General features: G+C 72.7%; 58 protein-coding genes (2 of these 58 cut by a window edge). 22 read left to right on the top strand and 36 right to left on the bottom strand.

The window, feature by feature from the left end; genetic code table 11:
• Nucleotides 1–468, top strand: the 3' portion of a protein-coding gene (locus AB0D44_RS03985) for an HNH endonuclease (protein WP_362583909.1). 60 nt of this gene lie to the left of the window's left edge; 468 of the gene's 528 nt are visible here — the last part of the coding sequence; the start codon falls outside the window, past its left edge; it ends in the stop codon at nt 466–468.
• Nucleotides 469–504: 36 nt separating this feature from the next.
• On the opposite strand, the gene AB0D44_RS03980 is transcribed toward AB0D44_RS03985, so the two are convergent.
• From AB0D44_RS03980 to AB0D44_RS03965, 4 genes are all read right to left on the bottom strand, one after another.
• Nucleotides 505–1,275, bottom strand: a complete 771-nt coding sequence (locus AB0D44_RS03980; RefSeq protein WP_362583971.1) for a sulfite exporter TauE/SafE family protein — start codon at nt 1,273–1,275, stop codon at nt 505–507.
• Nucleotides 1,276–1,392: 117 nt separating this feature from the next.
• Entirely contained in the window at nt 1,393–2,370 is a 978-nt protein-coding gene (locus tag AB0D44_RS03975) for an SPFH domain-containing protein (RefSeq protein WP_362583906.1), read from the bottom strand.
• Nucleotides 2,371–2,454: 84 nt separating this feature from the next.
• Nucleotides 2,455–2,883, bottom strand: a complete 429-nt coding sequence (locus AB0D44_RS03970; RefSeq protein ID WP_362583903.1) for an NfeD family protein — start codon at nt 2,881–2,883, stop codon at nt 2,455–2,457.
• A gap of 151 nt (nt 2,884–3,034) precedes the next feature.
• The gene (locus tag AB0D44_RS03965) at nt 3,035–3,829 is read right to left on the bottom strand and encodes an ABC transporter ATP-binding protein (RefSeq protein ID WP_362583900.1); all 795 of its coding nucleotides are present in this window, start codon (nt 3,827–3,829) and stop codon (nt 3,035–3,037) included.
• A gap of 135 nt (nt 3,830–3,964) precedes the next feature.
• Between AB0D44_RS03965 and AB0D44_RS03960 the strand changes: the two genes are divergently transcribed.
• Nucleotides 3,965–4,759, top strand: a complete 795-nt coding sequence (locus tag AB0D44_RS03960) for a hypothetical protein (RefSeq protein WP_362583897.1) — start codon at nt 3,965–3,967, stop codon at nt 4,757–4,759.
• A 376-nt stretch (nt 4,760–5,135) separates the two neighbouring features.
• Here the strand turns inward: AB0D44_RS03960 and AB0D44_RS03955 are convergent, their stop codons facing one another.
• The 3 genes from AB0D44_RS03955 to AB0D44_RS03945 all read right to left on the bottom strand — a co-directional run bounded on the left by AB0D44_RS03955 (nt 5,136) and on the right by AB0D44_RS03945 (nt 7,324).
• A complete protein-coding gene (locus tag AB0D44_RS03955; protein WP_362583968.1) occupies nt 5,136–5,381 on the bottom strand; it encodes a chaplin in 246 nt (81 codons plus the stop codon).
• 148 nt (nt 5,382–5,529) lie between these two features.
• Entirely contained in the window at nt 5,530–6,186 is a 657-nt protein-coding gene (locus AB0D44_RS03950; RefSeq protein ID WP_362583894.1) for a response regulator transcription factor, read from the bottom strand.
• Nucleotides 6,179–7,324: a GAF domain-containing sensor histidine kinase gene (locus AB0D44_RS03945; protein ID WP_362583891.1), complete on the bottom strand. Its 1,146-nt coding sequence runs from the start codon at nt 7,322–7,324 to the stop codon at nt 6,179–6,181. Before AB0D44_RS03945 ends, AB0D44_RS03950 begins: the two co-directional genes overlap by 8 nt.
• A gap of 156 nt (nt 7,325–7,480) precedes the next feature.
• Between AB0D44_RS03945 and AB0D44_RS03940 the strand changes: the two genes are divergently transcribed.
• The 3 genes from AB0D44_RS03940 to AB0D44_RS03930 all read left to right on the top strand — a co-directional run bounded on the left by AB0D44_RS03940 (nt 7,481) and on the right by AB0D44_RS03930 (nt 10,292).
• Nucleotides 7,481–8,197 (top strand): SDR family NAD(P)-dependent oxidoreductase, encoded by a 717-nt coding sequence (locus AB0D44_RS03940; protein ID WP_362583888.1) that lies wholly within the window; start codon nt 7,481–7,483, stop codon nt 8,195–8,197.
• A 50-nt stretch (nt 8,198–8,247) separates the two neighbouring features.
• Nucleotides 8,248–9,333, top strand: a complete 1,086-nt coding sequence (locus AB0D44_RS03935) for an S-adenosylmethionine:tRNA ribosyltransferase-isomerase (RefSeq protein ID WP_362583965.1) — start codon at nt 8,248–8,250, stop codon at nt 9,331–9,333.
• Nucleotides 9,334–9,614: 281 nt separating this feature from the next.
• Nucleotides 9,615–10,292, top strand: a complete 678-nt coding sequence (locus AB0D44_RS03930) for a transglycosylase SLT domain-containing protein (RefSeq protein ID WP_362583886.1) — start codon at nt 9,615–9,617, stop codon at nt 10,290–10,292.
• Between the two features lie 94 nt (nt 10,293–10,386).
• On the opposite strand, the gene AB0D44_RS03925 is transcribed toward AB0D44_RS03930, so the two are convergent.
• Nucleotides 10,387–12,885, bottom strand: a complete 2,499-nt coding sequence (locus AB0D44_RS03925; RefSeq protein WP_362583962.1) for an FHA domain-containing protein — start codon at nt 12,883–12,885, stop codon at nt 10,387–10,389.
• A gap of 241 nt (nt 12,886–13,126) precedes the next feature.
• Here AB0D44_RS03925 and AB0D44_RS03920 point away from each other — a divergent pair, with 241 nt between their 5' ends.
• Together AB0D44_RS03920 and serB are read left to right on the top strand one after the other, a co-directional pair.
• Nucleotides 13,127–14,719 (top strand): streptophobe family protein, encoded by a 1,593-nt coding sequence (locus AB0D44_RS03920; protein WP_362583883.1) that lies wholly within the window; start codon nt 13,127–13,129, stop codon nt 14,717–14,719.
• A 142-nt stretch (nt 14,720–14,861) separates the two neighbouring features.
• On the top strand, nt 14,862–16,061 hold the full coding sequence (serB, locus tag AB0D44_RS03915) for a phosphoserine phosphatase SerB (RefSeq protein ID WP_362583880.1): 1,200 nt from the start codon (nt 14,862–14,864) through the stop codon (nt 16,059–16,061).
• An 82-nt stretch (nt 16,062–16,143) separates the two neighbouring features.
• Here the strand turns inward: serB and AB0D44_RS03910 are convergent, their stop codons facing one another.
• The 4 genes from AB0D44_RS03910 to AB0D44_RS03895 form a co-directional block, all read right to left on the bottom strand.
• Entirely contained in the window at nt 16,144–16,665 is a 522-nt protein-coding gene (locus AB0D44_RS03910) for a histidine phosphatase family protein (protein ID WP_362583879.1), read from the bottom strand.
• A gap of 99 nt (nt 16,666–16,764) precedes the next feature.
• Nucleotides 16,765–16,944 carry a hypothetical protein gene (locus tag AB0D44_RS03905; protein WP_362583960.1) on the bottom strand — a complete coding sequence of 60 codons (180 nt, stop codon included), beginning with the start codon at nt 16,942–16,944 and terminating at the stop codon, nt 16,765–16,767.
• Between the two features lie 261 nt (nt 16,945–17,205).
• On the bottom strand, nt 17,206–17,325 hold the full coding sequence (locus tag AB0D44_RS03900) for an SGM_5486 family transporter-associated protein (protein ID WP_362583876.1): 120 nt from the start codon (nt 17,323–17,325) through the stop codon (nt 17,206–17,208).
• Between the two features lie 5 nt (nt 17,326–17,330).
• The gene (locus AB0D44_RS03895) at nt 17,331–18,689 is read right to left on the bottom strand and encodes an MFS transporter (protein WP_362583873.1); all 1,359 of its coding nucleotides are present in this window, start codon (nt 18,687–18,689) and stop codon (nt 17,331–17,333) included.
• A gap of 57 nt (nt 18,690–18,746) precedes the next feature.
• Here AB0D44_RS03895 and AB0D44_RS03890 point away from each other — a divergent pair, with 57 nt between their 5' ends.
• Entirely contained in the window at nt 18,747–19,424 is a 678-nt protein-coding gene (locus tag AB0D44_RS03890; RefSeq protein ID WP_362583871.1) for a FadR/GntR family transcriptional regulator, read from the top strand.
• A gap of 27 nt (nt 19,425–19,451) precedes the next feature.
• Here the strand turns inward: AB0D44_RS03890 and AB0D44_RS03885 are convergent, their stop codons facing one another.
• The 3 genes from AB0D44_RS03885 to fabG all read right to left on the bottom strand — a co-directional run bounded on the left by AB0D44_RS03885 (nt 19,452) and on the right by fabG (nt 21,565).
• Entirely contained in the window at nt 19,452–19,883 is a 432-nt protein-coding gene (locus tag AB0D44_RS03885; RefSeq protein ID WP_362583869.1) for a hypothetical protein, read from the bottom strand.
• Nucleotides 19,884–20,069: 186 nt separating this feature from the next.
• A complete protein-coding gene (gene fabI, locus AB0D44_RS03880) occupies nt 20,070–20,840 on the bottom strand; it encodes an enoyl-ACP reductase FabI (RefSeq protein ID WP_362583866.1) in 771 nt (256 codons plus the stop codon).
• Nucleotides 20,841–20,845: 5 nt separating this feature from the next.
• A complete protein-coding gene (gene fabG / locus AB0D44_RS03875) occupies nt 20,846–21,565 on the bottom strand; it encodes a 3-oxoacyl-[acyl-carrier-protein] reductase (protein ID WP_362583863.1) in 720 nt (239 codons plus the stop codon).
• 184 nt (nt 21,566–21,749) lie between these two features.
• On the opposite strand from fabG, the gene AB0D44_RS03870 reads away from it, so the two are divergent.
• From AB0D44_RS03870 to tyrS, 3 genes are read left to right on the top strand one after another with little or no spacing between them, the layout of a single operon-like run.
• Nucleotides 21,750–23,273, top strand: a complete 1,524-nt coding sequence (locus AB0D44_RS03870; protein ID WP_362583860.1) for a TldD/PmbA family protein — start codon at nt 21,750–21,752, stop codon at nt 23,271–23,273.
• Nucleotides 23,270–24,670, top strand: a complete 1,401-nt coding sequence (locus AB0D44_RS03865) for a metallopeptidase TldD-related protein (protein ID WP_362583858.1) — start codon at nt 23,270–23,272, stop codon at nt 24,668–24,670. The genes AB0D44_RS03870 and AB0D44_RS03865 overlap by 4 nt, the downstream gene beginning before the upstream one ends.
• A gap of 52 nt (nt 24,671–24,722) precedes the next feature.
• Nucleotides 24,723–25,991: a tyrosine--tRNA ligase gene (tyrS, locus tag AB0D44_RS03860; protein WP_362583855.1), complete on the top strand. Its 1,269-nt coding sequence runs from the start codon at nt 24,723–24,725 to the stop codon at nt 25,989–25,991.
• Between the two features lie 218 nt (nt 25,992–26,209).
• Here the strand turns inward: tyrS and AB0D44_RS03855 are convergent, their stop codons facing one another.
• Nucleotides 26,210–26,488 carry a GlsB/YeaQ/YmgE family stress response membrane protein gene (locus AB0D44_RS03855; protein WP_362583852.1) on the bottom strand — a complete coding sequence of 93 codons (279 nt, stop codon included), beginning with the start codon at nt 26,486–26,488 and terminating at the stop codon, nt 26,210–26,212.
• A gap of 177 nt (nt 26,489–26,665) precedes the next feature.
• On the opposite strand from AB0D44_RS03855, the gene AB0D44_RS03850 reads away from it, so the two are divergent.
• Complete coding sequence (locus AB0D44_RS03850; protein ID WP_362583849.1) at nt 26,666–27,007, top strand: DUF3099 domain-containing protein; 342 nt, start codon at nt 26,666–26,668, stop codon at nt 27,005–27,007.
• 146 nt (nt 27,008–27,153) lie between these two features.
• Nucleotides 27,154–27,393: a hypothetical protein gene (locus AB0D44_RS03845; RefSeq protein WP_362583846.1), complete on the top strand. Its 240-nt coding sequence runs from the start codon at nt 27,154–27,156 to the stop codon at nt 27,391–27,393.
• A 14-nt stretch (nt 27,394–27,407) separates the two neighbouring features.
• Here the strand turns inward: AB0D44_RS03845 and moaA are convergent, their stop codons facing one another.
• The 3 genes from moaA to AB0D44_RS03830 all read right to left on the bottom strand — a co-directional run bounded on the left by moaA (nt 27,408) and on the right by AB0D44_RS03830 (nt 30,563).
• Nucleotides 27,408–28,397 (bottom strand): GTP 3',8-cyclase MoaA, encoded by a 990-nt coding sequence (gene moaA / locus AB0D44_RS03840; protein WP_362583843.1) that lies wholly within the window; start codon nt 28,395–28,397, stop codon nt 27,408–27,410.
• Nucleotides 28,398–28,563: 166 nt separating this feature from the next.
• Nucleotides 28,564–30,192, bottom strand: coding sequence for a cation acetate symporter (locus AB0D44_RS03835; RefSeq protein WP_362583840.1), 1,629 nt, complete (start codon nt 30,190–30,192; stop codon nt 28,564–28,566).
• Nucleotides 30,189–30,563 carry a DUF485 domain-containing protein gene (locus AB0D44_RS03830; protein WP_362583838.1) on the bottom strand — a complete coding sequence of 125 codons (375 nt, stop codon included), beginning with the start codon at nt 30,561–30,563 and terminating at the stop codon, nt 30,189–30,191. Before AB0D44_RS03830 ends, AB0D44_RS03835 begins: the two co-directional genes overlap by 4 nt.
• 259 nt (nt 30,564–30,822) lie before the next feature.
• Between AB0D44_RS03830 and AB0D44_RS03825 the strand changes: the two genes are divergently transcribed.
• On the top strand, nt 30,823–32,376 hold the full coding sequence (locus AB0D44_RS03825) for a S8 family serine peptidase (RefSeq protein ID WP_362583835.1): 1,554 nt from the start codon (nt 30,823–30,825) through the stop codon (nt 32,374–32,376).
• A 160-nt stretch (nt 32,377–32,536) separates the two neighbouring features.
• On the opposite strand, the gene AB0D44_RS03820 is transcribed toward AB0D44_RS03825, so the two are convergent.
• The 7 genes from AB0D44_RS03820 to AB0D44_RS03790 form a co-directional block, all read right to left on the bottom strand.
• Nucleotides 32,537–33,580 carry a zinc-dependent alcohol dehydrogenase family protein gene (locus tag AB0D44_RS03820; RefSeq protein ID WP_362583832.1) on the bottom strand — a complete coding sequence of 348 codons (1,044 nt, stop codon included), beginning with the start codon at nt 33,578–33,580 and terminating at the stop codon, nt 32,537–32,539.
• Between the two features lie 30 nt (nt 33,581–33,610).
• On the bottom strand, nt 33,611–34,303 hold the full coding sequence (locus AB0D44_RS03815; RefSeq protein WP_362583829.1) for a lysoplasmalogenase: 693 nt from the start codon (nt 34,301–34,303) through the stop codon (nt 33,611–33,613).
• Nucleotides 34,300–35,268, bottom strand: a complete 969-nt coding sequence (locus AB0D44_RS03810) for a sterol desaturase family protein (protein WP_362583826.1) — start codon at nt 35,266–35,268, stop codon at nt 34,300–34,302. Before AB0D44_RS03810 ends, AB0D44_RS03815 begins: the two co-directional genes overlap by 4 nt.
• A gap of 112 nt (nt 35,269–35,380) precedes the next feature.
• On the bottom strand, nt 35,381–36,601 hold the full coding sequence (locus tag AB0D44_RS03805) for an amidohydrolase family protein (protein WP_362583823.1): 1,221 nt from the start codon (nt 36,599–36,601) through the stop codon (nt 35,381–35,383).
• Nucleotides 36,598–37,890, bottom strand: coding sequence for an amidohydrolase family protein (locus AB0D44_RS03800; protein WP_362583820.1), 1,293 nt, complete (start codon nt 37,888–37,890; stop codon nt 36,598–36,600). The genes AB0D44_RS03805 and AB0D44_RS03800 overlap by 4 nt, the downstream gene beginning before the upstream one ends.
• Before the next feature lie 12 nt (nt 37,891–37,902).
• Nucleotides 37,903–38,787, bottom strand: a complete 885-nt coding sequence (locus tag AB0D44_RS03795; RefSeq protein ID WP_362583817.1) for an SDR family NAD(P)-dependent oxidoreductase — start codon at nt 38,785–38,787, stop codon at nt 37,903–37,905.
• A gap of 1 nt (nt 38,788) precedes the next feature.
• On the bottom strand, nt 38,789–39,586 hold the full coding sequence (locus tag AB0D44_RS03790) for an acetoacetate decarboxylase family protein (RefSeq protein ID WP_362583814.1): 798 nt from the start codon (nt 39,584–39,586) through the stop codon (nt 38,789–38,791).
• Between the two features lie 125 nt (nt 39,587–39,711).
• Here AB0D44_RS03790 and AB0D44_RS03785 point away from each other — a divergent pair, with 125 nt between their 5' ends.
• The 6 genes from AB0D44_RS03785 (at nt 39,712) to AB0D44_RS03760 (ending at nt 46,151) form a co-directional block, all read left to right on the top strand.
• The gene (locus tag AB0D44_RS03785) at nt 39,712–40,386 is read left to right on the top strand and encodes a TetR family transcriptional regulator (RefSeq protein ID WP_362583811.1); all 675 of its coding nucleotides are present in this window, start codon (nt 39,712–39,714) and stop codon (nt 40,384–40,386) included.
• A 152-nt stretch (nt 40,387–40,538) separates the two neighbouring features.
• Nucleotides 40,539–43,136: an MXAN_6230/SCO0854 family RING domain-containing protein gene (locus AB0D44_RS03780; protein ID WP_362583808.1), complete on the top strand. Its 2,598-nt coding sequence runs from the start codon at nt 40,539–40,541 to the stop codon at nt 43,134–43,136.
• Between the two features lie 42 nt (nt 43,137–43,178).
• Nucleotides 43,179–44,168 (top strand): DEDDh family exonuclease, encoded by a 990-nt coding sequence (locus AB0D44_RS03775; protein ID WP_362583957.1) that lies wholly within the window; start codon nt 43,179–43,181, stop codon nt 44,166–44,168.
• 87 nt (nt 44,169–44,255) lie between these two features.
• Complete coding sequence (locus AB0D44_RS03770; RefSeq protein WP_069923749.1) at nt 44,256–44,489, top strand: hypothetical protein; 234 nt, start codon at nt 44,256–44,258, stop codon at nt 44,487–44,489.
• A gap of 102 nt (nt 44,490–44,591) precedes the next feature.
• Entirely contained in the window at nt 44,592–45,386 is a 795-nt protein-coding gene (locus tag AB0D44_RS03765; protein ID WP_362583805.1) for an SURF1 family protein, read from the top strand.
• Nucleotides 45,387–45,395: 9 nt separating this feature from the next.
• The gene (locus AB0D44_RS03760; RefSeq protein ID WP_362583804.1) at nt 45,396–46,151 is read left to right on the top strand and encodes an SDR family oxidoreductase; all 756 of its coding nucleotides are present in this window, start codon (nt 45,396–45,398) and stop codon (nt 46,149–46,151) included.
• A 16-nt stretch (nt 46,152–46,167) separates the two neighbouring features.
• Here the strand turns inward: AB0D44_RS03760 and amaP are convergent, their stop codons facing one another.
• The 8 genes from amaP to AB0D44_RS03720 form a co-directional block, all read right to left on the bottom strand.
• Entirely contained in the window at nt 46,168–46,722 is a 555-nt protein-coding gene (gene amaP / locus AB0D44_RS03755; protein ID WP_362583802.1) for an alkaline shock response membrane anchor protein AmaP, read from the bottom strand.
• Between the two features lie 4 nt (nt 46,723–46,726).
• Nucleotides 46,727–47,299 carry a DUF6286 domain-containing protein gene (locus tag AB0D44_RS03750; RefSeq protein ID WP_362583799.1) on the bottom strand — a complete coding sequence of 191 codons (573 nt, stop codon included), beginning with the start codon at nt 47,297–47,299 and terminating at the stop codon, nt 46,727–46,729.
• The gene (locus AB0D44_RS03745) at nt 47,296–47,685 is read right to left on the bottom strand and encodes a hypothetical protein (RefSeq protein WP_362583796.1); all 390 of its coding nucleotides are present in this window, start codon (nt 47,683–47,685) and stop codon (nt 47,296–47,298) included. The genes AB0D44_RS03750 and AB0D44_RS03745 overlap by 4 nt, the downstream gene beginning before the upstream one ends.
• Before the next feature lie 7 nt (nt 47,686–47,692).
• Nucleotides 47,693–47,878, bottom strand: a complete 186-nt coding sequence (locus AB0D44_RS03740; protein ID WP_328925022.1) for a hypothetical protein — start codon at nt 47,876–47,878, stop codon at nt 47,693–47,695.
• A 17-nt stretch (nt 47,879–47,895) separates the two neighbouring features.
• Nucleotides 47,896–48,333, bottom strand: a complete 438-nt coding sequence (locus AB0D44_RS03735) for an Asp23/Gls24 family envelope stress response protein (protein WP_362583793.1) — start codon at nt 48,331–48,333, stop codon at nt 47,896–47,898.
• 177 nt (nt 48,334–48,510) lie between these two features.
• Nucleotides 48,511–49,290, bottom strand: a complete 780-nt coding sequence (locus AB0D44_RS03730; protein WP_362583790.1) for an enoyl-CoA hydratase/isomerase family protein — start codon at nt 49,288–49,290, stop codon at nt 48,511–48,513.
• Between the two features lie 158 nt (nt 49,291–49,448).
• Nucleotides 49,449–49,670 (bottom strand): helix-turn-helix domain-containing protein, encoded by a 222-nt coding sequence (locus tag AB0D44_RS03725; protein ID WP_030010789.1) that lies wholly within the window; start codon nt 49,668–49,670, stop codon nt 49,449–49,451.
• A gap of 335 nt (nt 49,671–50,005) precedes the next feature.
• Nucleotides 50,006–51,604: an ABC-F family ATP-binding cassette domain-containing protein gene (locus AB0D44_RS03720; protein WP_362583786.1), complete on the bottom strand. Its 1,599-nt coding sequence runs from the start codon at nt 51,602–51,604 to the stop codon at nt 50,006–50,008.
• A gap of 279 nt (nt 51,605–51,883) precedes the next feature.
• Between AB0D44_RS03720 and AB0D44_RS03715 the strand changes: the two genes are divergently transcribed.
• Entirely contained in the window at nt 51,884–52,774 is an 891-nt protein-coding gene (locus AB0D44_RS03715; RefSeq protein ID WP_362583784.1) for a neutral zinc metallopeptidase, read from the top strand.
• A gap of 60 nt (nt 52,775–52,834) precedes the next feature.
• Entirely contained in the window at nt 52,835–53,230 is a 396-nt protein-coding gene (locus tag AB0D44_RS03710; RefSeq protein ID WP_362583781.1) for a VOC family protein, read from the top strand.
• Between the two features lie 77 nt (nt 53,231–53,307).
• Here AB0D44_RS03710 and AB0D44_RS03705 read toward each other — a convergent pair whose 3' ends face one another.
• Together AB0D44_RS03705 and AB0D44_RS03700 are read right to left on the bottom strand one after the other, a co-directional pair.
• The gene (locus tag AB0D44_RS03705) at nt 53,308–54,645 is read right to left on the bottom strand and encodes a hypothetical protein (protein WP_362583954.1); all 1,338 of its coding nucleotides are present in this window, start codon (nt 54,643–54,645) and stop codon (nt 53,308–53,310) included.
• Between the two features lie 325 nt (nt 54,646–54,970).
• On the bottom strand, nt 54,971–55,446 hold the end of the coding sequence (locus AB0D44_RS03700) for an alpha/beta fold hydrolase (RefSeq protein ID WP_362583778.1). 655 nt of this gene lie beyond the right edge of the window; 476 of the gene's 1,131 nt are visible here — the last part of the coding sequence; its start codon lies beyond the right edge, outside the window; it ends in the stop codon at nt 54,971–54,973.

The raw sequence follows: 55,446 nt of genomic DNA, 5'->3' as shown, positions 1-55,446 counted from the left end.
CGGGCTGTGGTTCTGGTGCTCCAGGACAAGGCCGTGGTCGAACAGTCGCATCCCGAGCTGCGCGTGCGCGCCGCCACCATGGAGCTTCCCATGCCCCGGGTGATCAGACTCTGCCGGTACGTGCGGGTGCCCTTCCGAAGACATGCTCCCTGGTCGCGGAGGGGGGTGCTGGTCCGGGACCAGCACCGGTGCGCGTACTGCGGGAAGCGCGCGACGACCGTGGACCACGTGCTGCCGCGGGCGCAGGGCGGTGGGGACACCTGGCTGAACACGGTGGCCTCGTGCGCCGAGGACAACCACCGCAAGGCGGCCCGGACTCCGGAGGAGGCGGGGATGCCGCTCCTCCGGAAGCCGTTCGTGCCGTCGCCGGCGGACGCGATGCTGCTGGCCCTGGGGGTGGCGGGGCGGGAGGCCCTGCCGGAGTGGCTGGAGCACTCCTCTTCCGCATCTGCCCCGTCTGCCGCGTAGCAGGGCCCGCTGGGCGACGTATCTCTGCTACGTCGCTCAGCGGACCAACAGCTGGACGATGGCGAGGATCCCGACCGTGACGATGACGCCGCGCAGCACGGTCGGCGAGAGGCGGCGGCCGACCTTGGCGCCGATCTGGCCGCCGATGGTGGAGCCGACGGCGATGAGGAGGACGGCCGTCCAGTCGAAGCTGGCGACGAAGAGGAAGAGGACGGCTGCGATGCCGTTCACCATGGCCGCGATGACGTTCTTCACGGCGTTGATCCGTTGCAGGTCCTCGCGGAGCAGCAGACCCATCAGGCCGACGTAGAGCACGCCCTGGGCGGCCCCGAAGTAGCCTCCGTAGGCGCTGGAGAGCAGCATGCCGCAGAGCAGGACGGGGCCGCCGTCGGGGTGGCCGGTGTCCGGTCCCGCGGCATCCTGGCGGCGGCGCAGGGCGGCGGCGAGGCGGGGCTGGAGGACGACGAGCACGAGCGCCAGTCCGATGAGGACGGGGACGATCGTGTGGAACGAGTCGGACGGCAGGGTGAGGAGCAGGACGGCGCCGGCGAGCCCGCCGACGAGGGACACGGCGCCGAGCCGCAGGATGCGGGCGCGCTGGCCCTGGAGCTCCTTGCGGTAGCCGATGGCTCCGCTGATCGAACCGGGCACCAGGCCGAGGGTGTTGGACACGTTGGCGGTGACCGGCGGCAGGCCGGTGGCCAGCAGCACCGGGAAGGTGATCAGGGTGCCGGAACCGACGATGGTGTTGATGGTGCCGGCGCCGATGCCGGCGGCGAAGACCGCGAGTGATTCCCAGACGGACATCGAGAACATGGACATGGACATGGACATGGACTGGGCCATCCCCTTTGCATGGGTGAGTCGCCTCCCCGCCATGAAGGTCGAGGGGCCTCACTGATCATGCCGGAGGGGACGGGCCGTTCAGTCGATCGGGGGCTGTTCGCGGCGGCCGTCGCCGCCCTTGTCGGCCTTGCCGGCGCCGTCCTTGCCGGAGTTCTGCGGGTTGAAGCCGGAACCGCCGCCCATCGGGCCGAAATTGCCCATCGCTCCCGAGAGGCCCTTGAGCGCGTCTCCGATCTCGCTGGGCACGATCCAGAGCTTGTTGGCGTCGCCTTCGGCGATCTTCGGGAGCATCTGGAGGTACTGGTAGGCGAGGAGCTTCTGGTCGGCGTCACCCGCGTGGATGGATTCGAAGACCGTGCGGATGGCCTGTGCCTCGCCCTCGGCGCGCAGGGCGGCGGCCTTGGCCTCGCCTTCGGCGCGGAGGATGGAGGACTGCTTCTCGCCTTCGGCGCGCAGGATCTCGGACTGCCGGACGCCTTCGGCCTGGAGGATGGCGGCGCGCTTGTCGCGGTCGGCGCGCATCTGCTTCTCCATCGAGTCCTGGATGGAGGTCGGCGGCTCGATGGCCTTGAGCTCGACGCGGTTGACGCGGATGCCCCACTTGCCGGTGGCCTCGTCGAGGACCCCGCGCAGGGCGGCGTTGATCTCCTCGCGGGAGGTGAGGGTCCGCTCCAGGTCCATGCCGCCGATGATGTTGCGCAGGGTGGTGACGGTGAGCTGTTCGATGGCCTGGATGTAGCTGGCCACTTCGTACGTCGCGGCGCGGGCGTCGGTCACCTGGTAGTAGATGACGGTGTCGATGTTGACGACCAGGTTGTCCTGGGTGATCACCGGCTGCGGCGGGAAGGGGACGACCTGTTCGCGCAGGTCGATCCGGTTGCGGATCGAGTCGATGAACGGGACGACGATGTTGAGGCCCGCGTTGAGGGTGCGGGTGTAGCGGCCGAACCGCTCGACGATGGCGGCGCTGGCCTGCGGGATCACCTGGATCGTCTTGACCAGTGCGATGAAGACCAGAACCACCAGAATGATCAGGACGATGATGATCGGTTGCATGCGGTTCCCCGTGCCCTTCCGGCTGTCTGTGCTGCCCCGTTGAAGGGAGTCTCGCAGACCCTGGGCCCGCGAGCAGGCTGCTTGTCACATGACGACGGCGGTCGCCCCGTCGATCTCCACGACGTCCACCGACTGGCCGGGTTCGAAGCTGGTGTCCGCGTCGAGGGTGCGCGCGGACCAGATCTCGCCGGCGAGCTTGATGCGGCCGCCGCTGCCGTCGACGCGTTCGAGGACGACGGCGCTGCGGCCCTTCAACGCGTCGATGCCGCTGCGGTGTTGGGGCCGTTGGTCGCGGTGCCGGTTGGCGATCGGCCGTACGACGGCGATGAGTGCGACCGACACGGCCGCGAAGACCAGGACTTGGGCCACCACTCCCCCGCCGAGGGCCGCCGTGACGGCGGCCGCGACCGCGCCGGCGGCGAACATGCCGAACTCCGGCATCGCGGTCAGGACGAGGGGGATGCCCAGTCCGACCGCGCCGATGAGCCACCACACCCATGCGTCGATGTCCACATGGTCATGGTAGGTCGGGCGGGCGCGGTCGGGACAGGGTGCGTGGGCGGTGCGTGGGCGGTGCGTGGGCGGTGCGTGGGCGGTGCGTGGCCGGTCCGTGGTCCTCGCCGGGTCGTTGCGCGGCCGTACGGCGGCGTGCGCGGACGGTACCTCAGCCCAGGGGAAGGCCCTGGGCGGTCCAGCGGTCGTTGCCGTTGCGCTCGACGACCAGGGGGAGGCCGAAGCAGATCGACAGGTTGCGGGAGGTGAGTTCGAGGTCGATCGGGCCCGCGGTGACGACCTTGCCCTGGCGGATCATCAGGACGTGGGTGAAGCCGGGGGCGATCTCCTCGACGTGGTGCGTGACCATGACCATGGAGGGCGCGAGCGGATCGCGGGCGAGCCGGCCGAGGCGGCGTACGAGGTCCTCGCGGCCGCCGAGGTCCAGGCCGGCGGCGGGCTCGTCGAGGAGCAGCAGCTCGGGGTCGGTCATCAGGGCGCGGGCGATCAGGGTGCGCTTGCGCTCGCCCTCGGAGAGGGTGCCGAACTTCCGGTCGAGGTACTCCGTCATGCCGAGGCGGTCGAGGAAGGCGCGGGCGCGCTGCTCGTCGACGTCCTCGTACTCCTCCTGCCAGGTGGCGGTCATGCCGTAGGCGGCGGTGAGGACGGTCTGCAGGACGGTCTGGCGCTTGGGCAGCTTGTCGGCCATGGCGATGCCGGCCATGCCGATGCGCGGGCGCAGCTCGAAGACGTCCACCTTGCCGAGGGTGCTGCCGAGGATGGAGGCGGCGCCCTTGGTGGGGAAGAGGTAGCTGGAGGCGAGGTTCAGCAGCGTGGTCTTGCCGGCGCCGTTGGGGCCGAGGATCACCCAGCGCTCCCCCTCCTTCACCGACCAGGAGACCTGGTCCACCAGAGCCCGGCCCTCGCGGACCACGGATACGTCCACCAGTTCCAGAACATCGCTCATGAGCGCGTTGTCTCCCCTTGCAGTGTCGGTTCGTCTGTGCCGCCTGTAGGCGCAGCCCCAGGGGAAAACCTACGCCACTCGGGGAGGGGTCCGGGGCCGGGGCCGGGCCGGGGGGTGGGTCCGTAGAGTTGGGGGATGCTTTTCGAACCACGTTCAGGGCGGCTGGCCGCCTGGGGGAACGCTCTGCTGGCCGGTCTGGTTTCGCCCGATGAGGCCGTTTTGTCGATCGTGGCCGAGGACGCCGTGCACCGGGTGGCGGGGCTGCCGGGGGAAGCGGGGCCGGTCGGGCTCACGCTGGCGCTGGGACGGCTGCGGGCGCTGGGGGTGACCGGGCTGCGGGTGGCGCTGCCGGCGCCGGGGCATCCGCTGGGGCTGAGCGGGCCCGCGGAGTTCAACGCGCGGGCGCTGGACGCGCAGGAGGCGGTGGTGTGCGTGGGCGCTGCGCTGGGCCTGGTGCCGGAGGTGGCCGAGGCCGGCCCGGCGGGTGACGTGCACGTCTCGGTGACCTGGCACTGCCTGCCGGTACGGGAGGCGCCGCCGGCGGACGTGCCGTCGCTCGGCGAGGCGGAGCGGGAGCTGGCGGAGGCGCTGCGCGAGGCGACCGTGGTGCTGACCCGGCTGGACGTGGCGGGGTCGGGGCCGGTCGCGGAGGCGGCGCTGTCGGCGTACCGGGCGCGGGCGCAGGGCTCCGGGCAGGAGATGCTGGCGCCGGGGTATCCGCCGCGGGCGGTGCGGGTGCTGGCGCTGGCGCAGCGGGTGGACCTGATGGTGTCGCTGGCGCACGAGAAGGGGCACGGGGGTGCGGTGGCCGCCTCGGAGATGGCGGCGCGGGCCGAGGCCTTGCGGCCGGTGGAGCGGGTGGCCCGGCGGGCGCTCGTCGCGGCGTACAACGCGGCGGTGGAGGAGCGGGAGCGGGACCGGGACCGGTAGGTCGCGGGTCGGGCTGCCGGGTGGGCTGCGCCCTGGCTCGGCGGGTCGGGGCGGGCTGGGCTGGGCCCTGGCCCCCGGGGCTCCGCCCCGGACCCCGCGCCTCAAACGCCGGCGGGGCTGGATCGGGCCGGCGCCCTGGCGGTGAGCTGGGCGGGCCGGGCCGCGCCCGGGCCCCTGAGGGCTCCGCCCCAGGCCACGCGCCTCGACGCCGGCGGGGCTGGATCGGGCCGCGCCCCGGCGGCGAGCTGCGTGAGCTGGATCGGGCCGCGCCCCGGCGGCGAGCTGCGTGGGCCGGATCGGGCCGGGCCCGGCTTCGCGGGGTGTGGCGCGGCCCCGCTTTCCGGGGAGAGGGGGAAAGCGGGGCCGGTGGAGGGGGTCAGGCGTTTACGCCCGTGTTGCCCCAGGCGCCGTTCAGCAGGCCGATCACGGTGGCGGTGTTGCCCACCGCGTTCACGGGCACGTGGACCGGGACCTGGAGCAGGTTCCCGGAGGCCACGCCGGGCGAGTTCAGGGCCTCGCCCTCCGCCGACGCACCGCCGTGCGCCGAGGAGACACCCGCGCCGGCGGCGAGGAGGCCGCCCGCGATCATGGTGACGGCTGCGGCCTTCTTGAAGTTCTTCACGCTCTCGTCCTCCAGTACGTCCGCCGCGACCAGCCGTCGCGGCACGCCCTGGAGAACGGTCACCCGGCGCTCGGGATACGCCATGTGGGCGACATACACCCGACCGTATGAATCTCTGACCGGAACGAGACGGTCCGATCTTCGCCGGTCATTCGGCGAGTCCGTGCCGGACCGCCCACAGCGCCGCCTGGGTGCGGTCCGAGAGGTCGAGCTTCATGAGGATGTTCGACACGTGCGTCTTGACCGTCTTCTCGGACAGGACGAGCGCGCGGGCGATCTCCCGGTTGGACCGGCCGTCCGCGACGAGGCCGAGCACCTCTCGCTCGCGGTCCGTCAGCGAGCCCGGCCGGCCCGCGGCACCGCTCTGGTCCTCCTGGGCGAGCAGGACCTGCGCCACCTCGGGCTGGAGGAGCACGTGTCCGGCGTGGACGGAGCGGATGGCCCCGGCCAGGGCGTCGGGGTCGATGTCCTTGTAGACGTACCCCGCCGCTCCCGCGCGCAGCGCCGGCACCACGGTGCGCTGCTCCGTGAAGCTGGTGACGACCAGCACCCGCGCCGGGTTGGCCAGCTCGCGCAGCCTGCGCAGTGCCTCGATGCCGTCGGTGCCCGGCATCTTGACGTCCATGAGGATCACGTCGGGCCGCAGTTCCTCGGCGCGGGCGATGCCCTCCTCGCCGTCGGAGGCCTCGCCGACCACCTCGATGTCCTCCTGGACCTCCAGGAAGGTGCGCAGCCCCCGGCGGACCACCTGGTGGTCGTCGACCAGCAGGACGCGGATTCGGCTGCGTTCTGCGCCGTCAGCCACCGGGGACCTCCATCTCGATCGTGGTGCCCTTGCCGGGCTCCGAGTGCACGGTGAGCCGGCCGCCGACGCCGCTCGCCCGGTCCCGCATGGAGACGAGGCCCAGGTGACGGCCCGCCCTGCGGACGCTCTGGGGGTCGAAGCCCTTGCCGGAGTCGACGACCTGGAGGACCGCTCCCCCGCCGGGGCTCCGGGCCAGGGTCACCTCGACGCGGTCGGCGCCCGAGTGCCGCAGGGCGTTGTGCAGGGCTTCCTGGGCCACCCGCAGGAGCGCTTCCTCCTGGGTCGCGGGCAGTGCCCGTACCCCGTCACAGGTGAAGGTGACGTGCGCGGCGTGGGCGCGGTCGAGGACCTGGACCTGGGTGCGCAGGGTGGCGACGAGGCCGTCCTCGTCGAGCGCGGCCGGGCGCAGCTCGGTGACGGCGGCGCGCAGTTCGTCAGCGGCCTCCGCGGCGAGGGCGGCCACCTGCTGGAGCTCGTCCTTGGCGCGGGCCGGGTCGCGGTCCACGAGGGCGGCGGCGGCCTGGGCGGTGAGGCGCAGCGAGAAGAGCTTCTGGCTGACGGCGTCGTGCAGCTCGTGGGCGAGCCGGGAGCGCTCCTCGGCGATGGTGAGCTCGCGGCTGCGCTCGTAGAGCCGGGCGTTGGTGAGCGCGATCGCCGCGTGCTGGGCGAGGAGGGAGAGGAGTTCCTCGTCCTCGTCGGTGAAGCCGTGCCCGCCGCCCGGGGAGCGCTGCTTGTTGGCGAGGAAGAGGCAGCCGAGGGTCTCCTCGCCGTCGCGGACGGGCAGGCCGAGGAAGTCGGACATCTCGGGGTGGGCGGCCGGCCAGCCCTCGAAGCGCGGGTCCTGGCGTACGTCGGCCAGCCGCTCGGGGCCGTCCTGGTGGAGCATCGCGGCGAGGATGCCGTGCTGGCGGGGCAGGGGGCCGATGCGGCGCCACTGTTCGGCGCTGATGCCGTCCACGACGAACTGGGCGAAGCCGCCGTGGTCGTCCGGGACGCCCAGGGCCGCGTACTCGGCGTCCAGGAGCTCGCGGGCCGACACGACGATCGTGCGCAGGACGTCGCGGACCTCGAGGCGGCGGCTCATGGCGAGCAGCGCGGTACTGACGGCCGCCAGGCCGCTGCGGGGTCCGGTCTGCATGCGCTCACCGTACTCGGGGGTGTGACCTGCGGGATCGGGCCGCGGTCGTAGGTCCAAGGAACCGGGGGGCGTGGGGCTCGCGGCCGAAGCGGCGGCGGGGCCCGGTTCCTAGGTTGGGGGCATCTGCTGGTCCGGAACGAGGCGAGGGGTGCGGTCATGTCGGTCGCGGTGGTGACAGGGGCGTCGAGGGGGCTGGGGCGGGCGCTGGCCGGCGAGCTGGCGGCGCGGGGCTGGGACCTGGTGCTGAGCGCGCGGGGTGCGGGGGCGCTGAAGGAGGCCGCCGGCGAGCTGGAGCAGGCGGCCGGGGTGCGGGTCAGGGCAGTGGCGGGGGACGTGTCCTCGAAGGAGCACCGGGCGGCGCTGGTGGCGGCCGCGCGGGAGCTGGGCGGCCTGGACCTGCTGGTGAACAACGCGGGAGTGCTCGGGGCGGAGCCGCTGGTACCGCTGGCGGTGCATCCGCTGGACGGGCTGCGGGAGGCCTTCGAGGTCAACGTGGTCGGGGCGCTGGGCCTGGTCCAGGAGGGGCTGCCGCTGCTGCGGGCCTCGGCAGCCGGGGCGGTGCTGAACATCAGCTCGGACGCCGCGGTGGTGGCGTACGCGACGTGGGGGGCGTACGGGGCCACGAAGGCGGCGGGGGACCTGATGTCGGGCGTGCTGGCGGTGGAGGAGCCGGGGCTGCGGGTCTGGTGGGCGGACCCCGGTTCGATGCGGACGCGGATGATGGCGGCGGCCGAGCCCCGGGAGGACCTGGCGGGGCTGCCCGCGCCGGAGGAGGTGGCGCCCGTGCTGCTGCGGCTGGTGGCGGAGCGGCTGCCGAGCGGGCGGTACACGGCCGATGTCCTCGCGGCGGGCCGGACGGGCGGCGAGCGGTGAGCGGGCGCTCGGCGCCGCCCGAGACCGGTCTGCACCTACCCGAGACCGGTCTGTATATAAGGGACATTCCGCCTGAGCTTTCGGCCCGGGTGCCGGCCGAACAGCGCGGGCCCGGGCGGGGGCGGGACTCCGTACGGCTGCTGGTCTCCCGGGGGAGCGAGGAGGTGTCGCTGCGCGCCTTCCGGGAGCTGCCGGGGCTGCTGCGGGCCGGGGACGTCCTGGTGGTGAACACGTCGGCCACGCTGGCGGCGGCCGTGGACGGCCGGCTGGGCCGCGAGGGCGTGGTCGTGCACTTCTCGACCCGCGGGGATGACGGGCGCTGGGCGGTGGAGCTGCGGGAGCCGGCCGGGCGGGGGGCGACCCGGCCGCGGGCCGGGGGGCCCGCGGGGGCCGTCGTACGGCTGCCGGGCGGGCACGCCCTCGTACTGGAGGAGCCGCTGTCCCCGGGGGCGGACCGGCTGTGGTGGGCGCGGCCCTCCACCCGGGACGTCCCGGGCCTGCTCCGGGGGCACGGGCGGCCGATCCGGTACGCGTACACGGAGCGGGACCAGCCACTGTCGGCCTATCAGACGGTGTTCGCGGTGCCGGGGGCCGACGGGGAGGGCTCGGCGGAGATGCCGAGCGCCGCCCGGCCCTTCACCGCGGAGCTGGTGACGCGGCTGGTCAGCAGGGGGGTGCAGGTGGCCCCGCTGACCCTGCACACGGGCGTGGCCTCGCCGGAGGCGCACGAGCCGCCCTATCCGGAGCGGTACGAGGTGCCTGCCGCCACGGCGTCGCTGGTGAACGCCGCGCGGGCGGCCGGCCGGAGGGTGATCGCGGTGGGGACCACGGCGGTGCGGGCCCTGGAGTCGGCCGCGGACGCGCAGGGGCGGGTGCGGGCGGCCCGCGGCTGGACGGACCTGGTGGTGACGCCGGAGCGCGGGGTGCGGGTGGTGGACGGGCTGCTGACCGGGCTCCACGAGCCCGGGGCGTCCCATCTGCTGATGCTGGAGGCGGTCGCGGGGCGTGCCGCCGTACGGCGTGGGTATGCGGAGGCGGCGGCCCGGCTCTGCCTGTGGCACGAGTTCGGGGACGTGCATCTGCTACTCAAGGAGGAGCCCGGTCACGCCATGCATTGCTCCAGCAACGCATGGTGAGACCGTTACGTGCTCGATGTGAGCCCGCACATAGGACCCACATCACTTACGAAGCTGCCTAGTAGACAGGTAAAGACGCTGTCAGCGCGGGTGTGCGTAGCGCCGGGGCCGGAAATCGGGCCTCGGCGCCCGCCCCTGATCCACTAAGCGGGATCGTACGTCACACCTTTGCCAGGCGATTTTGCCGCCGCTAAGAATTGCTCCCGTCGCACGGCGCCGCGGATCCCAGATCCACGCGGCGCCTTCCTGCGGCTCCCGCGATTCGAAGAGGTTGCCCCGCCATGTCTGCTTCCAGCACTCCCGGTCACAGTCGTCTGACGAAGGCACACAAGCTGTCCTTTGCCGGTGTCGCCACCCTTGGCGCCGCCGCCCTCGCGTTCTCCCTCGTCCCGGCCGGCGCCGCGGAGGGCGACACGCTGTCCGCCGCCCCCGTCGCCTGGACCAAGGTCGTCGACGGCGCCCAGACGAAGGCCGTGCAGCAGCACCTCTCCGCGCAGCAGCTCGTCGCCTCCAAGGCGGCGGCCGACAAGGCGGCGCAGGACGCGGCCAAGGCCAAGGCCGAGGCCGAGGCCGCCGCGAAGAAGGCCCGCGAGCAGAAGGAGGCCGCGAGCCGCTCCGCCGCCCGCACCCCCGTCTTCGCGAACAACCTGGACGGCTGGATCAAGGAAGCGCTCTTCATCATGAAGCGCGAGGGCATCCCGGGCAGCTACGCCGGCATCCACCGCAACATCATGCGTGAGTCCAGCGGCAACCCGATGGCGATCAACAACTGGGACATCAACGCCCAGAACGGCATCCCCAGCAAGGGTCTGCTCCAGGTCATCTACCCGACCTTCAAGGCGTACCACGTCAAGGGCACCAAGTTCGACCAGTACGACCCGGTCGCCAACATCGTCGCCGCCTGCAACTACGCGGCCGACCGCTACGGCTCGATGGACAACGTCAACAGCGCCTACTAAGACGCCGACGGCATCCCGTCCCCCATGCGCCCGAGGGCGGCACCCGGAGTACCGGGTGCCGCCCTCGGGCGTTTTCCGCGCTGGGACAAGCCCTCTACTTGCCGGCGCGCATGACCTCGGGCTCGTGGCGGCGCAGGAGGCGCTGTACCGCGAAGCCGCAGGCGATGCCGAGGAGCAGCAGGATGATGATGTTGAGGCTCCACTGGCCGACCGTTGCGTCCCAGAGCGGGTCCGTGTTGGTCGGGTTGTCGCGGTCCCACGGCGGCATGAGCTTGCCGAGGTTCAGCGTGGTTCCGGCGGCGGCGACGGCCCAGCGGGACGGCATCAGCCAGGCGAACTGCTCCAGGCCCGGGGAGTCGTAGACCTGGAAGAGGATGCCGGTGAAGACGACCTGGACGATCGCGAACATGACCAGCAGCGGCATGGTCTTCTCGGCGGTCTTCACCAGCGAGGAGATCACCAGGCCGAACATCATCGAGGTGAAGCCGAGCGCGATGACCGACACGCAGAGCTCGACGGCCGGCGGCATCAGCAGGCCCTCGACGGGCAGGTCGCGGGGGGCGAAGCCGATCCCGCAGATGATCACGCCCTGGATGGCCGTGATGACGCCGAGGACGATCACCTTCGACATGAGGTACGCCGACCGGGACAGGCCCGTCGCGCGCTCACGCTCGTAGATGACACGTTCCTTGATCAGCTCGCGGACCGAGTTCGCGGCGCCGGAGAAGCACATGCCGACCGCGAGGATCAGCATGATCGTGCCGGCGTCGCCGTTGAACTGGGACGGCGGCGTCGGCGGCGCGAGGCCGAAGGTCGCGGGGATGACCGTGGAGACCACGCCCAGGACCGCGGGCAGGATCAGCATCAGGCCGATGAAGCCCTTGTCGGAGGCGATCACCGAGACGTAGCGGCGGATCAGCGTCCACAGCTGCGAGCCCCAGCCCTGCGGCTTGGGCGGGCGCATCTGCTGCGGCGACGGCATCGCGACGGACTGCGGGGCGACCGCGTCGATGTCGGCGGCGTACAGCTGGTAGTGCTGCGAGCCCTTCCAGCGGCCGGCCCAGTCGTAGTCGCGGTAGTTCTCGAAGGCCGAGAAGACGTCCGCCCACGTGGTGTAGCCGAAGAAGTTCAGCGCCTCGTCCGGCGGACCGAAGTACGCGACCGAACCGCCCGGGGCCATGACCAGCAGCTTGTCGCAGATGGCCAGCTCGGCGACCGAGTGGGTCACGACCAGGACCGTGCGGCCGTCGTCGGCGAGCGCGCGCAGCAGCTGCATGACGTCGCGGTCCATGCCCGGGTCGAGGCCGGAGGTCGGCTCGTCCAGGAAGATCAGCGAGGGCTTGGTGAGCAGCTCCAGGGCCACGGACACGCGCTTGCGCTGACCACCCGAGAGCGAGGTGATCTTCTTGTCCTTGTGGATGTCGAGCTTGAGCTCGCGCAGCACCTCGTTGATGCGGGCCTCGCGCTCGGACTCGGCGGTGTCGCCGGGGAAGCGCAGCTTGGCCGCGTACTTCAGGGCGGTGCTGACCTTCAGTTCCTTGTGCAGGATGTCGTCCTGCGGGACCAGGCCGATGCGCTGGCGGAGCTCCGCGAACTGCTTGTAGAGGTTGCGGTTGTCGTAGAGGACGTCACCCTGGTCGGCGGGCCGGTAGCCGGTCAGCGCCTTGAGCAGGGTCGACTTTCCGGAGCCGGACGGGCCGATGACGCCGATCAGGGACTTCTCCGGGACGCCGAAGGTGACGTCCTTGAGGATCTGCTTGCCGCCGTCGACCGTGACGGTGAGGTGGCGGGCCGAGAAGGAGACCTCGCCGGTGTCGACGAACTCCTCGAGGCGGTCCCCGACGATGCGGAACGTCGAGTGGCCGACGCCGACGATGTCGTTCGGGCCGAGCAGCGCGCTGCCCGACTTGGCCAGCGGCTGGCCGTTGACGTAGGTGCCGTTGTGGCTGCCGAGGTCGTGGATCTCGAAGCGGCCGCCGGGCATCGCGCGGAACTCGGCGTGGTGGCGGGAGACCTGGAGGTCGGAGACCACCAGCTCGTTCTCCAGCGCACGGCCGATCCGCATGACGTGACCGAGCGACAGCTGGTGGAACGTCGTCGGGCTGCGGTCGCCCCCGTGGTGGGGGGCCGCCCCCTGCGCCGGGCGGCCCGCGGCGGGGCCGCCGCCCTGCTGGTGCGGGAGGTGCGCCTGCTGAGGCTGCTGTTCCCAGTGCTGCTGCTGGGACTGCTGCTGCGGGGCCTGGTACGCCGGGGCCTGCGGCTGGGCGTACGCCGCCTGCGCCTGGGCCGGGGCCTGCTGGGCCACGGCCGGTTGGGGCGCCGCGGCGGCGACGGGATTCAGCCGCGGGCCGTCGGTGGCGTTGCCCAGGTGGACCGGCGTGCCCGGCACGAGTTCGGCCTGCTGCACCCGGGCGCCGTGCACATACGTGCCGTTGGTGCTGCCGTGGTCCTCGATGCCCCAACCACGGCCGTTCCAGCTGATGGTGGCGTGTCGCCACGACACCCGCGCGTCATCGATCACCACGTCTCCCTGGGGGTCGCGCCCCAGCGAGTACGACCTGGACGGATCGAGCGTCCAGGTCCTTCCATTCAATTCCAGTACGAGTTCCGGCACTCCAGCCCCACTTAAGTCCCCCGAGAATCCCCCATGACGTCAGGGAGTCTAGGGATGGCGAACATCCGGGGGAACTATTTCAGGCCTGCGGCCACATGTGGAATCGGGGCCTTGCGGAGGCGTCTACGCCTGCCCGTTGACGGGGGCGAAAGTCACCCGGAGAGTGAGATACGGGACTTCTCGCCCGGGGTCCCGCTCGGCACACCTCGGGGGACCGCTCATGCGCCGCATCCGTTGGGGAGACGTCCTGATGTCCGGCATCGCCGCCGCGGGCTGGTCGCTGCTGGCGATGTCGGTGACCGCCGCGCTCGGGCTGCACCTGCTGGGCGCCGACGCGGCGGGAGGCTCCCTGGGGGCGATGACCGCGGCCGTGGTGGTCCTGGCCGTGGGCGGCACCGTGCTCCCCTCGGGCGACCTGTCGGTCTTCGGGGCGGGCGGCGGGGCCGGCGCAGCGGCGGGCGCCGAAGCCTCGCTGGACGTCATGCCGTTGGGGGTGGCGCTGGCCGGAGCCCTGGTGCTGGCCCACCTGTTCCTGCGCTCGCTGGGGGCGCAGGGCTCGCCCACCGGTGAACTCCTGGCGCGGGCGGCGGTGGTCGTGGCGCTGTTCGTCGCCGCGGTGGGGGTGGCGGCGTGGGCCGGGCACGACGTGGTCACGCTCGACGGGGCCGTGCTGCCGAAGACTCCGGCCACGGTCGAGGTGCCCGGGATCGGGGACGTCGGAGGGCTGCTCCCGGACCGGATCGGGGACCTGATCGAGGCGCGGGCGCGGGTGGGGTTCTCGGTGGAGCCGGAGGCGACCCTGCGGGCCGCGGCGGTGTGGGCGGCGGTGGTGCTCGCGGTGGCGCTGCTGGTTTCGCGGCGCGGGCCCGCGGGGCTCGCGCGGTGGCGGCCGGCCGCCTCGGCGGTGGTGGCGGCGCTGCTGGTGGCCGTGGCGGCCGGCCTGGCCGCGGCGGTGTGGGCGGCGCTGGGCGACGAGCATCCCGGGCGGGTCCTGGGCGCGGCCCTGCTGGGCGCGCCGAACGGCGCCTGGGCGGGGGTGCTGCTGGGGCTGTTCGTCCCGCTGGCCGGCCGGGCCACCGGGGCGCCCGCGCGGCTGCTGCCGGATCCGCTGGACGCGCTGCTGGCGGGCTCCGCGCGCGAGCCGGTGACGGTGGCCCGCCTCGCGGAGTACGACGGACGGGTCTGGCTGCTGGTGGCGGGGGCCGGGCTGCTGCTGTTCTCGGCGGGCCTGCTGGCCGCCGTACGGACGCCCGGGCGCCGGGCCGCCGGGTGTGCGGCGCGGCTGTCGGTCGTGACGGGGGTGGCGCTGGCGGCGCTGGTGTGGCTGACGGCCCTGTCGGCGGACGCGTCCCTCGCGGTGCTCGGGGTGGACGCGGTGGACGCGGGGGTCGAGCTGCGCGGGTCCGCTCCCGTGGCCCTGGTGCTGGGCGCGGCCTGGGGCGCGGTGGCCGGCGCCCTCGGGGCGCTGTCGGCCCCTCGCCGCCGGGTCCCCCCGCCGGGGACGGCGCCGGGCCCCGGCACGGTCGCCCGCCCGGCGTGGCCGGGTCCTCGGCAGAGTCCGTCGTCCGGGGCGGGGCCCGGCCCGGCGTGGCCCGAGCCGGGGGCGCCGACGGCCTCGTACGGCCAGGGGCCGCCGCCGGGCCGGTCCCACCCGTACCCGGATCCGGACGTCTCCTGGGACGTGACGGTCACCGGCATCCCGCCGAGGCCGCCCCGCCCGCCCGAGCCGCCCCGCCGGCCCCCGTTCACGCCGCCTCCCCCGCCGGGGGCTCCGCCGCCGCCGAAGCCGCCGAAGCCACCCGGGGGGCGGTGACCGGGCGGCGGTGAGGGGGTGCGCGGGACGCCGCACGGGCGGGCGCCCCGGCCTCCGTCGGCGCCCGCCCGTGCGGGCCGCACGTTCAAGAGGTGGGACGGGGGTCCTGTCCTGCGGGACGGGAAGATACGGTGAGAGCACCATGAGCGCATCGCAGACCTCCGACGTCCCCACCCTCCTCGTCAAGATCTTCGGCAAGGACCGTCCCGGGATCACCGCCGGGCTGTTCGACACCCTCGCCGCCTACTCCGTCGACGTCGTCGACATCGAGCAGGTCGTCACCCGTGGCCGCATCGTCCTGTGCGCCCTCGTCACCAAGCCGACCGTCGGCACCGAAGGCGAGCTGCGGGCCACCGTCCACAGCTGGGCCGAATCGCTCAAGCTCCAGGCCGAGATCCTGTCCGGCACCGGCGACAACCGTCCGCGCGGCAGCGGCCGGTCCCACGTCACCGTGCTCGGGCACCCGCTGACCGCCGAGTCCACGGCGGCCATCGCCGCCCGGATCACCGCGACCGGCGGCAACATCGACCGTATCTTCCGGCTCGCCAAGTACCCGGTCACCGCCGTGGAATTCGCCGTCTCCGGTTGCGGGACCGAGCCGCTGCGCACCGCGCTGGCGACGGCCGCCGCGCACATCGGCGTGGACGTGGCCGTCGTGTCGGCCGGTCTGCACCGCCGGGCCCAGCGCCTGGTCGTCATGGACGTGGACTCCACCCTGATCCAGGACGAGGTCATCGAGCTGTTCGCCGCGCACGCCGGGTGCGAGGCCGAGGTCGCCGAGGTCACCGAGCGGGCCATGCGCGGCGAGCTGGACTTCGAGCAGTCGCTGCACGCCCGGGTGGCGCTGCTGGCGGGGCTGGACGCCTCCGTCGTGGACAAGGTCCGCGCCGAGGTGCAGCTGACCCCCGGCGCCCGGACCCTGATCCGCACCCTGAAGCGGCTCGGCTACCAGGTGGGCGTGGTCTCCGGCGGGTTCACCCAGGTGACGGACGATCTGCGGGAGCGGCTGGGGCTGGACTTCGCCTCCGCCAACACCCTGGAGATCGTCGACGGGAAGCTGACCGGCCGGGTGACCGGCGAGATCGTGGACCGGGCGGGCAAGGCCCGGCTGCTGCGCCGCTTCGCCGCGGAGGCCGAGGTGCCGCTGTCCCAGACGGTGGCCATCGGCGACGGCGCCAATGACCTGGACATGCTGAACGCGGCCGGGCTGGGCGTGGCTTTCAACGCCAAGCCGGTGGTCCGCGAGGCCGCGCACACCGCGGTGAACGTGCCGTTCCTGGACGCGGTGCTGTTCCTGCTCGGGATCACCCGTGAGGAGATCGAGGCCGCCGACCTGGCCTGAGGCCCCGGCAGCCGCCGTACGACGCGGAAGGGCCCCGGCAGCCGCACCGGCCGCCGGGGCCCTCCCGTACGCGCTCCCCCGGTCAGTGCTCCTTGGGGGTCCAGAAGTCGAGCAGGGTGCCGACGCCGGGCTCCAGGGACTTCCACGGTCCGGTGAAGGAGACCAGGGCGAGGGCTCCGGTGGGGAAGCCGCTCCGGCCCATCCGCGCCAGGGTGTCGTCCTGCGCGCGGCCGGACAGGACGTCGGCGAGGGCGTGCATGCCGGGGTTGTGGCCGATGAGCAGGAGGTCGTGGACCTCGTCGGGGGTCTCGTTCAGCAGGGCGATGAGCTCGCCCGGCGAGGCCTCGTAGAGCCGCTCTTCGTAGTGGGTCTTCGGCCGGTGCGGCAGTTCCTGTACGGCGACCTTCCAGGTCTCGCGGGTGCGGGCGGCGGTGGAACAGAGGGCCAGGTCGAAGGTGATACCGGTTTCGGCCAGCTTCAGACCGACGGCCGCCGCCTCGGCGCGGCCGCGTTCCGCCAGCGGGCGGTCGTGGTCGGACACCTGCGGCCAGTCGGCCTTGGCGTGCCGGAGGAGGGCGATCCTGCGGGGTGTGTCGGCGCTCATGGCTCCCAGCTTCGCATGAAACGGGCCACGGGGCGCAGGGTGTTGAGGGCCCGTGCCCGGTGGTGGGGCACGGCCCGGCGCACCCCGGCGCACGCCCGTTCAGCCGACGGCGCGCAGCAGCTGCTGGGTGACGTGGAGCAGTCCGGTGGCCTCGCCGGCGGCGGCGTGGGCCTCGCCCGATCCGGCCAGGAGGAGCAGCAGCAGACCGAAGGCGAGGGCGGGCAGGGCCAGCGCCCACCAGTGCAGGCGGGCGTCGGCGCCGTGCCGCGGGCCGGCCACCGAACGGGGGGCGGCGGCCCGGGGGCCGCGCACGGCCTGGGGGGCAGCCGCGGTTCGGGGGGCGACGGCCGCCCGGGGGCCGGGCGGGAGGGTGCGGGAGTGCGTGGGGGCCGACATGGCCGCCTCCGGGGTGCTGACGGGACGGGCTCGCTCCTTCGAACCTATGGATTCGAAGGAGTGCTTCCCATCCGGGTCACACCCCAGATCACCCTGACCCTGGCCCCCTAGGGGTGGGTGGGGTTGTCCCTACCCGGCCGTGCCTCAGGGGGAGGCGACCGTGGCGATGACGGAGATGATCACGGTCACGACGAGCATCGCGCCGAGCACGAGGCCGAGCTTCCTGTGGCCGTGCTGCGGGTCGGGTTCGAGTACGGGCGACATGCCGGTCAGTCTCGCATGCCGCATTCGTCCTCGATCGTGCGGTCCCGGCCGGCCAGGACGCCCAGGGCGATCTGCGGGACGAGCAGTCCGGCCATGAGGGCCAGCGGCAGGTCCCAGCCGCCGCTGTGCTGGTAGAGCGCGCCGATGACCAGGGGGCCCGGGATGGAGATGAGGTAGCCGGTGCTCTGGGCGAATGCGGAGAGCTTGACGACGCCGGCCGGGGACTTGGCGCGCAGTCCGATCAGGGTGATGACCAGGGGGAAGGCGCAGTTGGACACGCCGAGCAGGAGCGCCCAGGCCCAGGCGCCTGCGGCGGGCGCGAGGAAGAGCCCGAGGTAGCCGGTGAGGCCGAAGAGGCCGAGGACCGCGGCGATGAGGCCCTGGTTCTTCATCCGGCCGGCCAGGCCGGGGATGACGAAGGCGAGCGGGACGCCCATGACCATGGTGACGGCGAGCAGCACGCCGGCGGTGGACGGGGAGACCCCGGCGTCGCGGAAGATCTGCGGGAGCCAGCCCATGGTGATGTACGCACCGGTGGCCTGGAGGCCGAAGTAGCAGGCAAGGGCCCAGGCGGTGCGGCTGCGGACGATCCGGGGGCCGGTGTCGGCCCGTACGCCGGCCTCCGCGGCGGATCCGGCGGCCGCGGCCCGTTCGGCCCGGGCCGCGCGCCGCGCTGCGCGGGCGATGGGCAGCCAGGGCAGTACGGCGGCCAGCGCGAGCACGGCCCACATCAGCAGGCCGGTGCGCCAGCTGCCGCCCAGGGCCTCGGTCAGCGGGACGGTCGCGGCGGCGGCGAGCGAGGTGCCGGCGGCCAGCGCCATGGAGTACAGGCCGGTCATGGTGCCGACCCGGTCCGGGAAGTAGCGCTTGACGATCACCGGGAGCAGGACGTTGGTCAGGGCTATGCCGGCCAGGGACAGGGCGCTGGCGGCGAGGAAAGCGGCGGCGCTGTTCGCGAAGGGGCGTATCAGCAGGCCCGCGGCGACGGCGGCCATACCGGCGCAGATCACGGCGGCGGGTCCGAAGCGGCGGGAGAGCCGGGGCGCGGTGACGCCGAAGACGGCGAAGCACAGGGCGGGGACGGAGGTGATCAGTCCGGCGACGGTGCCGCTCATGCCGAGGCCCGTGCGGGTCTCCTCGAAGAGGGCGCCGAGGCTGGTGATGGCGGGCCGCAGGTTGAGCGCGGCGAGCACGATGCCGACGACGAGGACCGGACCGAGCCAGGCCGGCTGCGCTGTGCCGCGGGCGGTGGGGCCGGCTGCCGCGCCGTGCTCTGCTGCGGCTCCGGCCTCCTCCGGGGTCTGCCGTACGGGCTTGTGGCCCCCGGCGGGACGATCGAGGATCTTGATTTCATCGTCGGACATTCAACCATCATAGAATCATGGGATGATTGGTTGTCCAGTCACCATCGAGGGGAACCCATGCCGCTGACCTCACCCCGGCGCTCCGCGCTCGTGGACCAGGTGATCGCCCAGCTGCGGAACCAGATCACTTCCGGCGAGTGGCCGGTCGGCTCCCGCATCCCGACCGAGCCGGAGCTGGTGGAGCTGCTCGGGGTCGCGCGCAACACCGTGCGCGAGGCCGTCCGGGCGCTGGCGCACAACGGCCTGCTCGACATCCGGCAGGGCTCGGGCACGTACGTGCTCGCCACCAGCGAGCTGGCCGGCGTGATGCACCGCCGCTTCGCCGGGGCCGACCCCCGGCACATCGCGGAGCTGCGCTCGACGCTGGAGTCCTCGGCGGCGCGGCTGGCTGCGGAGCGGCGGACCGAGCGGGACCTGGTCCAGCTGGACGCGTTGCTCGCGCGGCGCGAGGAGGCCTGGGCGGGAGGGGACGCGGAGGTGTTCGTGGCGGCGGACGTGAGCCTGCACATGGCGGTGGTGACGGCCTCGCACAACGAGGTGCTGATCGGGCTGTACGCGGACCTCGGCGATCTGGTGGCGGACTGGCTGCGGACGGACGTGGGCACCGAGCTGCACCCGTCGGCGCACCTGGACCACGCCCGGCTGATCGAGGCGATCCGGCGGGGCGACGGGGACGCGGCCGCCTCGGAGGCGGCGGGCTACCCCTTCGCCTGCCTCGGCAAGGACGCCGGCTGAGACCCGCGGCCGCCCCCGGCCGGCCGCTCAGGGCCGCTCGTGGCTGACCCAGGCCGAGCGGACCTCCTTCCAGCAGCGGCCGGCGAGCTCGACGCGTCCGGCCGGGCCGACGGCCACGGGGGCGCCGTCGCCGTCCAGGTCCCACCAGCGGTCGCACTCGACGTGCAGTCGCACCAGGTCGGTCTCCGGGTAGCTGTTGTGGCAGTTCGCCGTCACCTGTGAGCCGCTGATCTCGGTGTCGCAGTCGGCGCCGAAGAGCTCCCGGGCCGGGGTTCGGGCGGGCTGTACGGGTGGCTCCACGGGGATGTCGGAGAAGTCCACCAGGGCCGGGGCGACGGCTTCGGGGCCGGGCGCGGGCTCGTCGGGGGCGCTCTGCGCGACGGCTCCCGGGCCCAGGAGTGCGGTCAGGACCACCGAGGTGACCAGCAGCGATACCGCTCCGCTCGGTCTCGCGCGCATCCCGTACCTCCTCCCCGCAGGAGCCGGGAAGATCCCGACTTGGCCAGTTTGCAGGCATCTGTCCGGGTTTTCGACTCGGGAAGATCCGATCAGCCGGTGGACATCCGAGCGAACACGCGCAAACGGCGGCGGCCGCGCCTCCCGGGAAGGGAAGCGCGGCCGCCGCCGAGACGGACGGGAGTGCCGTCAGGCACCCATCGCGTGCAGACCGCCGTCCACGTGGACGATCTCGCCGGTGGTCTTCGGGAACCAGTCCGACAGCAGCGCGACGACACCGCGGCCGGTGGGCTCCGGGTCGCTCATGTCCCACTCCAGCATGGAGCGGTGGTTCCAGGTGTCGGCCAGGTCGGAGAAGCCCGGGATGGACTTCGCGGCCATGGAGCCGAGCGGGCCGGCCGAGACCAGGTTGCAGCGGATGTTCTCCTTGCCCAGGTCTCGGGCGAGGTAGCGGCTGGTGGCCTCCAGGGCGGCCTTGGCCGGGCCCATCCAGTCGTACTGCGGCCAGGCGAACTGCGCGTCGAAGGTGAGGCCGACGACGGCCGCGCCCTCCGCCGGGAACAGCGGCTTGCAGGCCATGGTCAGCGACTTCAGCGAGAAGGCCGAGACGTGCATGGCGGTGGCCACCGACTCGAACGGCGTGTTCAGGAAGTTGCCGCCGAGGGCGTCCTGCGGGGCGAAGCCGATCGAGTGGACGACGCCGTCGAGGCCGCCGAGCTCGTCGCGGACGAGGCCCTCCAGGCGGGCCAGGTGCTCGTCGTTGGTGACGTCGAGCTCGATCACCTTGACCGGCTTGGGGAGCTTCTTGGCGATGCGCTCGGTCAGCGACGGCCGCGGCCACGCCGTGAGGATGACCTCGGCGCCCTGCTCCTGCGCCAGCTTGGCGGTGTGGAACGCGATGGAGGACTCCATCAGCACGCCGGTGATGAGGACGCGCTTGCCCTCGAGGATTCCACTCATGGTGATCAGTGACCCATGCCCAATCCGCCGTCAACGGGAATGACGGCTCCGGTGATGTACGCGGCGTCGTCGGACGCCAGGAAGCTCACGGCCGCCGCGATCTCCTCGGGCTGCGCGTAGCGGCCGAGCGGCACCTGGCCCACGATGCCCGCACGCTGCTCGTCGGTGAGGACCTTGGTCATGTCCGTGTCGACGAAGCCGGGGGCGACCACGTTGAAGGTGATGTTGCGGGAGCCCAGCTCGCGGGCGAGCGAACGGGCGAAGCCGACGAGCGCGGCCTTGGAGGCGGCGTAGTTGGCCTGACCCGCCGAGCCGAGCAGGCCGACGACCGAGGAGATCAGGACGACGCGGCCCTTCTTGGCCCGGAGCATGCCCCGGTTCGCGCGCTTGACCACGCGGAAGGTGCCGGTGAGGTTGGTGTCGACGACCGAGGCGAAGTCCTCCTCGGTCATCCGCATCAGCAGCGTGTCCTTGGTGATGCCGGCGTTGGCCACCAGCACCTCGACCGCGCCGTGCGCCTCCTCGATCTGCTTGTAGGCCTGCTCCACCTGCTCGGAGTCGGTGATGTCGCAGCGGACCGCCAGGACGCCGAGCGAGGTGAGCGCCTGCGGCGGCTCCCCCGAGCGGAACGTGATCGCGACCTTGTCTCCGGCCTCCGCGAAGGCGCGGGCGATGGCGAGGCCGATGCCCCGGTTTCCTCCGGTGACGAGAACCGAGCGGCTCAACGGATCACCCTTTCGCTAGCGGTCTGAATACCGAAAACCTATAGGCCGCATCCCTCGTACGGAGAATCGACCTCCGACAGGGCCTTGCTACGGGCTCTGTCGAATCCCTACAGAAAGGTGTAGGCACGACCGCCCCGGGCGCGACATGATCGGGGAGACCGGCCCCGACCCCCGGAGGAATTCCGTGCCCCATTCCATCGACGCGGCCTTCACCGCGCTTCCCTTGCGGGCGCTCGCCGACGCGGCGCTCGCCCGGGCCCGCGCGCTGGGCGCCGAGCATGCCGACTTCCGGCTGGAGCGGATCCGCAGCGCCTCCTGGCGGCTGCGGGACGCCAAGCCCTCCGGCGGATCCGACACCACCGACCTCGGGTACGCGGTGCGCGTGGTGCACGGGGGCAGCTGGGGCTTCGCCTCCGGCGTGGACCTGACCATGGACGCCGCGGCCCGGGTGGCCTCGCAGGCCGTCGCCATGGCCAAGCTGTCCGCCCAGGTGATCAAGGCGGCCGGCTCCGACGAGCGCGTGGAGCTGGCCGCGGAGCCGGTGCACGCGGACCGGACCTGGATCTCCGCCTACGACGTGGACCCCTTCGAGGTGCCGGACGCGGAGAAGGCGGCGCTGCTCGCCGACTGGAGCGCGCGGCTGCTGGCGGCCGAGGGCGTCGCGCACGTGGACGCCTCGCTGCTGGCGGTGCACGAGAACAAGTTCTACGCGGACACGGCGGGCACCACGACCACGCAGCAGCGGGTCCGGCTCCACCCGCAGCTCACGGCCGTCGCCGTCAACGCGACCACCGGCGAGTTCGACTCGATGCGCACCATCGCCCCGCCCGCCGGGCGCGGCTGGGAGTACCTGACCGGCACCGGCTGGGACTGGGACTCCGAGCTGGAGCAGATCCCCGCGCTGCTCGCCGAGAAGATGAAGGCGCCGAGCGTGCAGGCCGGACGCTACGACCTGGTGGTGGACCCCTCGAACCTGTGGCTGACCATCCACGAGTCCATCGGCCACGCCACCGAGCTCGACCGGGCGCTGGGCTACGAGGCGGCGTACGCGGGCACCTCCTTCGCGACCTTCGACCAGCTCGGCACGCTCAAGTACGGCTCCCCGATCATGAACGTGACGGGTGACCGCACCGCCGAGCACGGCCTGGCCACCGTCGGCTTCGACGACGAGGGCGTCGAGGCGCAGAGCTGGGACCTGGTCAAGGACGGCACCCTGGTCGGCTACCAGCTGGACCGCAGGATCGCGAAGCTGACCGGCCTCGGCCGCTCCAACGGCTGCGCCTACGCCGACTCCCCCGGGCACGTGCCCGTCCAGCGCATGGCGAACGTGTCGCTCCAGCCGGATCCCGGCGGACTGTCCACCGAGGACCTGATCGGCGGGGTGGAGCGCGGGATCTACGTGGTCGGCGACCGCTCCTGGTCGATCGACATGCAGCGCTACAACTTCCAGTTCACCGGCCAGCGGTTCTTCCGCATCGAGAACGGCAAGCTGGCCGGGCAGCTGCGCGACGTCGCGTACCAGGCCACGACCACCGACTTCTGGGGCTCGATGGAGAAGGTCGGCGGTCCGCAGACCTATGTCCTGGGCGGCGCCTTCAACTGCGGAAAGGCCCAGCCGGGCCAGGTCGCGGCGGTCTCGCACGGCTGCCCGTCCGCCCTGTTCCGCGACGTGAACATCCTGAACACCACGCAGGAGGCCGGACGATGACCTCGTCGATTCGATCGAACAAGCCCCACGAGATCGTCGAGCGGGCCCTGGAGCTGTCCACGGCCGACGGGTGCATCGTCATCGCCGACGAGCAGTCCACCGCCAACCTGCGCTGGGCGGGCAACGCGCTCACCACGAACGGCGTGACCCGCGGCCGGACCCTGACGGTCATCGCCACGGTCGACGGCAAGGAGGGGACGGCCTCGGGGGTCGTCTCGCGCTCCGCCGTCACCGCCGAGGACCTCGAGCCGCTGGTGCGCGCCGCCGAGGCGGCGGCGCGCGGGGCCGGTCCCGCCGAGGACGCCCAGCCGCTGGTGACGGGGACCCCGGCCTCGCCGGACTTCACCGACGCCCCGGCCGAGACCTCTTCGGCGGTGTTCACGGACTTCGCCCCGGCCCTCGGCGAGGCCTTCGCCCGGGCCCGCGCGGGTGACCGCGAGCTGTACGGTTTCGCCAACCACGAGCTGGTCTCCACGTACGTCGCCACCTCCACGGGCCTGCGCCTGCGCCACGACCAGCCCAAGGGCACCCTGGAGCTCAACGCCAAGTCCCCGGACCGGCAGCGCTCCGCCTGGGCCGGCCGCGCCACCCGCGACTTCAAGGACGTGGACCCGACCGTCCTGGACGCGGAGCTCGCCGTACGCCTCGGCTGGGCGGAGCGGAAGATCGAGCTGCCCGCCGGCCGGTACGAGACGCTGCTGCCGCCGACGGCCGTGGCGGACCTGCTGATCTACCAGATGTGGTCGGCGGCGGCCCGGGACGCGGCCGAGGGCCGGACGGTCTTCTCCAAGCCCGGCGGCGGCACCCGGGTCGGCGACCGGCTGTCCGAGCTCCCGCTGACGCTGCGCAGCGACCCGAACGCGCCGGGCCTGGAGTCCGCGCCGTTCGTCATCGCGCACAGCTCCGGGGACGACGCCTCGGTGTTCGACAACGGCCTGCCGGTCCCCGCGACCGAGTGGATCCGCAACGGCGAGCTGGCCCGGCTGACCACGACCCGGCACAGCGCGGCCCTGACCGGCCTGCCGCTGTCCCCGGCCTTCGGGAACCTGATCCTGGAGGGCGGTGGCGACAGGTCGCTCGAGGAGATGGTGGCGGACACCGGGCGCGGGCTGCTGCTGACCTGCCTCTGGTACATCCGCGAGGTCGACCCGGCCACCCTGCTGCTCACGGGTCTGACCCGGGACGGGGTCTACCTGGTGGAGAACGGGCAGGTCGTGGGAGAGGTGAACAACTTCCGGTTCAACGAGTCGCCCGTAAACCTGCTGTCGCGGGCCTCGGAGGCGGGCCGGACCGAGAAGACCCTGCCGCGCGAGTGGGGCGACTGGTTCACGCGCGCCGCGATGCCCGCTGTCCGCATCCCGGACTTCAACATGAGTTCGGTGAGCAAGGGCGTCTGACCCACCTAGACTGAGCACGGCATTTCCACAGAACGTAAGGAGTCGAGAGACCGTGACGGACATCGTCGACGAACTGAAGTGGCGCGGGCTCTTCGCCCAGTCCACGGACGAAGAAGCGCTGCGCAAGGCCTTCGCGGACGGTCCCGTCACGTTCTATTGCGGCTACGACCCGACCGCGGCCTCGCTGCACGTGGGACACCTGGTCCAGGTGCTCACCATGCGCCGGCTCCAGCTGGCCGGGAACCGGCCGCTGGCGCTGGTCGGCGGGGCCACCGGTCAGATCGGCGACCCGCGCCCGACCGCCGAGCGCACCCTGAACGATCCCGCGGTCATCGCGGAGTGGGTGAACCGGCTGCGGTCGCAGATCGAGCCGTTCCTGTCCTTCGAGGGCGAGAACGCGGCGGTCCTGGTCAACAACCTGGACTGGACGGCGGGCATGTCCGCCATCGAGTTCCTGCGGGACATCGGCAAGCACTTCCGCGTCAACAAGATGCTGACGAAGGACTCGGTCGCCAAGCGGCTGGAGTCCGACCAGGGCATCAGCTACACGGAGTTCAGCTACCAGCTGCTCCAGGGCATGGACTTCCTGGAGCTGTACCGGCGGCACGGCTGCGTGCTCCAGCAGGGCGGCTCCGACCAGTGGGGCAACCTGACCGCCGGCCTCGACCTGATCCACCGGGTCGAGCCGGGCGCGGTCGTGCACGCGATGGCGACCCCGCTGATGGTCAAGGCGGACGGCACCAAGTTCGGCAAGACCGAGGGCGGAGCCGTCTGGCTCGACCCGGAGATGACCACGCCGTACGCGTTCTACCAGTTCTGGCTGAACGTGGACGACCGCGACATCTCCACCTACATGCGGATCCTGTCCTTCCAGAGCCGTGAGGAGCTGGAGGCCCTGGAGGCGCAGACCGCCGAGCGGCCCCAGGCGCGTGCCGCGCAGCGGGCGCTGGCGGAGGAGCTGACCACGCTGGTGCACGGCGCCGACCAGTGCGCCGCCGTGATCGCCGCGTCGAAGGCGCTGTTCGGGCAGGGCGACCTGGCGGAGCTGGACGAGGCCACCCTGGCCGCGGCCCTGTCGGAACTGCCGCACGCCCGGGTGGCGGAGCTCGGCCAGGTCGTGGACCTGCTGGCGGAGACGGGCCTGGTCGCGAGCAAGTCGGCCGGCCGGCGGACCGTGAAGGAGGGCGGCGCCTACGTGAACAACGTGAAGGTGACGGCCGAGGACGCGGTCCCCGCCAAGGAGGACCTGCTGCACGGGCGCTGGCTGGTGCTGCGCCGCGGCAAGAAGAACCTGGCGGCGGTGGAGGTCACCGGCGCCTGACGGGTCCGGGGCCGCATGCCTCACGGTTCGACGGCCGCATGCCTGACGGGTTCGAGGGCCGCATGTCTGACGGGTCCGGGGCCGTGCGGCTGCGGGGCCTGACGGCTCCGGGCCGGGCGCCCCTTGCGGAACGCGGCGGAGGGGCCGGTACGGACGCTCTCCCGGCTCTTGCCGGGGGGCCGTCGGGCCGGTCCCTCCGCCGCGTTCCGGGCGCGCCGCTAGGTCATCTCGCGCCTGCCGCCGCGCATCGCCTTGTAGACCATCTCGCCGAGCGCGACGAGGACGATCGCCCCCGCGAGCTGGAGCAGGTGGCGGGTCCAGTCGATGCCCCGGGTCTCGGCCACCCCGATCCAGGTGGCGACGGCGTTGCCGAGGACACCGCCGATGATGCCCATGAGCGCGGTCAGCCACAGGGGTTGGTGCTGCTTGCCCGGCAGGATGGCCCGGGCTATCAGGCCCAGCACGAAACCGACGATGATCGCCCACAACCAATGCATGTCGAGCCTCCTCACAGCGCGTTGTGCGCACGTGGGCCCAGTCTCGGCCCGTCCGGCACGGCGCGCATGTCGGGCCGTGCTGTTCGGGGGAACCCGCTCTCCTGTCGGCCGGGACTGCGGCGTACCGTGGGAGGGTCCGGGCCGGGAAGTGTCCGGCGGGTGATCGGGTGGTGGAGCATGGAGCGGACCAAGCGGCAGAAGCGGAACGGGACCGAGGTCTTCCGGATCACCGGCGCGCGGATGGGGCTCGCCGAGGACGTGCGGGGCCGTCAGCGCCGCTACGTCGTCTCGATGCTCATCAGGACCGTGTCGGTCATCGCCACGGTGCTGTTGTGGAACGTGCAGCGGCCGGTGGCGGTCGTGACGCTGATCGCGGGCGCCCTGCTGCCGTACGTCGCCGTGGTCATCGCCAACGCGGGACGCGAGTCGGCCCCCTCGTTGCCCTCGCACTTCATCCCGGCTCCCGTGCGGCCTGCGCTGGACGCGGGAAACCTCAGGAAAAGCTCAGATCAATCATGAAGTTCCGGTGCACCGTACCGGGTCCTGCGTGACATACTGCCTACGCGCTCCGCATCCCCCGTCGGAGCGACGGACCGACGCCGGGCAGCTCCCCCCGTGGCTGCTCGGCGTCGCCTTTCCGTTCCGGCGGTTTGTAGGGTTGAGGCGTGACCTCCCCTGATACCGAAACCCCCACCTGTTCCGCCAAGGGCTGCCGCGACGCGGCCGTCTGGGTGCTGGCGTGGAACAACCCGAAGCTGCACGCGCCGGAGCGCCGCAAGACCTGGCTGGCGTGCGAGGAGCACCGCGAACACCTCTCCCGGTTCCTGGGGGTCCGCGGCTTCCTCAAAGACGTGGTGGAGCTCGACGCGTGGGTCCAGCCGGAGGGCTCGGAACGCCCGCGCTGACCGTCCGGGGGTTCTCAGCCGCCGATCGCCGACATGGGGCGGTCGGGCTGTAGGAAGGACGGGTCGTCGAGACCGGACCCGGCCTTCTTGCCCCACATCGCCACCTTCCACAGCCGGGCGATCTCCTCGTCCGGGGCCCCCGAGCGCAGCGCGCCCCGCAGGTCCGATTCCTCGGTGGCGAACAGGCACGTGCGGACCTGGCCGTCGGCCGTGAGCCGCGTACGGTCGCAGGCTCCGCAGAAGGGGCGGGTGACCGAGGCGATGACGCCGACGGTGGCCGGGCCGCCGTCGACCACCCAGCGCTCGGCCGGGGCGGAGCCGCGCTCGTCGGCGCCCTGCTCGGTGAGCGTGAAACGGGTCCGCAGCGACTGGAGGATGTCACCGGCGGTGATCATGCCCTCGCGCTTCCAGCCGTGCTGGGCGTCGAGCGGCATCTGCTCGATGAAGCGGAGCTCGTACTCGTTCTCCACGGCCCAGGCCAGCAGGTCGGGGGCCTCGTCGTCGTTCAGCCCGGGCATCAGGACCGCGTTGACCTTGACGGGGGTCAGACCGGCCTCGCGTGCCGCGGCCATGCCGTCGATGACGTCCTTGTGGCGGTCACGGCGGGTGAGGGTCTTGAAGACCTCGGGCCGCAGGGTGTCCAGGGAAACGTTCACCCGGTCCAGGCCGGCGGCCTTCAGGGCCTGTGCGGTGCGCTTGAGGCCGATGCCGTTGGTGGTGAGGGACATCTGGGGGCGGGGCTCCAGGGCCGCGCACTGCTCGACGATCCCGACCAGGCCGGGGCGCAGCAGCGGCTCGCCGCCGGTGAAGCGGACCTCGGTGATGCCGAGCTGGGTGACGGCGATGCGGATCAGGCGGACGATTTCGTCGTCGCTGAGCAGATCGGACTTGCCGAGCCACTGGAGGCCCTCTTCGGGCATGCAGTAGGTACACCGCAGATTGCACCGGTCGGTGAGCGAAACACGCAGGTCAGTGGCCACGCGGCCGTAGGTGTCGAGAAGCACTGTGGGCCCCCTCCCCTTGTCCGGATCCGTAGAGGTTTCGATAGAGGTTTCGATGAATCGAGCCTACGCGACGCGTGTTACATCCAGTCGTGCCCGAACGGACGAGAGCATGCGTGGCCGCGTCGTAGGGAAGTACGACGCGGCCACGCTGGGTGTGCGGACGGTCTCAGTGAGCGCCGGTACCGGTGAGGGAGCGGACCTCCAGCTCGGCGAACTTGTCGGGGTCCGCCTTCTCCTTGGACAGGACGGTGCCCAGCCAGCCCAGCAGGAAGCCGAGCGGGATGGAGATGATGCCCGGGTTCTCCAGCGGGAACCAGTAGAAGTCGGCGTCCTTGAACATCGAGGTGGGCTTCCCGGAGACGACCGGGGAGAACAGCACCAGGCCGACCGCCGAGACCAGGCCGCCGTAGATCGACCAGAGCGCTCCCTGGGTGCTGAAGCGCTTCCAGAAGAGGCTGTAGAGGATCGTCGGCAGGTTCGCGGACGCGGCGACCGCGAAGGCGAGGGCGACCAGGCCGGCGACGTTCAGGTCGCGGGCGAGGGCGCCGAGGCCGATGGCGACGGCGCCGATGACCACGGTCGACCAGCGGGCCGCGCGCACCTCCTCCTTCTCGGTCGCCTTGCCCTTGCGGATGACGTTGACGTAGAGGTCGTGCGCGAAGGACGAGGACGAGGCCAGGGTGAGGCCCGCGACCACGGCGAGGATGGTGGCGAAGGCGACCGCGGAGATCACGGCGAGCAGGATCGCGCCGCCGGTGGAGTCCGCCCCGCCGCCGATCTCCTGGGCGAGCAGCGGGGCCGCGGTGTTGCCCGCCTTGTTCGAGGCCAGGATGTCGGCCCGCTTGAGCAGCGCGGCGGCGCCGAAGCCCAGGGCGATCGTCATCAGGTAGAAGGCGCCGATGATGCCGATGGCCCAGTTCACGGACTTGCGGGCGGCCTTGGCGGTGGGCACGGTGTAGAAGCGGATCAGGATGTGGGGCAGGCCGGCGGTGCCGAGCACCAGGGCGAGGCCCAGCGAGATGAAGTCCAGCTTGGTGAGCGCGTCCTTGCCGTACTTGAGCCCGGGCTCGAGGAACTTGCTGCCCTGGCCGCTGTTCTCGGCGGCTTGTCCGAGCAGCGCTGAGACGTTGAAGTCGAACTCCAGCAGCACCAGGAAGGTGATCAGCAGGGCGCCTGCGATGAGCAGCACGGCCTTGATCATCTGGACCCAGGTGGTGCCCTTCATGCCGCCGATCGTGACGTAGACGATCATCAGTACGCCGACCAGCGCGACGACCGCGACCTTGCCGCCGTCGCTGGTGATGCCGAGGAGCAACGAGACGAGCACGCCGGCGCCGGCCATCTGGGCGAGCAGGTAGAAGATCGAGACCACGATGGTGGAGGTGCCCGCGGCGGTGCGGACGGGCCGCTGGCGCATCCGGTACGCGAGGACGTCGCCCATCGTGTAGCGGCCGGAGTTGCGCAGCGGCTCGGCGACGAGCAGCAGCGCGACCAGCCAGGCCACGAGGAAGCCGATGGAGTACAGGAAGCCGTCGTAGCCGAAGAGGGCGATGGCCCCGGCGATGCCGAGGAAGGATGCGGCGGACATGTAGTCGCCGGAGATGGCGAGGCCGTTCTGGAAGCCGGTGAACTGGCGGCCGCCGGCGTAGAAGTCGGCGGCGTCCTTGGTCTGGCGGCCGGCCCAGACCGTGATGATCAGGGTGGCGACGACGAACAGGCCGAACAGGGTGATGATCAACGGGCGGTGCTCGGAGGCACCGGCGGCGACCGTCGTCAGGTGGAGGGTGCCGCTCATTTCCCGCCCTCCATCCGCGCCTTGATGGCCGAGGCCTTGGGGTCGAGACGGGCGGCGGCGTGCCGCGAGTACAGCCAGGCGATCAGGAAGGTCGTCGCGAACTGGGCGAGGCCGAGCACGAGGGCGACGTTGATGTTCCCGAAGAGCTTGGTCCCCATGAAGCCGCCCGCGTAGTTGGACAGCAGCACGTAGAGCAGGTACCAGGCGATGAAGGCCACGGTGAGCGGGAAGGCGAAGGAGCGGTAGGAGCGGCGCAGTTCGGCGAACTCGGCACTCTGCTGGACGGTTGCGAATTCCTCGGCCGTGGGGCCGGGACCCGCCGCCGCGGGCGTTCCCGCGCTGCCCGGCGGCGGCGCTGCTTCGGTGGTCACGGGGGGCTCTCCTTGTGACGCGGGTGCGGTGGGGACGACGGACAAAACAACCTCCGTGGGGGGACGGTGGTGCTGACGCCCCCTGTCAACGGCACGGCCGGCGCGTCGGGACGGTTCAACACCTGGCGTTTCTTTGTGAACTGATTTCTCGAACTGATGGCGCAAACAGGAACATCGGCACTAGGTTCCCCATGTCATGAACCCGTCCGCCGTGACCACGTCCGGACGGGCTTCTTTTCAAGGATGATGTGGAGAACCCATGGCTCATCTGGGGTCACGTGCCGCAAAGAAGCGCGGCCGAGCTCTCGCCGTTCCCGTCGGCCTGGCGCTCACCGCCTCGCTCACCTTCCTGCCCTCGGTCGCGGCCTCCGCCGCGCCGCTGGGCAACACGGCGGACACGGCGAAGGCCTCCAAGGCCGACACCACCGGGCCCAAGCTGTCCTACGTGGCGAACCTGAACGCGTACGCCACGGTCAAGGCGGCGAAGCAGGCCGTGGAGCGGGCCGGTGGAACCGTGGTAACGGTCCACGAGCAGATCGGCGTTCTCGTCGCCCACTCGCAGAACCCGGAGTTCGCCAAGCAGCTGCGGGCCCAGCGCGGCCTGTTCGTCTCGGTGGGCGCCACCCGTACGGCCCCCCTGCAGACGGTGCAGACCACCGAAGAGGGCACCACGCAGCAGCTCAGCGCGGCGGACGCCGCCAAGGCGGCGGCGGACGCGGCGCCGGGCGAGGAGCCGCTGGAGTCCAACCAGTGGGACCTGCGCGCGATCAAGGCCGATCAGGCTCACAAGATCAACGATGGCAGCCCCGACGTCACCGTGGGCATCATCGACACGGGTGTCGACGACACCCACCCGGATCTCGCCGGGAACTTCTCGAAGGAGCAGTCGGCCAACTGCGTCGGCGGTGTCGCGGACACCTCCGAGGGCGCCTGGCGCCCGTACGCGGACGGCAGCGACCACGGCACGCACGTGGCCGGCACCATCGGGGCCCCGCGCAACGGCGTGGGCGTCAGCGGTGTCGCGCCCGGGGTGAAGATCGCCGGCATCAAGGTGAGCGAGCCCGGGACCAGCCTGTTCTACACCGAGGCGGTCGTCTGCGGCTTCATGTTCGCCGCCGAGAAGGGGATCGAGGTGACCAACAACAGCTACTACGTCGACCCCTGGTACTTCAACTGCAAGACGGACGACGACCAGAAGGCGCTGGTGGAGGCCCTCACCCGGGCGAGCAACTACGCCCAGCGCAAGGGCGTGCTCAACGTCGCCGCGGCGGGCAACGAGAACTTCGACCTGTCGGCCGACTCGATCGTCGACGACAGCAGCCCGAACGACACCACCCCGGTGCCGCGCACCATCGACCCGCGGGTCTGCCTCGACGTCCCGACCCAGCTGCCGGGTGTGGTCACGGTGACCGCGACCGGTGACAAGGGCTTCAAGTCGTACTACTCGAGCTTCGGCCTGGGCGTGGCGGACGTCGCCGCCCCCGGTGGCGACAAGTGGCAGGTCCCGGCGACCCCGGACGCCAACGGCCGCGTGCTGTCCACCATCCCGGGCGGTTACGGCTACAAGCAGGGCACCTCGATGGCCACCCCGCACGTCGCGGGCGTCGCGGCCCTGCTCAAGAGCGCGCACCCGACGGCCACCCCGTCGCAGCTCCAGGCCATGCTCAAGGGCCAGGCCACCAAGACGGCCTGCCCGGCCCAGGTCTACAACGCCGCGGGCACGCTCATAGACGCCACCACTTGCGAGAGCAAGTGGGGCCAGACCGGTTACTACGGCTACGGCGTGGTCGACGCGCTCAAGGCCGTGAAGTAACACCTCGTACGCGAAGGGGCCGGGCGGGGTCTCCCCCGCCCGGCCCTCTCACGTCTGCGGCGTCACGGCGTCGCCGCGGTCACGGCGTCACGGCGTCGCCGCGTTCACGGCCTCGGCGCGTCACCGCGGCCACGGCGCTGCGCGTCACCGCGTCAGGACCTCAGGGCTTGATCAGCACCTTGAGCGCGCTGCGGTCGTCCATCGCGCGGTAGCCCTCGGGGACCTCGTCCAGGCAGACGGCCCGGTCGAAGACCGGCGCGGGGTCGATGGCCCCGCTGAGCACGTCTTCCAGCAGCTCCGGGATGTAGGCGCGGACCGGGGCCACGCCCCCGCGCAGGGTGATGTTGCGGTCGAACATCACGCCGAGGTCGAGACCGGTGCCGCTGCCGTGCGGTACACCGACGTAGCCGATAGCCCCTCCGTCGCGGGTGATGTTCACGGCCGTGCGCATGGACTGCTCGGTGCCGACCGCCTCGATGACCGCGTGCGCGCCCTGGCCGCCGGTGAGCTCGCGGACGGCCGCCTCGGCGGCCTCCCCGCGCTCGGCGACGACGTCGGTGGCACCGAAGAGCTTGGCGATGTCCGTACGGGCGCTGTGGCGGCCCAGTGCGATGATCCGCTCGGCTCCGAGGCGCTGGGCGGCGAGGACGCCGCACAGGCCGACGGCGCCGTCGCCGACGACGGCGACCGTGGAGCCCTTGCGCACGCCCGCGCCCAGGGCGGCGTGGTGGCCGGTGCCCATCACGTCGGAGAGCGCGAGCAGCCCGGTCAGCAGGTGGTCGTCGGAGACGGCCGCGGCGGGCAGCTTCACCAGGGTGCCGTCGGCGTGCGGGACGCGGACGGCCTCGCCCTGGCCGCCGTCGTGGCCGACCGAGCCCCAGAAGCCGCCGTGCACGCAGGAGGTGTAGAGGCCCTCCGAGCAGTAGTCACAGGTGCCGTCGGACCACATGAAGGGCGCGACGACCAGGTCGCCGGCGCGCAGGCCCGCGACGGCCGAGCCGGTCTCCTCGACGACGCCCAGGAACTCGTGGCCGATCCGCTGGCCGGGCTGGCGTGCGGCTTCGCCGCGGTAGGCCCACAGGTCGCTGCCGCAGATGCAGGCGCGCAGGACGCGGACGACGGCGTCCTCGGGCCGCTGGATCGCAGCGTCGGGCACCTCCTCCACGCGGATGTCGTGCGGGGCGTGGATGACGGTGGCGCGCATGGTGGTGCAGTCCTCCGGCTCGGGGTTGGTTCAGTCTTGTATGACCTGCCTACCGTACGCCTGCCTCCGGGAGAGCGCGCCCGTGGCCAGCAGGTACTGGGCCGCGAGGTAGGTCGCCATGATCCAGAAGTCGGGGCGGGGCAGCTGCGGCCAGGCGGCGACGCCCGTCGCGATGAGCGTGTCCGAGAGCAGGAACAGCGCCCCGCCGATCCCGGCCCGCAGCCCGAGGGCACTGGACCGGAAGGCCATCGCGGTGAGCAGCAGGCTGTACCCGGCGACGGGGATGCGCAGATCGGCCGGCAGGTCCGTCCACATCAGGCCGATGGTGCCCAGGAGGGCGAGCGAGTACGCGCCCCCGAGCAGCGGGTTCGCGCTGCGCCGGCCGAAGAGCACGAGGTAGCAGACGTGCCCGGCGGCGAAGGAGCCCATGCCGATCAGGAAGGCGGCCTCGGCGTCGAAGAGCAGGGCGAGGTCCCCGCCCCAGCCGAACAGCAGGGCGGCCACCAGCAGGCGGGGAGCGCCGCGCGCGATCACGTACGCCACCAGCAGCGGCATCAGCAGCGGTTTGGCGAGGACGTGCCCGAGGTGCCAGTCGGCGAGCAGCGAGCCGAGGTCGACGGCGGCGGCCGCGGCGAAGGCGCCGAGCAGCGCGCGGGCGGCGGCCGCGCCCCCGTCGGGTACGGGGCGGGCCCAGGACGGCGTGCGGGACTCGGCGGCGCTCACGCCGCGTGCTCCGACCCGGCGGCGGAGGCGGGCGCGGGCTCGGAGGCGGGCGCGGGCCCGGGGGCGGGAACCCGCGCGCCCGCTCCCCCGGACGCGGCGGAGGCGGGCTGGGCGGGCTCGGCGGGCTCGGCGGGCTCGGCGGGCTGCCAGCCGGGGCCGCGGAAGACCCGTCCGGCACGCTCGCTCCAGCTCCGGGCCGCGCGGACGTCCCGGGCGATGGCGGCGTACTCGTGGGTGGCGACGCGCAGCGGGTTGTAGGTGTCGATGTTCTTGGTGAGCCCGTAGACGGGCTTGTCGGTCTCGCCCACCCAGGAGCCGAACATCCGGTCCCAGACGATCAGGATGCCGCCGTAGTTCCTGTCCAGGTAACCGCCCTGGGAGGCGTGGTGGACCCGGTGGTGGGACGGGGTGTTGAAGACGTACTCGTAGGCCCGGGGCAGCTTCCCGATGCGCTCGGTGTGGACCCAGAACTGGTAGAGCAGGTTGATGCCGTAGCAGAACGGGATCACGGCCGGGTGCACCCCGACGGCCACCATCGGCAGGTAGAACCAGTAGGTGGTGGCACTGGTCCAGGGCTGGCGCAGGGCGGTGGTGAGGTTGAACTTGCGGCTGCTGTGGTGGACCACGTGGCAGGCCCACAGGATGCGGATGACGTGGTGTCCGCGGTGCTGCCAGTAGTAGAGGAAGTCCTGGGCGAGCAGCATCAGCGGGAGCGTCCACCACAGCAACGGCACCCGCAGCGGCGTGAGTTCGTAGACCGCGGTGAAGACCGCCACGACCGGGATCTTCCAGAGCAGGTCGAACCCGATGCTGCCGAGCCCCATGCTGATGCTGGTGACGGCGTCCTTGCCGTCGTAGCCGGCCGCGTCCTCGTCGGGATGGAGGCGGTAGCTCACCAGCTCGATGACGGTGAGCAGCACGAAGGCGGGTATGGACCACAGCACGACATCGGGCAGGTTCGGCATGCCCGCACCATAGAGGCGCCTCCGGGGGTGCCGCTAGAGGTTGTTACCGATCGGTATCCATCGAGGTTACCGGCGGTACCGGCCGGGCCGTCGATCCGGCCCGGCCGGGGTGTCACCAGACCCGGACCGACCCCCCTCGGGCGAAGGCCGGGCTGGTGGCCTCGGGCGGGACCTCCGTCAGGGGCTCGGCGATTTCCGAGACCCGGGGGCCGCACGTGGCCGCCACCGCGTCCAGGAGCGTGAGGTCGAAGCCGTAGACGCGGGCCGCGTTGCCGCCGACCATCGCGGCGACCTCGTCCTGCGGCAGGCCCGCGTAGGCGATGCGCAGGCCCTCGCGGGAGAACGGGGTCGTGCCCTCGTCGTGGGGGTAGTCGCTGCCCCACATGATCTTGTCGAGGCCGATCCGCTCCCGCAGCGGGACCTCGTGGGGGCGCATGAAGCTCGCCCCCACGAAACAGCTGTCGCGCCAGACCTCGCTCGGCCCCTTGCCCATCGCCTCGGCCAGGCCCGCCCCGAACTTCGACTCGGCCGTGGCCGTGGCCGCGACCAGCCGGCCGTGGTAGTAGTCCAGCATCTCCAGCACGCCCGGTATCCAGCCGGAACCCTGCTCCGTCAGGACCAGCTTGAGGCCCGGGTGGCGGGTGAAGGCGCCGCCGAAGACGAGGTGCCACAGGGCGCGGTGCGAGAACCAGGTGGTTTCGACCATGAAGACCGCCCGGGCCGCGGGTTCGTCCCCGAGCGGAGGCGAGGCCGAGCCGCCGTGGTGGTTGACCGGCACGTCCAGCTCGGCGCACACCGCCCAGATCGGGTCGTACGCGGCCGAGTAGAGCTCCGGGACGGTGGAGCCGGGCGGGACGCCGGGCAGCAGGATGCCGCCCGTCAGGCCCGCCTCCTTCGTGCGGCGGATCTCCTTCACGGCCGCGTCCACGTCGTTGAGGAGGATCTGGACCACGCCCGCGCGGCGGCCGGGGGCGTCCGCGCAGAAGTCCGCCAGCCAGCGGTTGTGGGCCTGGAGCCCGGCCCAGCGCATCGCGTACTCCGCGGCCGTCGGCGGCTGGGCCATCAGCGAGGCCTTGGGGAAGAACGGCGGAATGGTGTTGGGGAAGACGACTTCCGCGACGATGCCGTCCGCTTCGAGCTCGGCCAGCCGGCGCGCCGAGTTCCAGTTCCGGTCCGCCGTGTCGGCGAGCAGGTCCTCGTACGGGTTCACGTACGTGGCGGCCCAGGCGTCGAAGTCGTCGTGGTACCGCTTCTCCAGGTACGGCTTGTAGTCCAAGAGGTCGGCGCCCGCGTGGCAGTCCGCCGAGATGACGGTGTAGCGGTCCTGCGTCACGGCGACACCCCCAGGGCGGGGAAGTCGTTCCCGGTCAGCCAGTGCCGGCCCACCTCGCGCGAGCGGGCCCAGGAGGCCTCCACCGCCGTCTGGTCCGGGGACTGGCCCAGCTCCGCCGGGGTGGGGCCGATCCGGCGGGCCAAGGGGGCCAGCTTGCGGGTGTCGAAGCCGAAGACCTCGGCCGCGGCCAGGCCCAGCATCCGGCGGGTCTCCGCCACCGGGATGTCGTGGAAGGTCTTGCGCAGCCAGCTGCGGGTGTCGGGCCAGGTGCCCTCGGGGTGCGGGAAGTCCGATCCCCACAGGATGTTGTCCACGCCGATCTCGTAGCGCTGGGCCAGCTCCCGGCGTTTCGTGTTCGTCGCGCAGATGAAGACCTGGCGGTCGAGGTACTCACTGGGCGGGCGCTTGAGCTCCGCGAACGGGGAGAGCTTCTTGCCGCCGTGGGCGCCGAGGTAGAGGCGGTCCATGAACCAGAGCTGGTTCGGCAGCCACCAGCAGCCCGACTCGGCCACGCCGAACTTCAGGCCCGGGTGCCGCTCGAAGACCCCGGACCAGAGCAGGAACCACAGCGGCCGGGCGGGCCACCACGTGACCTCGGAGACGTAGATGCCCAGGTGGTCGCCGTACTCATGGCGGGGCGCGGCCCCGGAGTGGGTCACGATCGGCATCGCGGTCTCGGCGGCGGCCGCCCAGACCGGGTCGTAGCGGCGGTCGTGGTAGGGCGCCTTGTCCACCCACATGGACGGGATCATCAGCGCGCCCAGCCCGGAGTCCTTGGCCCGGTGGATCTCGGCGACGACCCGGTCCGGCTCCCCGGTGATGGGCAGCAGGGCCACACCGCAGTGCCGCTCGGGGTTCTGCGACACGAACTCGGCGAGCCAGCGGTTGTGGGCCTGCGCCCCCGCCATGCCCAGTTCCGGGTCCTGGTCGCCGGAGAGGCCCAGGCCCACCCCGAAGGGAGCCGCGGTCTGGCTGTCGACGGCGTCCGCGTCGGGGAAGACGACCTCGGCGGCCACGCCGTCTCCGTCGAGTTCCTTCAGGCGCTGACCGGCGTCCCAGCCGCCCTTGAGGCCTTCCTCGTGGTCGTGGAACCACTTCTCGGCGAAGGCCTCGTTGCGCACGCCCAGCCGGGTGGCCTCCGCGCGCCGGGCGTCGCGCTGGCCGAGGAACTCGTCGAACTGGGGGTGGAAACGGGAGTCCAGGTAGGGGCGGTACCGCTCGGTGGGCAGGCCCGCGTGGCAGTCGGAGGAGATGATCAGGTACGGGTCTTCGTACGGGGTGTCACTCACGGCAGACGCTCCTCAGTCGAGGATGAAGCTCTCCAGGTAGGCGGGGTTGGCGCGGTCGAGCATCGACTGCGACCGGGCGCGGATCTGCCGGTCGCTGTGCTCGCTCGCCGGGAGCATCCAGAAGCGGTCGGCGCGGATGCCGTCGACGACGTGCTCGGCGACCTCCTCGACCGGGGTGAAGTCCACCTCGCGGCCGGCCTGCTTCATCGCAGCCTCGTACTGGTCGAGGCTGCGGTAGGGGGTCTTGCGCGGGCGCTCCTTCGCGTACCGGGCGGGCCGGTTGCGGTGCGACTCCCACAGTCCGGTGCGCAGCATGTGCGGGCCGGGGAACAGGACGGAGGCGCCGACGGCCGCGCCCTCCGCCTTGAGGTGGGCGTACAGGGACTCGGTCATGGTGACCACGGCCGCCTTGGTGACGGCGTAGACGGAGGCGGTGGGCAGGGGCGCGATGCCGCCGTCGCCGGAGGAGGTGTTGACGACGTGGCCGGGGGCGCCGCCTTCGATCATGCGGGGGACGAAGGCCTGGATGCCGTGGAAGACGCCCCACACGTTGACGGAGAAGGCCCACTTCCAGTCGTTGGGCTCGTGCTCCCACATCCGGCCTTCGGCGCCCGAGCCGACGCCCGCGTTGTTGCAGAGCACGTGGACCGCGCCGAACGCCTCGTACGCGGCGTCGGCGAGGGAGAGCACGCTGTCGCGGTCGCTGACGTCGACGGCCCTGGCGAGCACCTGGGCCCCGTCCGCGCCGAGGTCGTCGGCGGCCTTGCGCAGGGCGCCTTCCTCCACGTCGGCGAGGACGACCTTCAGTCCTTCGGCGGCGAAGCGGCGGGCCATGGCCAGACCGATGCCACTGGCGGCGCCGGTGACGACGGCCACCTGTCCCGGTTCGAGTCGCACGTCACACACTCCCCTCGGGCGGCCCGTCCAGGATCTGCATCGGGTCGTCGTAGCGCTGGTGGAGGTACGGCAGGAGGGCCTGGGCGCTGACCCGCTCGACGACCCGGCCCTTCTGGTCGGTGGTCTTCTCGCCGATGGTGATCTCCACGATCCTGCGGACGGGAAGGTCGGCGACCGGATCGAACATGGACTCGCGCAGGACCACGTCACCGGTGATGTGCTCCAGCTTGCGGACCTTCTCGTTGCGGGTGCAGTGCACGAGCACCGGGTCGGCATCGAAGCCCGAACCGTCCACCGCGGGCAGGAACTTGAAGTAGAAGTCGGTCTTCTGGGCCGGTTCGGGCAGCGGCAGGTCGCGGTCGACCGCCCCGCGGACCTCGACGAAGGCGATGCCGTGCCGGGCGAGGCAGGCCCGTACGACCAGGCCCTCGCGCTCGACGGTGACCTCGCCCAGCTTCTTCGGCTCGCCGAACACCTCGCGGCCGCCGATCAGGGCGCGCTCGTGGGTCATCGGCATGACCAGCGGGTACCACCCCTCGACCCCGCCGTGCCGGGCGGCGACGGCCACCGAGCCGGCGCCCAGGGGGTAGCCGGGGAGGTCGACCTCGCTGATGTTGGCCCGTACGAGCGGCCGGTCGGCCGGCTTGAGCGGCGGGGGCAGGACCGCCGCCACCACGTCCGGGTCGCTCTCCCAGACGGCCACCACACCGGTGGACCAGATGTCGGGGAGCTTGGAACTCTTCTCGCGCGACGCCGCGATCTCCGCCTCGGTCCGCGCTCCGTACCGTACGCGTGCCATGTGTCGCACCATCCCTCGTCTCGGAGGCAGTCGGTTCTGTAACACAGTTACACCGGCGGCGATGAAGGGTAAAGACCCCTGCACGCACCAGAACTGACGGATCGACAGACAGGTGGGCCGACTCCATGGCCAGAAGCACGCTGACCCGTGACGAGGTGCTGGACGCGGCCGCGTCCCTGGTCAAGCAGCACGGCCCGGCCGCCCTCACCATGCGCAAGCTGGCCGCCGAGCTGGGTACCGCGGTCACCTCCATCTACTGGCACGTCGGCAACCGCGAGTCCCTGCTCGACGCCCTCGTACAGCGGACGGTGGAGGAGATGGGCGCGATCCTCCCCCAGGCCCCGACCGGGGGAACCCCCCTCGCCGGCCGCACGCCCGCCGACCGCATCCTGTCGGTGGCCCGGACCCTGCGCCGCGAACTGCGCGAGCGCCCGCACCTGATCGCGATGGTCCACGAACGCGGGCTCACCGAGCGGATGTTCCTGCCCGCGCAGCAGGCCCTGGTGCACGAGGTGCACGCCGCGGGCCTGCGCGGCGCCCGGGCCGCCGACGCGGTGCGCGCGATCCAGTTCCAGATCGTCGGCTTCCTCCTCGTCGAACGCAACCGTGAGCGCGCCCCGGCCCAGTCCCCCGCCGAGAGCGAACTCTGGGACCCGGCCGCCGCGCCCCACGACCCGGCGCTCGCCCGCGCGCTCGCCCGGCCCGCCGATCCGGAGCGACTCTTCCTGCTGTCCGTACGGGCCCTGGTGACGGCCCTGTTGGCGCCGCCCGCGTCGGCGGCCCCGGGGGCGGGCCGGTAAATCGGTTGGCGCCCGCCGTGCGCCGTGGTTGTATCTGCCGCGCGGGGGCGGCTCCGCGACGTGCTTCCTTCTCACTCCTCCACTGACGACGCAGCGCGTCCCCTCTCCGCCCCCGCCCCGTCCTTCTCCCCGGTTCCGGAGGAATCCCCCCTTTGCCCGAGCTGTCGACCGTCCTGCTGCGCCGTCTCCACACCGTGTACGTCGACCAGGCCGGGCCGCGCCCCGGCGACCCCTCCACGGCGCAGGGCCTGATCGCCCTGGAGGCCGAACTCCTCGACCGGGGCTTCGCCCTGACGGCTCCGCTGCGCTCCGCACTCGCCTGGCTCGGCCCGGCCGGGCTCGCCGACGCCGGGACCTCGCTCGTCCGGGACATCGACGTCCTGCTGGGCGCGGACCGCACCCACATGCCGCTGTTCCGCACCTTCCCGGCCTCCGTGCCCGACGACACCCACGGCCTCTGGCTCGACCGGGTCTTCGCCCTGCTGCTGCAGTGGCCCGCCCAGCCGTGCGTGCTGTGCGCGAGCGTCGGCAGCGTCCACCCCGTCTCGCCCTGTGCCCATCTGGTCTGCCGGACCTGCTGGGACGGCGCCGTCTACACGGGCTGCCCGATCTGCCACCGCCGGATCGACCTCGCCGACCCGTTCCTGGACCCGGCCGCCGAGCGGCCCGGCCGGCCCGCCCCCGCCGATTCCGGGGGCCCGCTGCGGCTGCTGAGCCTGGGCACCGACCGCGCGGCCGACTCCGTCGCCGCCCTCGGCCGGCTGCTCGCCCGCCGGACCCCGCTGTCGGCCCAGGACACCGAGGAGGCCCGGGTGCTCCTCGCCACCGCGCCGCCCGGCCTGGACTGGCTGCCGGACGCCATCCCGGTGCGGGAGACCAAGGCCGTGGTGCTCGGCACCCTGCTGCGCGAACGCCGCACCCGGGAGACCGTACGGGCCCTGCTGCCGCGGTGGCTGACCACCGCGACCGACGTCCTGCGGCTGCTGGCCGTCTGGTCCGGCGGCGGCGCCGACCTGCTGGCACCGCCGCGGATGCGCTCCCTGCCGCGCCCGTTGCGCCGCGAACTGCTCGCCCTGCTCGACGGACTGGACCCCGCGCTGCTCGTCGAGGACGTCCTGCGCCACCCCGACCTCTGGAAGCGCGTCGGCGAAATCCTGCACCCCTTCGAGCAGTACGGGCGCCACCCGAGGGCCGCGCTCGCGTTCGCCGTGCTGCGCGAGACCGATGTCCGGGGCACCGAGCTGGGCGCCGCGCTGCTGGCCACCGCCGCCGAACACCCCGGGGCCGTACGGGTCGACGGGGCCCGCGTCAGGGCCGCCACCTGGACCGGGCGCGCCGAGGAGGCCCTGCGCGGCGCGGACCCCGACCGGGCCCTCGCCGTGCTCGCGGAGCGGCCCGGGGAACTCGTACGGCGCCTCGACCACCTGCTGCGCCGGTACGCGGCCGACGCGCTGCCCGAGCAGGTGGCGACGGTGCTGGCGCAGCGGCTGCCCAAGGCGGGGCCCGGGCCGGTGCTGTCCGCGCTGGGGCGGCTGCGGATCCGCCATCTGCCCGGCACCCGGCGGGTGTTCTTCCCCCGCGGCGAGGTCGCACACTCCTACACCGTCGACGACACCCGGGCCCCGCTCGCCGAGCCGGTGACCCGTGCGGTGACCGGGCTGTTCGAACGGGAGGTGCTGCGCCGGCTGGCCGCGGCCGAGCCCTACGACGTGGCGGTCCTCGACTCGCGCCTGGCGCACCTGCACGTGCCGTCCGCGGAGAGGGCTGCGGCCAAGGCCCTGGTCACCGTCCCCAAGGGCAGTTTCCAGGCGCTTCCGGACGGCGAGGTGCTGCGGATGTTCCTGCACTGGACGCAGCCGCCGAAGAAGACCGTGGACCTCGACCTGTCGGTGGTGCTCTTCGACGCCGACTGGAACTACGCGGGCCTGTGCGACTACACCAGCCTCGTGTACGCCGGGCGGGCCGTCGTCCACTCCGGGGACCTCACCTCCGCCCCCGCGCCCGCCGGGGCCAGCGAGTACGTGGACATCGACCTCGACGCCCTCGCCGACACCGGGGTGCGCTTCGCCATGCCCGTCGTCTTCAGTTACAACAACATCCCCTTCGAGCTGCTGCCCGACGCCTTCGCCGGCTTCATGGCCCTGCCCAGCCGCTCCGGCCGCACCGCGCGCTACGACCCGCGGACCGTACGCCAGCGCTACGACCTGGTCGGCAACTCCCGGATCCACGTGCCGCTCCTCGTCGACCTGGAGCGGCGCGGCTTCCTGTGGACCGACGTGCACCTGCCGGACGACGAGGGCTACCACAGCGTGTACGCGCACCAGGAGGACCTGGCCCGGATCGGCCGCGACCTCTTCCAGTACTTCTCCACCGGCCGCACCACCCTGTGGGAGCTGGCGGGCTGGCACGCGGCCGCGCGCTGCGGCGAGGTGGTCGTCCTGCGGCGCACGCCCCGGCCGAGCGACCCCGACGAGCTGTGGACCTACCGGCGCCGGGCGGACGAGGACGTCCCGGCCTTCGCCGCGCGGCTCCTCGAACTGGACGAACCGGACACCGTGCTGCCCTCGCGGGACGTGGAGTCGCTCGCGGGCGAGGCGGCCTCGGGGAGGTCGGCCCTGCTCGCGCTGGTGGACGGCGACGTGGCACCGGCCGGTGCGCGCGGGTCCGTATACCGGCTGCTGCCGGGGCCCGTTGACGGCTGCGGGCTCGAACAGCTGGCCGCCGCGGACCTCGTCGCCGCCCTGGGCTGATCCCCGGCGGGACCGCGGTGTCAGTCCGTGCCGATATCCTCTGTGACCATGCTCGACGACCGTACGACCGCAGAGACGATCTGGCCGACCGCGTACCCACAGGGGTACGCGGTCGTCGACGTGGAGACCACCGGGCTCGCTCGCGACGACCGGATAGTCTCCGCAGCCGTCTACCGGCTCGACGCGCAGGGCAACGTGGAGGACCACTGGTACACGCTGGTCAACCCGCAGCGCGACCCCGGGCCGGTGTGGATCCACGGCCTCACCAGCGACGTGCTCTCCGGCGCGCCCCTCTTCAAGGACATCGCCGAGGAGTTCGCGGGCCGGCTCGCGGACCGGGTGCTGGTCGCGCACAACGCCATCTTCGACTGGCAGATGATCGCCCGGGAGTACGCGCGGGCCGCCGAGACCGCGCCGGTCCGTCAGCGGCTGTGCACCATCGCCCTGTCGAAGGAGCTGAACCTCCCGCTGCCCAACCACAAGCTGGAATCGCTCGCCGCGCACTTCGGCGTGGTCCAGCAGCGCGCGCACCACGCGCTCGACGACGCCCGGGTGCTGGCGGAGGCGTTCCGCCCGTCACTGCACGCGGCTGCGCGGGACGGCGTACGGCTTCCCCTGCTGGAATGCCGCCCGCTGACGGAATGGTCGGACTCCCCCGCCACCCCGCGGGTGGGCTACCAGGCGTCCTACCGGGGCAGCAGCTGGCGGCCCTCGCGCAAGCGGCCGCCGTGCCCGTACCCGAACCCGGGGCGCTACGAGGACGGCGAGCCGTTGAAGCAGGGCATGCGGATCGCGTTCTCCGGCGACACCTCCGTGGACCGGGAGCTGCTGGAGGACCGGGCTGTCGAGGCGGGCCTGCACATCGCGACGAGCGTGTCGCGGCTCACCAGCCTGCTGGTGACGAACGACCCCGACTCGGCGACCTCCAAGACGGTCAAGGCGAAGTCCTTCGGCACGCCGGTCGTCGACGAGGCCGCCTTCACCCAGCTGCTGCGGGACGTGGCGCCGGCGCAGGACCGCGCCGCGGACTGAGCCAGGATTGCGCCGGGTGGGTGCAGGCGCGGCGACTCACCCCGGTGGATCTTGTTCCGGTCGGCCGTCGTGCGGAGCATGCGGCGCATGGCACGTTGTGAGGTCTGCGGAAACGATTACGGCATGTCGTTCGAGGTGCACGCGCAGGGCGCCGTGCACGTCTTCGACTGCTTCTCCTGCGCCATTCACCGCATGGCGCCCATCTGCGAGCACTGCCGGGTCCAGATCATCGGTCAGGGCGTCGACGTCGAAGGGCAGTGGTTCTGCGGGGCGCACTGCGCCCGCGCGGAAGGAAAGGTGGGCGTCAAGGACCACGTCTGACACCGCGTCCCCACCCTTCCGGCCCGCGCACCCCGGACCCCCTCGCCCCGGACGGCCACCCGGCCGTCCGGGGCCGACCCCGCTGGGGGTACCGTCGAGGGCGTGTACCGCTTTGTGCTGACCCGGCAGTGGGTGTGCCTGACCCTCGTCGCCCTCGTCCTCATCCCCGTGATGATCAAGCTGGGGTTCTGGCAGTTCCACCGCCATGAGCACCGGGTCGCGCAGAACCGTCTCATCGAGGCGAACCTGCGGGCGGAGCCGGTCCCCGTGACCGAGGTCACCTCGCCCGGCCACCGGGTCCCCCGCGCGGACTTCTGGCGGGCGGTCACCGCCACCGGCACGTACGACACCGCCCACGAGGTGGTCGTCCGGATGCGGACCGACAACGACGACAAGGTCGGCTTCCACGTCCTGACCCCGCTCGTCCTCGGCGACGGCCGCGTGGTCCTCGTCAACCGCGGCTGGGTGCCGGGCGGCGACGACCCGCGCGCCTACCCCCCGGTGCCGGCCGCACCCTCCGGCGAGGTCACGGTCACCGGCCGGCTCAAGGCCGACGAGACCAGCGGCGGAAGCGGCATCAAGGACCGCAAGGGCCTGCCGGACCGCCAGGTGATGCTCATCAACAGCGCCCGGCAGGCGGAGTACCTGGGCAGGCCCGTGCTCGGCGGCTACCTGGAACTCACGGCTCCGGTCCCGGCCGACGGCAGCCCCCAGCCCGTCGCCGATCCCGACCACGACTCGATCGGCGCCCACATGGCGTACGCGGTCCAGTGGTGGCTGTTCGCGTCGGCGGTCCCGGTGGGCTGGGTGGTCCTCGTACGGCGCGAGAAGCGCGAGCGCGAGGAGCGGGCGGCGGGATCGGGATCCGGCGCCGAGCGGGAGCCCGCGACGGCGTAGCGTGTCGGCATGGATCTTGGACTGAAGGACCGTGTCTACATCGTCACCGGGGCCACGCGCGGCCTCGGCCTGGCAGCCGCCCGGGAACTGACCGCCGACGGCGCGCGGGTCGTCGTGACGGGCCGGGACGGGGAGCGGGCGGCCGAGGCCGCCGCCGCACTCGGCCCCCACGCCGTCGGTGTGGCGGCCGACAACTCCGATCCCGCCGCGGCCGGACGGCTCATCGCGACCGCGCACGAGCACTTCGGACGCCTCGACGGCATCCTCATCAGCGTCGGCGGCCCGGCCCCGGGCTCCGCCCTGGACAACACCGACGAGCAGTGGACGGCCGCCTTCGAGTCGGTCTTCCTGGGCGCGGTCCGCCTCGCCCGGGCGGCCGCCGCCGAGCTGGGCGAGGGCGGGGTCATCGGCTTCGTCCTGTCGGGCTCGGTCCACGAGCCGATCCCCGGCCTGACCATCTCCAACGGCCTGCGCCCGGGCCTGGCCGGCTTCGCGAAGTCCCTCTCGGTGGAACTCGGCCCGCGCGGGATCCGGGTCGTCGGCCTGCTCCCGGCCCGGATCGACACCGACCGGGTGCGGGAACTCGACGCGCTGTCCGGGGACGCCGCGGCGGCCCGGGCCGGCCACGAGTCCCGCATCCCGCTGCGGCGGTACGGCGCCCCGGAGGAGTTCGGCCGCACCGCGGCGTTCCTGCTCTCCCCGGCGGCCTCGTACCTGACGGGCATCATGCTCCCGGTCGACGGCGGCTCCCGGCACGGCTTCTGACCCGCTGTCCGCCGCCCTACGTGACGCGCTGCGCCTTGTGGGGCGCCACCTTCAGGCGGGCCTGCGCCGTCAGTCCGGCGAGGCCCGCCGAGGTGCGGGCGCGGGTCAGGACCGGGCCCGCGAGCGCGGCCAGGACGTCGGCCGGGACGGCGTGGGGTTCCAGTTCCAGCGAGATGCGCAGGGCGGGCGACCCTCGCCTGCCGCGCAGCGCGACCCGGCAGCGGGCGACCCCGTCCACGGCGCCCGCGTCCGCCGTGACCGCTTCCTCCAGGGCGCGCCCCCGCAGCAGCGCGAACGCCCCGTCCCCGGTGTCCACCTCCACCGCCCGCAGGCGCGAGCGCCTCAGCTGGGCCAGCAGCCACCACAGTGACAGCAGCACGCACAGCCCGAGGCCGGCGGCGACCGCCCACCACCAGCCATCGGCCTGCCCGTACCGGCGCCGGACCTCGTCGGTCAGCAACGGCGCGTGGCGGCCGCCGAGCGGCCAGGACGCCGCGAGCACCGAGCCCCCGGCCGCCAGCAGGACCAGGCCCGTCGCGGCCAGCAGGATCCGGTTCACCACCCCGAGCATTCCGTCACCTCCTGACCCGGACGCGCGGGTGCGGCGGGTGCGCGAGGCCGAGTTCCCCGATGCCCACGGCGAGCACCGCGTCCAGGTCCTCGCGTACGTCGTCCAGTTCCCGGAAGTGCGAGGTGGCCCGCACCCCGATGTGGGAGCGGCCGACCTTGACCCGGACCGACCGCACCCCGGACACCTCCATGGCCCGGTCGCGCAGTACCCGCGCGGCGTCCCTGCGTCCGAGGCCGGCCCGCAGCCCGGCCGCCGTGGCCCCGGTTCCCTCCCCCTCGGCGTCGGGCGTCCGCATCGGGAGGACCCCGCGGAGTCCCGGGGCGAACGCCAGGAACAGGAGCACCGCCCCCGCGACGGCGAGGACCCCGCCGCCCACGAGGACGCCCAGGTCCGCCGGGGTGTGCCGGTCCAGCTGCCGGGCGAGCTCGCGGCGCCAGGCCATGCCGGGGCGGTGGGTCCGTACGGCGGCCAGGTCGTACAGGAACAGCCCCGCCGCCCCCAGGAGCACGAGCGCGGTGAGCGCGGCCGGCACGCGGCGGGCGGAGCGGAACCTGCGGGGTCGGGGGGCGGCCGTCACCGCAGCCGCCGGTCCCGCCCGGCGGCGGGCCGGGCGTACGTCGCGTGCAGGTGCTCGATGTCGATGTCCACCTCGGGTACGGACATCTGCGCGCACTCCTCGATCCGGAGGGCGACCTGACGGCGTACGGCCGCGCACTGGGCGGCGAGGTCGGAGGGGTAGTCCAGCTCCAGGCTGACCCGGACCCGGGCGATGTCGTGGTGCACGGTGACGGTGGCGTGCGCAGCCGCCGCCCGGTCCGGCGGCGCGGGGAGCGCCTCACGGGCGGCCTGGGCGGCGATCTTGGCGATGACCCGGTCGGCGATACGGGTGGCCCCCCGGTCGGCGGGTACCACCCGGGGCGGGGTCGCACGGGAGGGGGTCGCACGGGGCGGGGTGCTGCTCATCGGCGCCTCACCCGCGCCGGTCGTCACGGCGCCGGAAGAGGTCCCCGGGTTCCAGGTCCCCGTCGAGGAACCGGCCGGCGACGAAGCCGATGGCGCCGAGGGCCGCCACCAGCAGGAAGGCGCCGAAGCCGCCGAAGTACCCGGCGAACGCCAGGGCCATGCCGGCGAACAGGCCGGCGACCGCCATGCTCATTGCGTGGCTCCTCTCGGCTACTGGAGCCGGGTCTCCGGCTCTTCGTCCGGCTCGTCGGGCAGCTTGACGTCGCTGACCGCGATGTTGACCTCGACGACCTCCAGGCCGGTCATCCGCTCGACGGCCGAGATGACGTTCTCACGGACCACCCGGGCCACGTCCCTGATCGACACGCCGTAGTCGACGACGATCTCCAGGTCGAGGGCGGTCTGCACCTCGCCGACCTCGGCTTTGACGCCCCGGCTGACGGAGGCCTTCGCTCCGCCGGGGACGCGGTCCCGGACGGCGCCGAAGGTACGGGAGAGCCCGCTGCCGCTGCCCATGGCGTGCACGCCGACGACCTCGCGCGCGGCCAGCCCGGCGATCTTCTCGACCACTCCGTCGGCGATGGTGGTGCGGCCCCGGTCGGCGGGGGCCGTGCCGGAGCCCCCGGATGCGGGTGCGGATTCGGTCATCGATCGTCCCTTCACGCGTGCGGACCCACTCCGCACCACGTTAAGCGCGCGACGCCGCTGCCGCGCCGGGACTACGCCGGTCGCCTCAATCAGCGCCCGGTACCGGCCATGTCCCGCCGCGCCGGCGCGCAGGCGCGTCCGGGGGCGGGGCCCCCGGAGCGGCGCCGCGCCCTCGGGTCAGTCCGACAGGCCCGCCAGGTCGCGCAGGCGGCGGGCCTGCGCGGCGCGCTCCGCGGCGCGCTGCTCGTCGAACGACCGCGCCTGCGCGGCGCGCAGCAGTGCCTTGGTCTCGATCACGGCGTCCCGCGGCGGCGCGAGCAGGGCGGTGGCGAGGTCCTGGACGGCGGCGTCGAGTTCGCCGGCCGGGACGACGAGGTTGGCCAGGCCCACCCGCTCCGCCTCCTCGGCGTGCACGAAGCGGCCCGTGGCGCAGATCTCCAGCGCGCGGGCGTAGCCGACCAGCGAGGTCAGCGGCTGGGTGCCGGTCAGGTCGGGCACCAGACCCAGGCTGGTCTCGCGCATGGCGAACTGGACGTCGTCGGCGACCACGCGCAGGTCGCACGCGAGCGCGAGCTGGAAGCCGGCGCCGATCGCGTGCCCCTGCACCGCAGCGACGGAGATGATGTCGGGACGCCGCCACCAGGTGAACGCCTCCTGGTACTCGGCGATCGTGGAGTCGAGCAGTTCGTCCGAACCGCGTGCCAGGTCGAGGAAGGACGGCTCGCCCTCGAAACCCTCGGGGGTGAACGCCTGCCGGTCGAGCCCGGCGGAGAAGGACTGGCCCTCGCCGCGCAGCACGACGACCCGGACGGTGCCCGGCAACGACCTTCCGGCCTCCGCCAAAGCCCGCCAGAGCGCGGGGGATTGGGCGTTTCGCTTGGCCGGATTGGTCAGTGTCACCGTGGCGAGCGTGTCGTCGACGGTGAGTCGTACGCCGTCCTTGTCGAGCAGAGTCATCCGTATGCCTCCGGTGTGCAGTCGGCCGCAAAGCCGGCCTAAGTGACTGCACAGTAACCACCCAGTCGACCGGGTGGTCGACCGGGGGTCACCGAAGGAAACGTCGGACCATGTGGAGCCTGTGGAACGTTCGAGCGTCGGAACCGATGGGCCCAGGGTCAGGCCGTAGCCGCCTTCTTGCCCCGCGTCGCGCCACCGCGACCGCGCAGCGAAACCCCGGACTCACTGAGCATCCGGTGGACGAATCCGTAGGACCGGCCGGTCTCTTCGGCCAGCGCCCGGATACTCGCACCGGAGTCGTACTTCTTCTTCAGGTCTGCCGCGAGCTTGTCGCGCGCGGCGCCGGTTACCCGGCTGCCCTTCTTCAGAGTCTCGGCCACCCGTGCCTCCTCGTGGGAAGTGCGCTCTGGACTTCTCATGATCACCCCTCCCACGCTTCCTGGCCACCCATTCCGCAAGGTCGGTACGACCGCATTTCTCGAGGGGTGGACACCCGAGCAGAACGGAATCTTCTCTTCCGGCGCATGACCTCCGTCACACTCCGCCGCCCTCCTCGGGAATCACCAGGTCAGGGGCGGGACGGGGGCAGAAGAACGGCCCCGGGAGCGCGCTCTGACGAGCGCGGCCGGGGCCGCCGTACGACGCGCGACGGTACGAGACCGTCTCACTCAGATGATGGATCACCCCTGAGCCGAATGATCCATAAGGAATTGGATCAGGCGAGGGCGACCAGGTCCCGGTAGTCCGGGCCCCACAGGTCCTCCACGCCGTCCGGGAGCAGGATGATCCGCTCCGGCTCCAGCGCCTCGACGGCGCCCTCGTCGTGCGTGACGAGGATGACCGCGCCCCTGTACGTGCGCAGGGCGCCCAGGATCTCCTCGCGGCTGGCCGGGTCGAGGTTGTTCGTGGGCTCGTCGAGCAGCAGCACGTTCGCCGAGGAGACGACCAGTGTGGCCAGGGCCAGACGGGTCTTCTCACCGCCGGAGAGCACCCCGGCGGGCTTGTCCACGTCGTCCCCGGAGAAGAGGAAGGAGCCGAGCGTCTTGCGGACGGCGACCAGGTCCAGGTCCGGCGCGGAGGACCGCATGTTCTCCAGGACGGTGCGGTCCGGGTCCAGGGTCTCGTGCTCCTGGGCGTAGTAGCCGAGCTTGAGGCCGTGGCCGGGGGTGACGACGCCCGTGTCGGGCTTCTCCGTGCCCGACAGCAGGCGCAGCAGGGTGGTCTTGCCGGCGCCGTTGAGGCCGAGGATGACGACGCGGGAGCCCTTGTCGATGGCCAGGTCGACGTCGGTGAAGATCTCCAGCGAGCCGTAGGACTTCGACAGGCCCTCGGCGGTCAGCGGGGTCTTGCCGCAGGGCGCCGGGTCCGGGAAGCGCAGCTTGGCGACCTTGTCGGAAACGCGGACCGCTTCCAGGCCGGACAGCAGCCGCTCGGCGCGCTTGGCCATGTTCTGCGCGGCGACGGTCTTGGTGGCCTTGGCGCGCATCTTGTCGGCCTGCGAGTTCAGGGCCGCGGCCTTCTTCTCGGCGTTCTGGCGCTCGCGCTTGCGGCGCTTCTCGTCGGCCTCGCGCTGCTGCTGGTAGAGCTTCCAGCCCATGTTGTAGACGTCGATCTGGGAGCGGTTGGCATCCAGGTAGAAGACCTTGTTGACGACGGTCTCGACCAGGTCGACGTCGTGGGAGATCACCACGAAACCGCCGCGGTAGTTCTTCAGGTAGTCCCGCAGCCAGACGATCGAGTCGGCGTCGAGGTGGTTGGTCGGCTCGTCGAGGAGCAGGGTGTCGGCGTCCGAGAAGAGGATCCGGGCGAGTTCGACACGGCGTCGCTGACCACCGGAGAGGGTGTGCAGCGGCTGGCCCAGGACCCGGTCCGGGAGGCTGAGGGCGGCCGAGATGGTCGCGGCCTCGGACTCGGCGGCGTACCCGCCCTTGGTGAGGAACTCGGTCTCCTGGCGCTCGTACTGCTTGAGCGCCTTCTCGCGGGTGGCGCCGGAGCCGGTGGCGATGCGCTCCTCGTTCATCCGCATCTTCTTGATCAGGACGTCGAGACCGCGGGCGGACAGGATCCGGTCGCGGGCCAGGACCTCGAGGTCACCGGTGCGCGGGTCCTGCGGGAGGTAGCCGACCTCGCCCGAGCGGGTGATGGAACCGGCGGCGGGCTGGCCTTCGCCCGCGAGGCACTTGGTGAGGGTGGTCTTGCCCGCTCCGTTGCGGCCGACCAGGCCGATGCGGTCGCCCTTGGCGATGCGGAAGGAAGCGGACTCGAGGAGGATGCGGGCGCCGGCGCGCAGCTCGATACCGGTGGCGGTGATCACGGAAATGCTCCAGGGCGGTCGGGACGGCGGAAGGGGGGCAGGACGCGATGCTTCGACGCCGCTAATCCGCGAGGAGATTTGCCATGAGAGACATTCTACCGGGGGTGTGCAACTGGTTTCCGGGCCGGTGGGAGCGCCGGCCGCCCTCCTGCACGTCCCCCGTTCGGCTCACGGGGGCGCACCGGCGGGCCGGTGCGCGCATCCGGACGAACGGGTTGATACTCGCCGCAGGGGCGGCCACGCGGCCCCGCTGGTTCCCCGGCTGGAGGGCGGTGCGGCATGCAGTTCGACGACGACGCCGATCTGGACACTTCCGAGGTCAGGGATGTGCGCGGCAGCCGCGTCCCGGGCGGGAGGGCCACGATCGGCGGCGGCATCGTCGGGCTGATCGCGCTGGTCATGGGCCTCCTGTTCGGTGTCGGGCCCGAGGAGCTGGGGCTCTCCTCCGGGGACCCGGAGCCGGCGCCCGCGGCGTCCTCCGTCAGTCAGGTGGAGCAGACCTGCAAGAAGGGGCGGGACGCGAACGAGCGGGAGGACTGCCGGCTGGTCGCGGTGGTCAACAGCACTCAGGACTTCTGGAGGCAGGAGTTCACCCGGCGCGGCGGTACGTACAGCCCCGCGACCACCTTCTTCTTCAAGGACCGCGTGAACACCGCGTGCGGGGCGGCCACCTCGGCGGTCGGGCCCTTCTACTGCCCCGCCGACCGGCGGGTCTACCTGGACCTGGCGTTCTACGACGACCTGCGCACGAAGTTCGGCGCGAGCGGCGGCCCCTTCGCCCAGGCGTACGTCGTCGCCCACGAGTACGGGCACCACATCCAGAACCTGACCGGAACGCTCCAGCGGGCCCAGGACGGGCGGCAGGGCGCGGCCAGCAACGCCGTCAAGGTCGAGCTCCAGGCGGACTGCTACGCCGGAGTGTGGGCGCACCACGCGACGAGGACCCCGGACGAGTCCACCGGCCGGCCGCTGATCACCACGCTCACCGACGCCGACATCACGGACGGGCTGGACGCGGCGGCCGCGGTGGGCGACGACCGGATCCAGGAGAAGATCCAGGGCCGGGTGACCCCGGAGAGCTGGACGCACGGGTCGGCGGAGCAGCGCCAGCAGTGGTTCTACCAGGGCTACCGCACGGGCGACATGGCCCAGTGCAACACCTTCCGCTGACTGTCGGCGGCGCCTGCCATGCTGTGACGTGGGTCACCGTCACGAGAGGGAGTGATCGTCATGGCAGGCGTTCCGTCCATCTGTCCCACGCTGGTCTACCGCGACGCGAAGGCGGCCATCAAGCTGCTGACCGAGGCCTTCGGCTTCAGCCAGGTCGCGGTGTACGAGGGTGAGAACGGCGCGGTGGTGCACGCCGAGCTGGCCTACGGCAACGGCGTGGTGATGCTCGGCAGCAAGGGCACCGGCGGGGTCTTCGACAAGGCCATGGGCGATGCCGGGCCCTCGGGGGTCTACGTCGTGGTCGAGGACGTCGACGCCCACCACCGGCGGGCCGCCGAGCACGGCGCGCAGATCCTGATGGAGCCGACCGACCAGGACTACGGCTCCCGCGACTACATGGCCCGGGACGGCGAGGGCAACATCTGGAGCTTCGGGACGTACGCGCCGCAGGTCTGAGACGCGCACCGGGTACGTCGGTACGTCCCCGCCCCCGCCCCGCTACGCGCGTCACGGGGGCCTACGCGCGTACGGGGCTACGCGCCGCCGGTGTGGACCTGGAAGGCGGCCCGGCGGACCGCCTTGGCCAGGGCCGGGTCGGGGTGGGCCGCCGCGAGCGCGACCAGGACCTGCACGGTGCGCGGATGGCCGACCGCGCGGACCTCGTCCAGCAGCCTGGGGACCGTGGTACGGACGGCCGAGTCCAGGTGGCGGGCCAGCAGGTCGGCCTCGCCGTGGTCGGCGATGGCGGCCGCGGTGTCCACCCAGAGCCAGGTCGACTCCTCGGCGGTGAGCACGTCCTGCGCCTCGTCGGGGTCGACCCCGTCGTGCTCGGCGAGCCAGAGCAGGGCGTAGGGGCGCAGGGCGGGTTCCCGTACGGCGGCGCGCACCTCGGGTTCGGCGGGGGCGCCGACCACGCGCAGCGCCTCGAAGGCGAGGCCGCGCAGCAGGGCGTCCTCGCCGCGGGCGGCGTGCAGGAGCTCGCTGACGGCGTGCCGGACGGGCCGGGCGGCGAGCCAGGCCTGGTACTCGGCGCGGGCCGGGCCCGGGGTGAGCCGGGCACAGCCGTGCAGCATGGCGGCGGCGGACTGCTCGATGTTCCCGGCGGGGCTCTGCGCGGCCACGCAGATCTGCTCCAGCTTGACCCAGACCGCCCAGCTGCCGAGCGGGGTGAGCGCGGCCCGGGCGGGGCCGAGGGTGACGGCGTCCACGGCGGCGAGTCCGCCGAGCGCCCAGCGCAGCAGCCGGGCGAGCGGGACGGGCCGGTTCTCGGCCGGGGCTGCGGCCGGGGCTGCGGCCGGGGCCGCGGGCTCCGCGTCGTAGGGGACCTCGCACCGCTCGTCGCGCAGTTCGGTGACGCGCTGGCCGAGCAGGTCGAGGAGGTCGGGGACGGTCACCGGCCCGGCCGACAGCTGGAGCAGGGACAGGAGTTGGGGCATCGCCTCGACGACCTCGGCGACGGCCGCCGGGGCGATGTCGGCGGGGGCGGGGTGCACGAGGGACCAGGCGTCGAAGAGGGCGACCCAGCCGCGCAGTACGGCGGTGTCGTCGCGGTCCCAGGCGCGCAGGCGCCAGCCGGGACGGGCGTGGCCGCCGTGCACCTCGACGAGGCCGGCGAGCCGCGCACGGTCCCAGCCGACTCTGATCTGGCCGTGCGTCAGGTTCAGTTCCCCGGCGGCGCGTTCGACGTCCTCCGGGCGCAGGGCGCCCGTGGGGGCGGGCCGGCCCCCGTCGCCGGCACCGAGGTTGAGTTCGGCCCAGCGGGTCAGGCGTACGGCGTCGGCGAGCGAGGCCCGGGCGCGGTTCGCGAGGTCGGCCGTGGCGGGTGTGCCCGCCGGGGGCCTCGGAGCGGGCCGGGTCCGCCGGTCCGTCACCGCCTTGCGGGCCGCGGCGACGGAACGCGGCGAGACGAGTCGGAGTCTGGAGTCGCGAGCCAACTGCTCATCAGGCTTTCGGGACGTCACGGAAGCAGTCTCGCCCGTCACTGGCCGAAAGCCCAAACGGAACCAGCCGTTTCCAAGGCCGGCCCGAGGTGCAGACCGGGGCAACTCGCCCGCAGGACTCCTACCGCCACATCCCCTTCACAAGAAGGGCTGCACGACGGGCGGGACGAGAGGCCGCGGGGGGGCGGGCGGGAGGTCGGGCGGGGGCCGGGCGGGGGGGGCCGGACCAAGGCCGGACCGGGGACCGGACGGAGGGTCACATGAGAGGGGTGAGGAAGCGGCGCAGGGCCTCTTCGTACCCGGCCGGATCGGCGTTCCACATCGCGCCGTGGCCGGCCTCGCGCACGGTGTGCAGGGTGACGAGGTCGGGGCGGGCGGCGGCGAGCCGCCGCGAGGGTTCCCAGGGGGCGAGGGTGTCGTCCGGGCCGTGGAAGACGAGGACGGGGACGCGCAGCGAGCCCGGGTCCGCCAGCGGCGGCCGGTGGTCGGCGCGCAGTCCCGCCCGGCTCTCGGCTGCGCGGACCGCGAGCGGCAGCACCGGGGCCGGGGTGTGGCGCGCCGCCACGAGCGCGCGCAGGGTCGCGTGCCAGTCGAGTACGGGAGAGTCCAGCACCAGCCCGGAGATCCGGCCGGCCAGCGCCGAGCGCTCGGCGGCGCGCAGGGCCATGGCGGCGCCGGTGGACCAGCCGTGCAGGATGACGCGGCGGGCGCCGTAGCGCAGGGCGTAGCGGA

Source organism: Streptomyces sp. NPDC048349 (assembly GCF_040651925.1).
Classification (GTDB): domain Bacteria; phylum Actinomycetota; class Actinomycetes; order Streptomycetales; family Streptomycetaceae; genus Streptomyces.
Note: the sequence above shows the minus strand (reverse complement) of the source record. Positions and strands in the feature narration are given on the sequence as shown.

Coding starts and splice junctions, on each gene's coding strand:
- AB0D44_RS03890 (WP_362583871.1), top strand. CDS start 18,747: ATGCCGCTGACCTCACCCCGGCGCTCCGCGCTCGTGGACCAGGTGATC.
- AB0D44_RS03910 (WP_362583879.1), bottom strand. CDS start 16,665: ATGAGCGCCGACACACCCCGCAGGATCGCCCTCCTCCGGCACGCCAAG.
- AB0D44_RS03885 (WP_362583869.1), bottom strand. CDS start 19,883: ATGCGCGCGAGACCGAGCGGAGCGGTATCGCTGCTGGTCACCTCGGTG.
- AB0D44_RS03740 (WP_328925022.1), bottom strand. CDS start 47,878: ATGAGCATGGCGGTCGCCGGCCTGTTCGCCGGCATGGCCCTGGCGTTC.
- AB0D44_RS03865 (WP_362583858.1), top strand. CDS start 23,270: ATGACCTCGTCGATTCGATCGAACAAGCCCCACGAGATCGTCGAGCGG.
- AB0D44_RS03835 (WP_362583840.1), bottom strand. CDS start 30,192: ATGAGCGGCACCCTCCACCTGACGACGGTCGCCGCCGGTGCCTCCGAG.
- AB0D44_RS03735 (WP_362583793.1), bottom strand. CDS start 48,333: ATGACCGAATCCGCACCCGCATCCGGGGGCTCCGGCACGGCCCCCGCC.
- AB0D44_RS03850 (WP_362583849.1), top strand. CDS start 26,666: ATGGAGCGGACCAAGCGGCAGAAGCGGAACGGGACCGAGGTCTTCCGG.
- AB0D44_RS03980 (WP_362583971.1), bottom strand. CDS start 1,275: ATGTCCGTCTGGGAATCACTCGCGGTCTTCGCCGCCGGCATCGGCGCC.
- AB0D44_RS03760 (WP_362583804.1), top strand. CDS start 45,396: ATGGATCTTGGACTGAAGGACCGTGTCTACATCGTCACCGGGGCCACG.
- AB0D44_RS03855 (WP_362583852.1), bottom strand. CDS start 26,488: ATGCATTGGTTGTGGGCGATCATCGTCGGTTTCGTGCTGGGCCTGATA.
- AB0D44_RS03960 (WP_362583897.1), top strand. CDS start 3,965: ATGCTTTTCGAACCACGTTCAGGGCGGCTGGCCGCCTGGGGGAACGCT.
- AB0D44_RS03930 (WP_362583886.1), top strand. CDS start 9,615: ATGTCTGCTTCCAGCACTCCCGGTCACAGTCGTCTGACGAAGGCACAC.
- AB0D44_RS03895 (WP_362583873.1), bottom strand. CDS start 18,689: ATGTCCGACGATGAAATCAAGATCCTCGATCGTCCCGCCGGGGGCCAC.
- AB0D44_RS03975 (WP_362583906.1), bottom strand. CDS start 2,370: ATGCAACCGATCATCATCGTCCTGATCATTCTGGTGGTTCTGGTCTTC.
- AB0D44_RS03810 (WP_362583826.1), bottom strand. CDS start 35,268: ATGCCGAACCTGCCCGATGTCGTGCTGTGGTCCATACCCGCCTTCGTG.
- AB0D44_RS03730 (WP_362583790.1), bottom strand. CDS start 49,290: ATGACTCTGCTCGACAAGGACGGCGTACGACTCACCGTCGACGACACG.
- fabI (WP_362583866.1), bottom strand. CDS start 20,840: ATGAGTGGAATCCTCGAGGGCAAGCGCGTCCTCATCACCGGCGTGCTG.
- AB0D44_RS03825 (WP_362583835.1), top strand. CDS start 30,823: ATGGCTCATCTGGGGTCACGTGCCGCAAAGAAGCGCGGCCGAGCTCTC.
- AB0D44_RS03770 (WP_069923749.1), top strand. CDS start 44,256: ATGGCACGTTGTGAGGTCTGCGGAAACGATTACGGCATGTCGTTCGAG.
- AB0D44_RS03920 (WP_362583883.1), top strand. CDS start 13,127: ATGCGCCGCATCCGTTGGGGAGACGTCCTGATGTCCGGCATCGCCGCC.
- AB0D44_RS03820 (WP_362583832.1), bottom strand. CDS start 33,580: ATGCGCGCCACCGTCATCCACGCCCCGCACGACATCCGCGTGGAGGAG.
- amaP (WP_362583802.1), bottom strand. CDS start 46,722: ATGCTCGGGGTGGTGAACCGGATCCTGCTGGCCGCGACGGGCCTGGTC.
- AB0D44_RS03710 (WP_362583781.1), top strand. CDS start 52,835: ATGGCAGGCGTTCCGTCCATCTGTCCCACGCTGGTCTACCGCGACGCG.
- AB0D44_RS03900 (WP_362583876.1), bottom strand. CDS start 17,325: ATGTCGCCCGTACTCGAACCCGACCCGCAGCACGGCCACAGGAAGCTC.
- serB (WP_362583880.1), top strand. CDS start 14,862: ATGAGCGCATCGCAGACCTCCGACGTCCCCACCCTCCTCGTCAAGATC.
- AB0D44_RS03790 (WP_362583814.1), bottom strand. CDS start 39,586: ATGGCACGCGTACGGTACGGAGCGCGGACCGAGGCGGAGATCGCGGCG.
- AB0D44_RS03785 (WP_362583811.1), top strand. CDS start 39,712: ATGGCCAGAAGCACGCTGACCCGTGACGAGGTGCTGGACGCGGCCGCG.
- AB0D44_RS03945 (WP_362583891.1), bottom strand. CDS start 7,324: ATGCAGACCGGACCCCGCAGCGGCCTGGCGGCCGTCAGTACCGCGCTG.
- AB0D44_RS03940 (WP_362583888.1), top strand. CDS start 7,481: ATGTCGGTCGCGGTGGTGACAGGGGCGTCGAGGGGGCTGGGGCGGGCG.
- AB0D44_RS03965 (WP_362583900.1), bottom strand. CDS start 3,829: ATGAGCGATGTTCTGGAACTGGTGGACGTATCCGTGGTCCGCGAGGGC.
- AB0D44_RS03715 (WP_362583784.1), top strand. CDS start 51,884: ATGCAGTTCGACGACGACGCCGATCTGGACACTTCCGAGGTCAGGGAT.
- AB0D44_RS03745 (WP_362583796.1), bottom strand. CDS start 47,685: ATGAGCAGCACCCCGCCCCGTGCGACCCCCTCCCGTGCGACCCCGCCC.